The sequence below is a fragment of the Enterobacter sp. 04-C-12-SI-ECC genome (assembly GCF_047530715.1).
GTDB lineage: Bacteria > Pseudomonadota > Gammaproteobacteria > Enterobacterales > Enterobacteriaceae > Enterobacter > Enterobacter bugandensis.
Genome location: NZ_JBLKDI010000002.1, coordinates 455,192 through 512,862 on the forward strand (window position 1 = coordinate 455,192; position 57,671 = coordinate 512,862).

Annotated in this window: 48 protein-coding genes, 6 tRNA genes and 1 other RNA gene (2 of these 55 running past the window's edge); 19 read left to right on the forward strand and 36 right to left on the reverse strand. The window is 52.4% G+C overall.

Annotation, left to right across the window (positions count from 1 at the left end):
* The 3 genes from fadJ to ACMWL8_RS05380 form a co-directional block, all read right to left on the reverse strand.
* Nucleotides 1-1,960: the 5' portion of a fatty acid oxidation complex subunit alpha FadJ gene (fadJ, locus tag ACMWL8_RS05370; protein ID WP_045259672.1), read on the reverse strand. The gene continues 188 nt to the left of window position 1, outside the view; only the first 1,960 of its 2,148 coding nucleotides appear in the window; it begins with the start codon at nucleotides 1,958-1,960; the stop codon falls past the left edge of the window.
* The gene (fadI, locus tag ACMWL8_RS05375) at nucleotides 1,960-3,270 is read right to left on the reverse strand and encodes an acetyl-CoA C-acyltransferase FadI (RefSeq protein ID WP_041908875.1); all 1,311 of its coding nucleotides are present in this window, start codon (nucleotides 3,268-3,270) and stop codon (nucleotides 1,960-1,962) included. The genes fadJ and fadI overlap by 1 nt, the downstream gene beginning before the upstream one ends.
* A 246-nt stretch (nucleotides 3,271-3,516) precedes the next feature.
* On the reverse strand, nucleotides 3,517-3,801 hold the full coding sequence (locus ACMWL8_RS05380) for a YfcZ/YiiS family protein (RefSeq protein ID WP_028013973.1): 285 nt from the start codon (nucleotides 3,799-3,801) through the stop codon (nucleotides 3,517-3,519).
* Nucleotides 3,802-4,173: 372 nt separating this feature from the next.
* Here ACMWL8_RS05380 and fadL point away from each other — a divergent pair, with 372 nt between their 5' ends.
* Nucleotides 4,174-5,454, forward strand: a complete 1,281-nt coding sequence (gene fadL, locus ACMWL8_RS05385; protein WP_041908871.1) for a long-chain fatty acid transporter FadL — start codon at nucleotides 4,174-4,176, stop codon at nucleotides 5,452-5,454.
* A gap of 44 nt (nucleotides 5,455-5,498) precedes the next feature.
* Here fadL and mlaA read toward each other — a convergent pair whose 3' ends face one another.
* Nucleotides 5,499-6,251 (reverse strand): phospholipid-binding lipoprotein MlaA, encoded by a 753-nt coding sequence (mlaA, locus tag ACMWL8_RS05390; RefSeq protein WP_041908870.1) that lies wholly within the window; start codon nucleotides 6,249-6,251, stop codon nucleotides 5,499-5,501.
* Nucleotides 6,252-6,566: 315 nt separating this feature from the next.
* On the opposite strand from mlaA, the gene ACMWL8_RS05395 reads away from it, so the two are divergent.
* Nucleotides 6,567-7,496, forward strand: coding sequence for a formate/nitrite transporter family protein (locus ACMWL8_RS05395; protein WP_041908869.1), 930 nt, complete (start codon nucleotides 6,567-6,569; stop codon nucleotides 7,494-7,496).
* Nucleotides 7,497-7,571: 75 nt separating this feature from the next.
* A tRNA-Arg gene (locus tag ACMWL8_RS05400) sits at nucleotides 7,572-7,643 on the forward strand.
* A gap of 51 nt (nucleotides 7,644-7,694) precedes the next feature.
* Here the strand turns inward: ACMWL8_RS05400 and ACMWL8_RS05405 are convergent.
* The 23 genes from ACMWL8_RS05405 to ACMWL8_RS05515 all read right to left on the reverse strand — a co-directional run bounded on the left by ACMWL8_RS05405 (nucleotide 7,695) and on the right by ACMWL8_RS05515 (nucleotide 37,108).
* Entirely contained in the window at nucleotides 7,695-9,026 is a 1,332-nt protein-coding gene (locus tag ACMWL8_RS05405) for a VasL domain-containing protein (protein ID WP_045259671.1), read from the reverse strand.
* Nucleotides 9,027-9,130: 104 nt separating this feature from the next.
* A complete protein-coding gene (locus tag ACMWL8_RS05410) occupies nucleotides 9,131-9,601 on the reverse strand; it encodes a hypothetical protein (protein ID WP_045259670.1) in 471 nt (156 codons plus the stop codon).
* Nucleotides 9,602-9,615: 14 nt separating this feature from the next.
* Nucleotides 9,616-10,068: a type VI secretion system baseplate subunit TssE gene (gene tssE / locus ACMWL8_RS05415; RefSeq protein WP_045259669.1), complete on the reverse strand. Its 453-nt coding sequence runs from the start codon at nucleotides 10,066-10,068 to the stop codon at nucleotides 9,616-9,618.
* Nucleotides 10,061-10,597, reverse strand: coding sequence for a type VI secretion system lipoprotein TssJ (gene tssJ / locus ACMWL8_RS05420; RefSeq protein WP_200891415.1), 537 nt, complete (start codon nucleotides 10,595-10,597; stop codon nucleotides 10,061-10,063). Before tssJ ends, tssE begins: the two co-directional genes overlap by 8 nt.
* A complete protein-coding gene (gene tssG / locus ACMWL8_RS05425; RefSeq protein WP_045259667.1) occupies nucleotides 10,578-11,681 on the reverse strand; it encodes a type VI secretion system baseplate subunit TssG in 1,104 nt (367 codons plus the stop codon). The genes tssJ and tssG overlap by 20 nt, the downstream gene beginning before the upstream one ends.
* Nucleotides 11,636-13,399, reverse strand: a complete 1,764-nt coding sequence (gene tssF, locus ACMWL8_RS05430) for a type VI secretion system baseplate subunit TssF (RefSeq protein WP_045259666.1) — start codon at nucleotides 13,397-13,399, stop codon at nucleotides 11,636-11,638. Before tssF ends, tssG begins: the two co-directional genes overlap by 46 nt.
* A gap of 15 nt (nucleotides 13,400-13,414) precedes the next feature.
* Entirely contained in the window at nucleotides 13,415-14,158 is a 744-nt protein-coding gene (locus ACMWL8_RS05435) for a hypothetical protein (protein WP_045259665.1), read from the reverse strand.
* Between the two features lie 49 nt (nucleotides 14,159-14,207).
* Nucleotides 14,208-15,803, reverse strand: a complete 1,596-nt coding sequence (gene tssA, locus ACMWL8_RS05440) for a type VI secretion system protein TssA (RefSeq protein ID WP_045259664.1) — start codon at nucleotides 15,801-15,803, stop codon at nucleotides 14,208-14,210.
* Nucleotides 15,803-19,228 (reverse strand): ImcF-related family protein, encoded by a 3,426-nt coding sequence (locus ACMWL8_RS05445; RefSeq protein ID WP_072049663.1) that lies wholly within the window; start codon nucleotides 19,226-19,228, stop codon nucleotides 15,803-15,805. The genes tssA and ACMWL8_RS05445 overlap by 1 nt, the downstream gene beginning before the upstream one ends.
* Nucleotides 19,229-19,242: 14 nt before the next feature.
* Complete coding sequence (locus tag ACMWL8_RS05450; RefSeq protein ID WP_045259663.1) at nucleotides 19,243-20,454, reverse strand: hypothetical protein; 1,212 nt, start codon at nucleotides 20,452-20,454, stop codon at nucleotides 19,243-19,245.
* A 4-nt stretch (nucleotides 20,455-20,458) separates the two neighbouring features.
* On the reverse strand, nucleotides 20,459-20,716 hold the full coding sequence (locus ACMWL8_RS05455; RefSeq protein ID WP_072049668.1) for a PAAR domain-containing protein: 258 nt from the start codon (nucleotides 20,714-20,716) through the stop codon (nucleotides 20,459-20,461).
* Nucleotides 20,717-20,741: 25 nt separating this feature from the next.
* Nucleotides 20,742-21,593, reverse strand: coding sequence for a hypothetical protein (locus ACMWL8_RS05460; RefSeq protein ID WP_235428236.1), 852 nt, complete (start codon nucleotides 21,591-21,593; stop codon nucleotides 20,742-20,744).
* Nucleotides 21,594-21,606: 13 nt separating this feature from the next.
* Entirely contained in the window at nucleotides 21,607-23,637 is a 2,031-nt protein-coding gene (locus ACMWL8_RS05465; RefSeq protein ID WP_193055612.1) for a LysM peptidoglycan-binding domain-containing protein, read from the reverse strand.
* Between the two features lie 2 nt (nucleotides 23,638-23,639).
* On the reverse strand, nucleotides 23,640-26,270 hold the full coding sequence (locus tag ACMWL8_RS05470; protein ID WP_045259661.1) for a type VI secretion system Vgr family protein: 2,631 nt from the start codon (nucleotides 26,268-26,270) through the stop codon (nucleotides 23,640-23,642).
* 291 nt (nucleotides 26,271-26,561) lie between these two features.
* Complete coding sequence (locus tag ACMWL8_RS05475) at nucleotides 26,562-27,203, reverse strand: hypothetical protein (RefSeq protein WP_045259659.1); 642 nt, start codon at nucleotides 27,201-27,203, stop codon at nucleotides 26,562-26,564.
* A 25-nt stretch (nucleotides 27,204-27,228) separates the two neighbouring features.
* On the reverse strand, nucleotides 27,229-29,862 hold the full coding sequence (tssH, locus tag ACMWL8_RS05480) for a type VI secretion system ATPase TssH (RefSeq protein ID WP_045259658.1): 2,634 nt from the start codon (nucleotides 29,860-29,862) through the stop codon (nucleotides 27,229-27,231).
* Nucleotides 29,863-30,021: 159 nt separating this feature from the next.
* Nucleotides 30,022-30,513: a type VI secretion system effector Hcp gene (hcp, locus tag ACMWL8_RS05485; RefSeq protein ID WP_023325816.1), complete on the reverse strand. Its 492-nt coding sequence runs from the start codon at nucleotides 30,511-30,513 to the stop codon at nucleotides 30,022-30,024.
* Nucleotides 30,514-30,518: 5 nt separating this feature from the next.
* Nucleotides 30,519-32,243: an OmpA family protein gene (locus ACMWL8_RS05490; RefSeq protein WP_193051912.1), complete on the reverse strand. Its 1,725-nt coding sequence runs from the start codon at nucleotides 32,241-32,243 to the stop codon at nucleotides 30,519-30,521.
* 3 nt (nucleotides 32,244-32,246) lie between these two features.
* A complete protein-coding gene (gene tssL / locus ACMWL8_RS05495; RefSeq protein ID WP_045259657.1) occupies nucleotides 32,247-32,900 on the reverse strand; it encodes a type VI secretion system protein TssL, short form in 654 nt (217 codons plus the stop codon).
* Complete coding sequence (gene tssK, locus ACMWL8_RS05500; RefSeq protein ID WP_045259656.1) at nucleotides 32,897-34,234, reverse strand: type VI secretion system baseplate subunit TssK; 1,338 nt, start codon at nucleotides 34,232-34,234, stop codon at nucleotides 32,897-32,899. The genes tssL and tssK overlap by 4 nt, the downstream gene beginning before the upstream one ends.
* An 18-nt stretch (nucleotides 34,235-34,252) precedes the next feature.
* Entirely contained in the window at nucleotides 34,253-35,797 is a 1,545-nt protein-coding gene (gene tssC / locus ACMWL8_RS05505) for a type VI secretion system contractile sheath large subunit (RefSeq protein ID WP_045259655.1), read from the reverse strand.
* Nucleotides 35,798-35,829: 32 nt separating this feature from the next.
* Nucleotides 35,830-36,327, reverse strand: coding sequence for a type VI secretion system contractile sheath small subunit (gene tssB, locus ACMWL8_RS05510; RefSeq protein ID WP_041908834.1), 498 nt, complete (start codon nucleotides 36,325-36,327; stop codon nucleotides 35,830-35,832).
* A 643-nt stretch (nucleotides 36,328-36,970) separates the two neighbouring features.
* The gene (locus ACMWL8_RS05515; RefSeq protein WP_162196518.1) at nucleotides 36,971-37,108 is read right to left on the reverse strand and encodes a hypothetical protein; all 138 of its coding nucleotides are present in this window, start codon (nucleotides 37,106-37,108) and stop codon (nucleotides 36,971-36,973) included.
* 12 nt (nucleotides 37,109-37,120) lie between these two features.
* Between ACMWL8_RS05515 and lpxP the strand changes: the two genes are divergently transcribed.
* Together lpxP and ypdK are read left to right on the forward strand one after the other, a co-directional pair.
* On the forward strand, nucleotides 37,121-38,041 hold the full coding sequence (gene lpxP / locus ACMWL8_RS05520) for a kdo(2)-lipid IV(A) palmitoleoyltransferase (RefSeq protein WP_120266850.1): 921 nt from the start codon (nucleotides 37,121-37,123) through the stop codon (nucleotides 38,039-38,041).
* Between the two features lie 358 nt (nucleotides 38,042-38,399).
* Nucleotides 38,400-38,471 (forward strand): membrane protein YpdK, encoded by a 72-nt coding sequence (ypdK, locus tag ACMWL8_RS05525; protein ID WP_099458937.1) that lies wholly within the window; start codon nucleotides 38,400-38,402, stop codon nucleotides 38,469-38,471.
* Between the two features lie 50 nt (nucleotides 38,472-38,521).
* Here the strand turns inward: ypdK and alaC are convergent, their stop codons facing one another.
* Nucleotides 38,522-39,760 carry an alanine transaminase gene (gene alaC, locus ACMWL8_RS05530; protein ID WP_028013978.1) on the reverse strand — a complete coding sequence of 413 codons (1,239 nt, stop codon included), beginning with the start codon at nucleotides 39,758-39,760 and terminating at the stop codon, nucleotides 38,522-38,524.
* A 386-nt stretch (nucleotides 39,761-40,146) separates the two neighbouring features.
* Between alaC and ACMWL8_RS05535 the strand changes: the two genes are divergently transcribed.
* Nucleotides 40,147-41,853: a sensor histidine kinase gene (locus ACMWL8_RS05535; RefSeq protein WP_041908832.1), complete on the forward strand. Its 1,707-nt coding sequence runs from the start codon at nucleotides 40,147-40,149 to the stop codon at nucleotides 41,851-41,853.
* A gap of 1 nt (nucleotide 41,854) precedes the next feature.
* Nucleotides 41,855-42,586 (forward strand): LytR/AlgR family response regulator transcription factor, encoded by a 732-nt coding sequence (locus ACMWL8_RS05540; protein ID WP_028013980.1) that lies wholly within the window; start codon nucleotides 41,855-41,857, stop codon nucleotides 42,584-42,586.
* Nucleotides 42,587-42,624: 38 nt separating this feature from the next.
* Here ACMWL8_RS05540 and glk read toward each other — a convergent pair whose 3' ends face one another.
* Nucleotides 42,625-43,590 (reverse strand): glucokinase, encoded by a 966-nt coding sequence (gene glk, locus ACMWL8_RS05545; protein ID WP_028013981.1) that lies wholly within the window; start codon nucleotides 43,588-43,590, stop codon nucleotides 42,625-42,627.
* 205 nt (nucleotides 43,591-43,795) lie between these two features.
* Between glk and ACMWL8_RS05550 the strand changes: the two genes are divergently transcribed.
* Complete coding sequence (locus ACMWL8_RS05550) at nucleotides 43,796-45,031, forward strand: ion channel protein (protein WP_041908826.1); 1,236 nt, start codon at nucleotides 43,796-43,798, stop codon at nucleotides 45,029-45,031.
* Here the strand turns inward: ACMWL8_RS05550 and ipdC are convergent, their stop codons facing one another.
* On the reverse strand, nucleotides 45,032-46,690 hold the full coding sequence (ipdC, locus tag ACMWL8_RS05555) for an indolepyruvate decarboxylase (protein ID WP_414751573.1): 1,659 nt from the start codon (nucleotides 46,688-46,690) through the stop codon (nucleotides 45,032-45,034).
* 185 nt (nucleotides 46,691-46,875) lie between these two features.
* Between ipdC and mgrA the strand changes: the two genes are divergently transcribed.
* Both mgrA and ACMWL8_RS05565 read left to right on the forward strand, forming a co-directional pair.
* Nucleotides 46,876-47,874, forward strand: a complete 999-nt coding sequence (gene mgrA, locus ACMWL8_RS05560) for an L-glyceraldehyde 3-phosphate reductase (RefSeq protein ID WP_045259652.1) — start codon at nucleotides 46,876-46,878, stop codon at nucleotides 47,872-47,874.
* Between the two features lie 127 nt (nucleotides 47,875-48,001).
* Nucleotides 48,002-48,340: a DUF2502 domain-containing protein gene (locus tag ACMWL8_RS05565; RefSeq protein ID WP_041908820.1), complete on the forward strand. Its 339-nt coding sequence runs from the start codon at nucleotides 48,002-48,004 to the stop codon at nucleotides 48,338-48,340.
* Between the two features lie 31 nt (nucleotides 48,341-48,371).
* On the opposite strand, the gene ACMWL8_RS05570 is transcribed toward ACMWL8_RS05565, so the two are convergent.
* Nucleotides 48,372-49,610 (reverse strand): Nramp family divalent metal transporter, encoded by a 1,239-nt coding sequence (locus ACMWL8_RS05570; RefSeq protein WP_045259651.1) that lies wholly within the window; start codon nucleotides 49,608-49,610, stop codon nucleotides 48,372-48,374.
* 346 nt (nucleotides 49,611-49,956) lie between these two features.
* On the opposite strand from ACMWL8_RS05570, the gene ACMWL8_RS05575 reads away from it, so the two are divergent.
* A complete protein-coding gene (locus ACMWL8_RS05575; RefSeq protein ID WP_008501591.1) occupies nucleotides 49,957-51,144 on the forward strand; it encodes a NupC/NupG family nucleoside CNT transporter in 1,188 nt (395 codons plus the stop codon).
* A gap of 41 nt (nucleotides 51,145-51,185) precedes the next feature.
* On the opposite strand, the gene ACMWL8_RS05580 is transcribed toward ACMWL8_RS05575, so the two are convergent.
* From ACMWL8_RS05580 to ACMWL8_RS05590, 3 genes are all read right to left on the reverse strand, one after another.
* A complete protein-coding gene (locus ACMWL8_RS05580) occupies nucleotides 51,186-53,375 on the reverse strand; it encodes an EAL domain-containing protein (RefSeq protein ID WP_045259650.1) in 2,190 nt (729 codons plus the stop codon).
* A 216-nt stretch (nucleotides 53,376-53,591) separates the two neighbouring features.
* Nucleotides 53,592-53,667: transfer RNA gene (locus ACMWL8_RS05585), tRNA-Ala, on the reverse strand.
* A gap of 41 nt (nucleotides 53,668-53,708) precedes the next feature.
* Nucleotides 53,709-53,784, reverse strand: a tRNA-Ala gene (locus tag ACMWL8_RS05590).
* Nucleotides 53,785-54,001: 217 nt separating this feature from the next.
* Between ACMWL8_RS05590 and ACMWL8_RS05595 the strand changes: the two genes are divergently transcribed.
* Together ACMWL8_RS05595 and ACMWL8_RS05600 are read left to right on the forward strand one after the other, a co-directional pair.
* Nucleotides 54,002-54,364, forward strand: a complete 363-nt coding sequence (locus ACMWL8_RS05595; protein WP_045259649.1) for a YfeC-like transcriptional regulator — start codon at nucleotides 54,002-54,004, stop codon at nucleotides 54,362-54,364.
* Between the two features lies 1 nt (nucleotide 54,365).
* Complete coding sequence (locus tag ACMWL8_RS05600) at nucleotides 54,366-54,749, forward strand: YfeC-like transcriptional regulator (RefSeq protein WP_045259648.1); 384 nt, start codon at nucleotides 54,366-54,368, stop codon at nucleotides 54,747-54,749.
* Between the two features lie 52 nt (nucleotides 54,750-54,801).
* Here the strand turns inward: ACMWL8_RS05600 and gltX are convergent, their stop codons facing one another.
* The gene (gene gltX, locus ACMWL8_RS05605; RefSeq protein ID WP_045259647.1) at nucleotides 54,802-56,217 is read right to left on the reverse strand and encodes a glutamate--tRNA ligase; all 1,416 of its coding nucleotides are present in this window, start codon (nucleotides 56,215-56,217) and stop codon (nucleotides 54,802-54,804) included.
* On the opposite strand from gltX, the gene ACMWL8_RS05610 reads away from it, so the two are divergent.
* The 6 genes from ACMWL8_RS05610 to ACMWL8_RS05635 all read left to right on the forward strand — a co-directional run bounded on the left by ACMWL8_RS05610 (nucleotide 56,216) and on the right by ACMWL8_RS05635 (nucleotide 57,367).
* Complete coding sequence (locus tag ACMWL8_RS05610; RefSeq protein ID WP_045259646.1) at nucleotides 56,216-56,413, forward strand: hypothetical protein; 198 nt, start codon at nucleotides 56,216-56,218, stop codon at nucleotides 56,411-56,413. The genes gltX and ACMWL8_RS05610 overlap by 2 nt on opposite strands.
* Before the next feature lie 62 nt (nucleotides 56,414-56,475).
* Nucleotides 56,476-56,551: transfer RNA gene (locus ACMWL8_RS05615), tRNA-Val, on the forward strand.
* Between the two features lie 41 nt (nucleotides 56,552-56,592).
* Nucleotides 56,593-56,668, forward strand: a tRNA-Val gene (locus ACMWL8_RS05620).
* A 4-nt stretch (nucleotides 56,669-56,672) separates the two neighbouring features.
* A tRNA-Lys gene (locus ACMWL8_RS05625) sits at nucleotides 56,673-56,748 on the forward strand.
* 26 nt (nucleotides 56,749-56,774) lie between these two features.
* A non-coding RNA gene (locus tag ACMWL8_RS05630) (RtT sRNA) lies at nucleotides 56,775-56,903 on the forward strand.
* A gap of 125 nt (nucleotides 56,904-57,028) precedes the next feature.
* Nucleotides 57,029-57,367 carry a FlxA-like family protein gene (locus tag ACMWL8_RS05635; RefSeq protein ID WP_045261147.1) on the forward strand — a complete coding sequence of 113 codons (339 nt, stop codon included), beginning with the start codon at nucleotides 57,029-57,031 and terminating at the stop codon, nucleotides 57,365-57,367.
* On the opposite strand, the gene ACMWL8_RS05640 is transcribed toward ACMWL8_RS05635, so the two are convergent.
* Nucleotides 57,364-57,671, reverse strand: the 3' portion of a protein-coding gene (locus ACMWL8_RS05640) for a LysR family transcriptional regulator (protein ID WP_041908810.1). The gene runs 628 nt beyond the window's last position; only the last 308 of its 936 coding nucleotides appear in the window; the start codon falls outside the window, past its right edge; it ends in the stop codon at nucleotides 57,364-57,366. The genes ACMWL8_RS05635 and ACMWL8_RS05640 overlap by 4 nt on opposite strands.

The window sequence follows — 57,671 nt, forward strand, 5'->3', positions numbered from 1 at the left end:
CAATACCAAATACCGCGCCGATGTCGCCATCGCGTGCGCTCTTGATCACCTGTTCACCAAAGCAGCGCGCCGCTTCATTGAGCATCATCATCACGCAACGTTCTGCGCACTGAACGGCAGACAGTCTTCCCTGACCGGTGGCCGAAATAAGCCCATAAACCGAAGGGTCGACCTGTTTCTTGCTTTTACGCCCTTTCGCGCCGTAAAGATAGAAACCGCGTTCATTTTTTCTGCCTTTGCGATCGTCCTTCAAAATTGCAGAAACAATGTTTGCAGGCGGGGTAAAACGATCGCCATAAGCCGCTTCCAGCACAGGTATAATTTTAGTGCCGGTGTCTATTCCCACCTCATCTAAAAGTTGGATTGGACCGACGGGGAAGCCAAACTTTACGAGCGCCTCGTCAACGTGCTCGATTTTCTCCCCTTCCGTCAGCAGCCGCATCGCTTCGTTGATATAGGGAGCCAGAATACGGTTGACGTAGAAGCCAGCCTTGTCCGCGACCACGATCGGGGTTTTACCCTGTTTTTTCGCCAGCTTCACCACGGTGGCGATGGTCTGCGGGCTGGTCGTGGCGTGCGGGATCACCTCCACCAGCGGCATTTTTTCGACCGGACTGAAAAAGTGCAGACCAATGACCTGCTCCGGACGAGCAGCTTTCGCCGCGATATCGCCAATCGGTAAAGACGAGGTGTTTGAGGCGAAAATAGTGTGCCGCGCGCAGTGCTGCTCCACGTCAGCCACCATCTGCTGCTTAAGCGCCAGGTCTTCAAATACGGCTTCAATCACCAGGTCCCGGTGCGCAAAACCGCTGTAATCCGTCGTGCCGGAGATCGTCGCCAGGGTTTTATCACGTTCGCTTGCCTTGATATGGCGGCGTTTGACCTTCCGATCAAGGTTCTGCCAGCTGTACTGCAGCGCGTGGTTGATGCCCTTTGCGCTGATGTCTTTGATACGCACGGGCAATTTGCCTTTGCTGGCGGTAACAAACGCGATTCCGCCGCCCATCAGCCCACCGCCCAGCACGCCAACGGCGCGCAGCGGAGCAGGCTCTGCCTCGCAGCCCGGATCTTTTTTCACCTCAGTACTGGCGAAGAAGATGCTGCGCAGCGCCTGCGACTGCGGCGTCATCGCCAGTTCGCCAAAGGCTTTGGCCTCAGCGGCATAGCCGCTGCTGCTGCCCTGCGACAACCCGGTTTCCATCACTTCCAGAATGCGCTTTGCCGCCGGGTAGTTGCCTTTGGTTTTTTGCTCGGTTTTTTTGCCTACCATGTTGAACAGCAGCGCGCCCCCCAGTGGCCCTGCCAGCACGCGCTCGCGTACGGGGAGAGGACGTTTTGCCTGACGTCCCTTCAGCGCCAGCTCAACGGCAGCGTCCAGTAGAATGGTGTGCGGAACGACGTCGTCAACCAACCCTACTTTCAGTGCCTGACGGGGGCGTAGCTGCTTGCCGGTTAAGATCATCTCCAGGGCGGTGCTAACCCCAACCAGACGCGGCAGACGCTGTGTTCCACCCGATCCCGGCAGCAGGCCTAACTGCACTTCTGGCAACCCTAAAACGGTTTTCGGATCGTCAGTGCAGATACGGCTGTGACAGGCCAGCGCCAGCTCCAGCCCGCCGCCCAGGCAGGCACCGTGGATCGCGGCAATAACCGGAATCGGCAGAGCGTTGATTTCAGCCATCACCTGCTGTCCCTGACGCGCCAGATCTTCAGCTTCCTGCGCGCTTTTCGCTCGGGCGATCATGTTGATATCGGCCCCGGCAATAAAGTTATCCGGCTTAGCCGAGATAAAGACCAGACCACGAATCGCTTTATTTTCGCGGATCTGCTTGAGCATGGCGCGAACCTGAGTGCCGAATTCAGCCTTCAGGGTATTCATCTTTTCATCAGGCACATCAATAGTGATAACCGCGACGTTATCGAGGCGAACCGTCAGATTAAATGCAGATGGCATATCCATTATTCAGCCTCCAGAACCATTGCTGCCCCAAGGCCGCCCGCCGCGCAGGCGGTGACGAGACCAAACCCGCCGCCGCGGCGACGGAGTTCGTGTAGTGTCTGGGTGATCATTCGCGCACCCGTGGCCGCAAACGGATGGCCGTAGGCGATCGACCCACCCAGCACGTTGAATTTGCTCTGATCCACTTCGCCGGTGGCATGGGCGCGGCCCAGCACGTCGCGTGCAAAACGCTCGCTTGCCAGCAGCTGCACGTTTGCCAGGGTTTGCGCGGCAAAGGCTTCGTGCATATCAATCAGGGTTAAATCCGCCAGGGTTAGCCCCGCGCGATCCAGCGCCAGCGGCGTGGACCACGCCGGACCTAACAGCATGTCCTGCCAGACATCAATGGCGGTAAAGGCATAGCTGCGCAAATAGCCCAGCGGCGTGATGCCCAGTTCTTTTGCACGCGACTCTGTCATCAGGATCACCGCAGCAGCACCATCGGTCAGCGGCGTACTGTTGGCCGCCGTCACGGTGCCGTGCTTGCGGTCAAACGCCGGGCGCAGTTTGGCGTAATCCGCCAGCGTCGAGGTGCCACGAATATTGTTGTCTTCAGTAAGAGGCTCTCGATAGGGAGGCGTGTAGGCGGTCATGACCTCGTCGGTGAGTTTGCCCTCCGACCAGGCTTTCGCTGCCAGCTGATGCGAGCGATGCGCCAGCGCATCCTGCTGCTCGCGGGTGATGCCGTAGGTTTTGGCCATCTGCTCGGCGGTATCGCCCATTCGCAGGCCAGTCGAGTATTCCGCGACGGCAGGTGGCACGGGCATGAGATCGCGCAGGCGTAAACGCGAGAAGAGTTTGAGCTTCGCACCGGTGGTCCGGGCTTTATTGGCATCCACCAGAATGCGGGCCAGCTTTTTACTGACGCCAATCGGCAGTACGGAGGAAGAATCGGCGCCACCTGCAATCCCAGCGCGAATGGTGCCCGCCATCAGGCTTTCCGCCACGTTTGCTACCGCCTGGAAGCTGGTCGCGCACGCGCGGCTGACGCTGTAGGCATCGGTATGAACGTTCATGCCGGTACCGAGAACAATCTCCCGCGCAATGTTAGGGGCTTCAGGCATCTGTACCACCTGGCCGAAGACCAGCTGTTCGATGACCTCAGGCGGAATTTCGCTGCGAGCCAGCATTTCCCCCACTACCATTTTCCCCAGATCGACAGCCGGTATACCGTGAAACGCCGTCGCCTGACGTGCAAACGGCGTACGCAGACCGCTGACAATGGCAATGCGGTCACCTTGTCGGGTGATTAGCGGTAATGCCTGACTCATAACCTTCCCCTGTGAAAAATTTTACATGACTATAAAGTGGTCTGACCTGATAACAGTCTTAACCATTTTTTTACATTCAGCCAATCGGGGAAGCTTAAAAATGCGAGGTAAAACACAGAGAAGAAAAAGAAAATGCCCCTGCATGGCAGAGGCAATTGTGCGGTTTGTTGCCGGGTAGCGACGGTGCCTTACCCGGCCTACACGATCGTAGGCCCGTGCAAGCGAAGCGCCGCCGGGCAAAAAGGATTAACGCAGACCGAGCTGGAAAATCAGCGTTTCAGCTTCGCAGGCAAACACAAAGTCGATATCCAGCTTCACGCCGCCGTCCACTTCCGTGAAGGTAGATTTGATTTCACACGGATCGGACTCCACATCACGCGCGCGCTTGCTCAGCGCGGCCAGCGTTTCTTCAGCTTCGGCGCGGTTGGTGAACACACGGCTGTAAGACGCGGTGCAATCGGTGTTGTCCATGATGGTGCCAACATCCATACAGCAGCAAACCGGGGTTTCATCAGCACTGCATTTACTCATAGCTCAATTTCCTCTGTATTCGCGCAGCGCGCGAGATAAACACGATGCTGATATTTTACGCCCCAGCGCTGGCTCTCTCCAGCCGTTAATGGCGCAAAATCGGATAAGTGACCGATATCACACTAAAAAATGATCTAAAACAAAAACCACCCTTTTGGGTGAGCCGCGATGGTCACAATTTTGCCAACCAGATCTCGTTTCAAGAAACATGTTTGAAAATATTAATAAACAAACTTGCAACATTCAGGCTGGTCGGACCTATACTCTGGCCACTGGTCTGATTTGTCTGTCATACCTCAGACCCTACACTTCGCGCTCCTGTTACGGTATGTAACAATTATTGAATAAAAATAACTCAATGAGGTTATGGTCATGAGCCAGAAAACCCTGTTCAACAAGACTGCGCTGGCAGTCGCAGTGGCAATCGTCTCTACTTCCGCCTGGTCAGCGGGCTTTCAGCTAAACGAATTTTCTTCCTCTGGCCTTGGCCGCGCGTATTCAGGGGAAGGTGCAATCGCTGATGATGCGGGTAACGCAAGCCGTAACCCTGCATTAATCATGATGTTCGATCGCCCGACCTTCTCTGCTGGTGCGGTGTATATCGATCCTGATGTCAACATTTCCGGCACGTCACCTTCTGGTGCGAGCCTGAAAGCAGATAACATTGCGCCAACGGCGTGGGTACCTAACCTGCACTTCGTTGCACCAATCAATGAACAATTTGGCTGGGGCGCATCCGTCACGTCTAACTATGGCCTTGCTACCGAGTTCAATAACAACTACCCGGCAGGCGAATACGGCGGTAAAACAGACCTGACAACGCTAAACCTGAACCTGAGCGGTGCTTATCGTCTGAACGACAGCTGGAGCTTCGGTCTGGGCTTTGATGCCGTCTACGCCGATGCAAAAATTGAGCGTTACGCCGGTGAACAAACGGCTCGCCTGCCGAAAAACAGCAACAAAATTGCCAGCCTGAAGGGTGATGAGTGGGGCTATGGCTGGAACGCCGGTATTCTGTACGAGCTGGACAAAAACAACCGCTGGGGCCTGACCTATCGTTCCGAAGTAAAAATTGACTTCGACGGCGATTACAAGAGCGGCATCCTGACGCCGGTCAACAGCCTGGTCCCTGGTGCGGGTACCACTATCCCGTGGGGGACTTCCGGTCAAACTGTCCCTGGCTCACTGTCACTGCATCTGCCAGAAATGTGGGAAGTCTCAGGTTACAACCGCGTAGCGCCACAGTGGGCTATTCACTATAGCCTGGCCTATACCAGCTGGAGCCAGTTCCAGGAGCTGAAAGCGACCGGCACCAACGGTCAAACGCTGTTCTATAAGGACGAGAGCTTCCACGACGCCTATCGCATTGCGTTGGGTACCACCTATTATATGGATGATAACTGGACATTCCGTACCGGTATCGCATTCGATGACAGCCCGGTACCGGCTGATAAGCGCTCCATTTCCATTCCGGATCAGGACCGCTTCTGGGTGAGTGCTGGTGCAACCTACGCGTTCAACGAGAATGCTTCTGTCGATGCGGGCGTATCTTATATGCATGGCCAGAAAGTGACCTTCAAGGAAGGCCCGTACGAATTTACCTCTGAAGGTAAAGCCTGGCTGTTCGGTACTAACTTCAACTACGCGTTCTAATCGCGCAGGGATCAAAAAAGGTGAGCGTTGCTCACCTTTTTTATTTATTCCGAATCAATATCTTTGAGTTCGTTTTCAATTGCCTTCGCGTTTGGATTATCTTCCGGCTTCAGCTTGCCGCCGTTGGCGATAAAGTCATGATTCTGGAAGTACGCTTCACGCACCATAATGTACGGATCGGACGACTGGCGCAGCAGACCGTCTGAATCGAGCAGTTGCGCACGGGTTTCAATCCCTTCCACCGTCCATTTACCCACCGACAGCGGCCAGGTCAGCCACGACAGAACCGGATACAGCGTATCGACCATATCGCCGCCATCATCACGCACGGTGAAGCTGCCATAGAACGGCAGATGGACGTAAGGACCGTAACCGACACCATAATGCCCCAGCGTACTGCCGAAACGGTGCGGCTGTTCACGCTGCAGTTTCGGGTTTGCCATACCTGCAACATCGATAAAACCACCCATACCCAGCAGGGAGTTCAGGAAGAAGCGCGTAAAGTGCACCATCCCCTGATACGGATCGCCCTGCAGGAAATAGTTGACCATCACCGCAGGCTCTTCGAGGTTGCTGGTAAAATTGCTTAACCCATTACGCGCGGGCTGTGGAACATAATCGCGCCATGCTACTGCCACCGGGCGAACCACATACGGGTCCAGCACGTTGTAGTTGAAGCTATACATAGAGCGGTTAAATCCTTCGAGAGGATCGGAGCGTCCCGTTTGCTCCCCGGAGCTGGCGCAGCCCACAAGCATCGTCGCGCCCAGCGCAAGCGCCGACAGCCGAAGTTTCATAAATATCTCCCTGTTCAGTATGGCTATCGTTGATTGCCATCCGTAACGGAGCATCTGGCGCTCCGTCTGAAAACGTGCAAGTGATTGTAACAGCACGTTTACCGATGTCTATGAGTACAGTTACGGGCAGTAATCACCGTGACTCTGATCTCAGCATAGCCTGACTTTTGGAATTCGTTTCGCTGGCAATTTTATAATGTCTTTGAACAAGATGTATCACCTTTGTTGTCATTCCCGCCAATTTAAGAGCATCCCCACAGGCATCCCGATAAAAGCCGCTACGCTTAAAAGAAAGATCAACCTCCGGGAGTAGATATGAAAGAAGTGGGTGAAGACAAAATTGGCGAAAGTAATGAGGAACATGAAATTGAAAGCGAGGAGAAAGCGCGCGGTGAGGAGATAGAGATTGATGAGGATCGCCTCCCCTCCCGCGCGATGGCAATTCACGAACATATACGCCAGGACGGCGAAAAGGAGATGGAGCGCGATGCCATGGCCCTCTTCTGGTCAGCTATCGCGGCTGGACTGTCAATGGGCGCCTCGCTGCTTGCTAAAGGGATATTTCATGTGCAGCTGGAGGGCGTGCCCGGCGGATTTTTACTGGAGAACCTCGGCTACACCTTCGGCTTTATTATCGTCATCATGGCCCGCCAGCAGCTATTTACGGAGAACACGGTGACCGCCGTACTGCCGGTGATGCAAAACCCTACCCTCGGCAATTTTGGTTTATTGATGAGGCTCTGGAGCGTGGTTCTGCTGGGAAATATCATCGGCACGGGCATCGCGGCCTGGGCATTTGAATATATGCCGATATTTGATGAACCCACCCGGGACGCGTTTGTGAAGATCGGTATGGATGTGATGAAAAACACGCCGGTCGAAATGTTTTCTAATGCCATCATCTCTGGGTGGATTATCGCCACAATGGTGTGGATGTTCCCTTCTGCCGGTAGCGCTAAAATCGTGGTGATCATACTGATGACCTGGCTAATTGCGCTGGCGGATACCACGCATATCGTGGTCGGTACCGTTGAAATACTTTACCTGGTCTTTAACGGTACGCTTCACTGGAGCGATTTTTTCTGGCCGTTCGCCATTCCGACGCTGGCGGGAAATATCTGCGGCGGAACGTTTATCTTCGCGCTGTTAAGCCATGCCCAAATCCGTAACGACATGTCGAATAAACGCAAAGCCGAGCTTAAGGCGCAGGCAGAAAAGGATAAAGCAGCAAAAAAATCAACCTGAATGGTGACTCTTTGAGCAGTCAGGCGGCAACGCGCTTAACGCAAAGTGTAAATAACGCTATACTCGTGCCGCCTCGTCCCCTTAGTTAAATGGATATAACGAGCCCCTCCTAAGGGCTAGTTGCAGGTTCGATTCCTGCAGGGGACACTTTTATCTTCCTCTGTGTTTAACCCAAATTAGTCTGTTCGCTGCAAAAACTCATTGAGCAGAAGCATCCTGCTTTATTTGAGCATAACGCGTTGCCAATTGCTTTAGGTGAAGCTCAAGTTGGGTCTTTTCTGCTTCAGGGAGCGCACTTCCTGCAGGATACTGCGACAGGCGCCTGAGCTGCTCTTCAGCGGGTATCGCATGGTTAAATGACTGTATAGTCGAAAAAACCACTGATTTAAGCTCACTCACGGTTATATATTTTCCTTTTTGCTCATCAAGACTACTCAGCCGATCATTCAGTTGCTGAAGCGTCATCATCCCCTGATACCAGCTGTTCATTGCGTCTACAGGCAACGCCGTCGCGTTAAACTTTTTTTGCCACTGTATTATCAGCGCTTTAGCCTCTTCGGGCCGTAATGTCTGGAGCTGCTTTAACAGCTGTAGGCTGTAGGAAATATTCCAGTCAGGAGACAGTTTATCCAGCCGTGCAAGCTGCTGCTGCGTATCTGAGATAAACGTAGACGGTAACGTTCCTCGCTGCGTTAACGCGTCTTGCTGAACAGGTGTAAGCACTTCAGGTAACGGCGCCAGCGAGGCAATGGCCTGAGTCGTTAAGGGATCGGGTCTGGACAGAAAGCCCCCTCCCCACGCTACGGCGAGGCAGGCCACCAGCATAGAACACATCCCGGCGACAAAGGGCTTCCATGGTCTGGCCGATCCATGCGCTGTCGTAAGCCCCTCTGCATTAAGCTGGTTTTCCGGTTGCACAACATAGACCCATTTCACTTCGTCAATCGGGTCTGCCCTCTCCTGAGGTAATTCGCGATCGGGCAGCATGAGTGCATTCAGATCTGATGCGTCATTACTGCTTTCCAGCCGTTCAGCATTCGAACGTATCATCGTTTGTAACGTATCGAACTGGCTTAGGTGTTTCAGTTCAAGGCGCTGAAGGACCGCACTCAGGCGGGTAAGCAACGCTTCAGCACGGTAAAGCTCACTAAGATGACTGTTGTTGAGTGGAAGCATACGCATGCGCTGCTGCAGTCGCTGGCTCAGGCCGCTAAGAATTTCCATACGAGCGTGTAGCGTCTTCGGCCAGAAAACGTCCCACTGATGGCTAATCAGGGTCTCCAGAATCGCCAGCCCTTCGTTCAGGCCAGCTAACCCCGACAGGTGAGTCCGGGCAAGGGTGTACCAGGCCGCGGTCTGCAACTCCACGCCGTTCTGTTCAAACAGAGAGAGACAGCGTCTTTCGACATACTGCCAGTTCACATCCGGCCGAGCAGGATGCGTCAGCTTGCTGAGTTCATCGCGGAGGTTAGCGTAATCTGGCAGCGTGCGCGGGTCGCCGCCGGTTTTTAGCGTGGTGTGTGTGGTCATCCTGGATGGGCCTGCATATCCGTGTGGTTAATTTTGTCAATTGATCTGTAAGGCTATTTGGCGATTAAAAATGCAATGACGCATAGAAGGAATGAATGTTATCGCTATGGCAGTAGCGCTAAAATCAGACCGAAAAACACACCTTCGTCCAATAGTTGTCCGGATCGGGATGAGGTATCTGGGGGAGTAAAGATCCAGCCATTTGCGCTCCCCACCCGCATGAACAGGCGTCCTTGAGAAATCACCTTATCCCCGGAACAGAAAGTCACCTCGACACAACCGGCGACGCCCTGTCCATACAGAAAGATCGGCATAAACTTTACCGCCCGACTGTCATAACGAAGAACAATACCGGAAATCTCAAAAGCTCCGCCCTCTACCAGAAGATCCGAAACGGATACCGTTAGTGGCTCCACATTCAGTCCCGTATCCGTCAGCCACGCGTCCATTTCATCCTGCAGCTGAGCCATTCGCTGGCGAAACTCTGCAATATCAGCCTGACTCTTGCTGATTGCAGGAACAGGTGCAGCTTGTCGCGCCTGCAACTTCTTCAGGAACTGTAATTTTACGGACATGATGTTATCGGACCTTACAAATGGAGAGTTGTGTCGAGATACTGTTGTTGTCTGAGATGCCTTAACAGGACCCGCCCTTCGGGCATAAATTCAGTCCCGTAGCGCACCAGACCAATCCCTTTAAGTTCAGCGTCAATGGCATAGCGCAGTTCGCCGGGGATATTTTGTTCCAGCAGAACAACGGTTATTTTTTTCAAGCGCGGTTCGTATTTGAGCAGGACGGCAGATAATGTGCCCATAAGCTCATGGGCCGTTCCCGGCATGCCCTGCAGGATTTTGGTCATATCCGGCAGGCCGTAGTCAGGCAGATGCGCCAGCGTGCCGGCGCGACAGTTGAGAACGCGCTGCATGTTATCGAGTACGGACAAAATGACCTGGTTCTGCTCGCTGACCTGATGCAGGTCGAGACCGCCGGTGAAATTGCCATAAAGTACTTCATACAGAGAAGGACGAGATGATTCACTCATCTTTCAGCGCCTGCAGAGTCAGTCGATTGTTGCCCGCTACAATCACCCGGGCCTTCTCCGGATCAAGCTCATCGCGGCTCATTACCACACGCCAGGTGTTGCTCTCCTGGTCCGGTGACATAAACATCCCGGCCACTGCCACATACTGCGCATCCTTTTCCATTGGCATATCGACCATGACAGCACCACCCGGCTGCAGCCGTATATCTTTCTCCGCCACCAGGTCTGCCTTGACAGCCTGGCTGTCGTCTTTAAACAATGACGGGTAGTCCGTGCTGTCAAAAGTTTTGCGATCTTTAAGCTGATAAATACGCACAATCGTCGACAGAGCTACACCACCAGCATTGCTGTTCACGGCTTCACGGGCACGTATATCCAGATGCAGGATCTTCACCTGCTTATAAAAAATCGATTTAGTCACGGCGACAGTGCCGTCCGTAACACTCTGAGTAAGTCCACAGCCTGCCAGCATCAGCGTAATGCCTGTAGCCAGCGTAACCAGAGGAAATTTACCAGCGGTAATCGCCATCTTCATCAGTCTCCCTGCGGTGAATATTTTCCTGTACGCGCTCGTAGCGGCCAAGATTGATGGTTATTGTTTTTGGGTGTGATGCGGTCTTAGCCGCATTCAGCGGTCGCATCACGGCGGTGCGGCCCAGTTGCACTGCACCCGCTTTGGGTTGAGTGCTCATTGTCGCGTCAGGCAGCAGGCTACGATCGACACACAGCTGCAGGCGGACTTCCAGGCGAGAGCCAAGATAGACGTGCAGGAGCGCCATCAGGTCCGCGTGAAGCTCACCGCCCGGTAACCAGCCCTGCACTTCTGCCGGGTCAGTGGTGGTCAGACGCATCAGCACCTGGCTGTTCACGTCGGTGGCATAGTTGCCCATGACCGGTCGATTTGTCAGGGTGACGGGCTGGCTGACGCTCATGGTCAGTGGCTTCTTCAGCGGCACACGGCGTTTGTCATGGTGCCAGATTTTCGCCTGCGTGTTGGGTGCCAGCAGGCGCACCAGCGAGGCCATGCCTTCTGCGGTACGCCCCGGCAGTAACATGACCGGCAGCAGTGCCAGAAAGCGCGAAGCCGGGGTCGCGATACTGTCCGTGCAGCCGTTAATCCCGAGCCCGGCCAGTCCCAGCAGGTACTGCGAGGTTTTGTCCTTACCGCCTTCTTCGAAAGTCGCCGGGTATGAATATTTACGCCAGATACGGTAGTACTGAGCAATCAGCCGGTGGTTGAAGATATCGAGGAAGTCCGCGTTAGCTTCGTACCCTTCCCGTCGCTGAGCGATGTCATCGATATAGTGCGTCGGCAGCGGAGACTCCACGCCGTAGAGCCCCATAAAGGTGGTACGGATTGTGGGTGGAAGGTGCGGATGTTCCGGTAGCTCTGCCCCTTTGATTTCAGAGGCCGGGAACCCCATCCCCGAATGGGGACGGAAGCGTACCGGCTCATGTCGCACCTGCCAGGTGCTACCGGTGACCGGTTTATCCGGCTGGCTCTGCTCCAGCAGCTGGCAAAAACGATAAAAGTTCATGTACGGCAGCCGGTCGCCCAGTTGCACTATCAGCCTGGCAGACGCGGACTGTGATTCTCTTTCCACCGGATACATTTTCCTTCTGGCTGAACAATGAGGGTGAGCTGGTTGAACTGGTTCATATCGGCATACAGCGCAAAGAACCGGTTGAGCATTTCACCGAACAGGTGAATATCGCCCTCACCGGTGAAGCCGTTGCTGTCGAGGGTGACTTCGATATCCAGCCCCCGCAGCAGATAGCCCTGTTCAAAACGTTGAAGGCGATGGTGCTCCACATGCTGAATCGCCTCCAGACGCCGGGTGTTCAGTTCATCTTCCTGCCAGTTATAGAGCGCCAGCGTCCCGCGCAGCACTTCGGCAGTACTCATCATGTTCAGGAACCCGGATCCCAAGTGGCTAAGCACCCGCCAGTGAAAACGGTCTTCAGAAGGCGGATAGACTGGAAGCGTTGGTTTGCAGAGGTTACGTACTGAAAGTTGCGTACTCACCACCTGCTCACAGCGGTCAAGCAGCGAGCTCTGTAGCGCACGGCGCGGCAGCTGGCCGTTGGTGCCGGTGATTTGCAGCGACACGGCTTCACGTTCAAACAGGCGGTCATCTTCCCACTGGTGCCCCCCAAGGATAAGCCAGGTGTCATACAGCCCGGTCACGCTGCGCTTCACGCGGGTATGGTAGTAACGGGGGGGAGCATGACGGCGCATCATCCCGCCCTTGTGCCTGAAGCTGCTAAACGGCACATACTCCGCGTCATTGGTGCGGTTTGAGCCAGTGACTGAATCCACCGAATAAATCTCGGTATGTCCGTCCTGCAGACGTTTTGGACGCAGCAGGTACTCGCTTTCAAGCCCGGTAATGGTCAGCGGGTCAGCCTCCAGCGTAAACAGGTTAATCACCGGCACGCAGTGCAGACGAACCGCGTCATCAGTGACCGGCAGGTCAGATGGCCATGGCGTATTGAACACCACTTCAATATCAAAATACTCGGTCCCCGCTGGCGGCGTGATGCCCTTAAGGCCGTTAAGGTGGACAAACATAAACTTGTCGCGGAAGGTGAAATACTCCAGCAGAAGCTGGTAGCCGCTGAACGCGGTATCGCCTTTCGGCCACAGGCAGTCTTCGTCACGAAAGCCGCCCGGTGAGAAATATCCGTCAAGCCGGATACGGTCAGTCTGACCAGGCAGGCGCATATAGAGTGCGGCCTGCCGTTTGGTCAGCATAAGGTGCAGCTGGCTGCTGACCGGTGCATCCGCCCCGAGAAAGAGGCTCAGGTCACTGAGGTCCGCATGGGACCAGTCCGCCTGCGTGCTGCAGGCAAAGCGCATTCTCAGTAACGAGCGCCCGTCCGGCTCAGTAGTCATGGTCACCCGAGAGATATTCAACGGGTTGAGCATCACATCGCGGGTTGTGCGATAACGGCAGACTGTGTTTTTCGGACCCACCGGGCGGGAGTACACTTCCAGCCCCGCGGGCATCACCTCTGCCATCTTAACGGTCTCAAGCGCAGGCGTGAACGCGACCACCGAGAGTGACGGAATGGTCCGAAGGTAATGTGGCCAGAGCATACTGACCAGTCCTTCAGTCAGCTCCGGCAGATCGTCGTCAATCTTTTCGCGAAGCCGCCCCATTGAGAAGGCAAATCCTTCGAACAGGCGTTCAACATACGGATCGGGAGTCCCGGCTTTATCCAGGTCGAGCATCGCTGCACGATCGGGATGGGTCTGCGCGAACTCTTTTGCGGCTTCACGCAGGTAGCGCATTTCTGCATCAAAATAGCGCAGGGTTAAATCTTCCATAAAACACCTGTTTGATTAATGTCCGAATGGTGAAGGGCCATTAATGAGCTGAAGCAGACTTAATGATATCGGGAAAAAAACAATATCAGCAGTGAGTGCTAACGGGGTAACGACAATATTGGTCGCCAGATTTACGGGGTGAAAATCGGTTCCAGACTCCAGCGAATAAAACTGAACGCTGTACGTTCTCCCCAAAGATTCAGTCTTATCAAAAGTATAATTAAGGCTCACTTTGGGAATAATCACTCCCGTGATATATACGTCCCTGACATACCGGACACCGTTGCTCCGGAAGCCTGCATGCTGAATAGTCTTTAACTCTTCTGTTGAAAGCATTCTGGAGGATTCATTGACTTCGACAGGAAGAGCATCGCTGAACTGAAGCACGCTGTCGCTGCCTGATGGTTTGTTGATCCGAAACTTAAGGGTATTCTCTTCCCGACCTGATATCAGGGGAATTTGAGTTGCAAGTTTATTAAGGGACAGAAGTTCATCAGCCCCCCGGGTCAGAATGTATATATATTTTTCACCTACAAAGGCAACACCTTCAGAGGGAACGTTAACAGTAGTTTTTTTGCTTCCCTGAACAACAGAAACAGCAAGGTTTTTATACTGAAATAAACCGGTTACACTGTCCTGAATTTGAATATGTCTCTCTGTTTTTGGCTCGGCGACCTTATTTCCTCCCCACAGCAGTGCTGTACAACCTGAAAGCAAGAACATCACACCTAAACAAGTAAATACTCTAAGACGTTTCATTTTTTAATTTCCCTTTATTCTGATTTTTTCCTGAAGGTATGACTAATTATCATCCGCAAAGCACGGCGGCACGGGCAGGATCAACTGCGATCAGCCCGGCAAGTAACTGGTCCATTACCGGTGTAAGGCGAGTCTTATCAGCCTCACTGCGACTGGCTTTCAGCCGCACGAGTTTCAGATGACGGGTCTGTACCTCAAACAATAGCTCAGGCTCCCAGTTCGTAAGGGTGACTTCACCGGCCCGCTCGCCCAGCTCCGCAAACAGATGCACCGCCAGCTCATTTTTGCCGTACTGCTCCGCGATACGCCCCATCAGCAGGCGCAGCAGCCACTGCTGGCGTACGGTGGTGATGCCGGGACGGGCCTGCAACCAGCCCAGTGCCGCATCCGGGCCTTCACTGTCGGCCAGTGCCACCGCTTCCGGCTCCAGCGCCAGAATGTCATCGTTTCCTGGGGACATCTGTGCGGAAGGAGTGTCATTGCCCCACCCGCCTGTCGAATCCAGCACGCTCTGCTGGATCCAGTTCAGTGTCACGTCATCCGCAAATGGTGTGCCGTCACTGAAGGCCAGTGTTTCGAGCCCGGACAGACGGGTCAGCAGCCCTTTCAGGTCAGCCGCGATAATACCGGCCAGCGTGTCCTGACCGGATTTCGTCAGCGCCTGATGGATATACCACTGCAAATCCAGCCACAGGTGATTGGCACCACGAGAAAACGCGTTGTCCGCCGTTTCCAGCATTTCAGCCCAGTTCTGCTGTAGGTAGAGGCGTTTAAGTAACGCGCGCTGGTCTGCTCTTGGCGGTTCGATGCGGGTGCGGCCCTGCGCATCCGGGGCCGGAATTGCCCGCAGGGTATCGTGACGCAGGCTCTTCATCAGATGGTGTGCTGACAGCCAGCCGTCCGGCTGTTCACGCAGATATTCAGCGAGCACGCGGGCCTGTGCCAGCAAATCCTGTCCGGAGGTGATACGTCCGATGACCGGGGCATCGTAGTGGCTGGCACTCGCAGGGGGTTCGCAGGCACTGGCGTTCTGCGGCACAACCGCATCCACACCACCCGCTTTCTGCAAGCGGCTTTCAAGAGCACCATACAGCGTATTGAGTTCCGGTCGAATTTCATCCGGCTCATTTTCCGTCAGTTGCTCTATCAGCAGCAGTGCCCCAGTGGTACGTATCGCATCGATCCTGACCACTTCGGGGTACAGGGAAAGAGAATCAGTCATTCGCGATCCCGCCAGCCATTCCAGTGCCGCCTTACGGCTGCGATCACGCTGTGGATGCAGTTGTGTACCAAAGCGCTCCAGCAGGCCGCACAGCAGTTCAAGTCCTTCAGCGAGCCCCTGCTCACCTTCGCGGTGCAGCTTTGCCCAGCAGTAGTAGGTGGCCACACGGATATCTTTGGCGGTCGTGGTCAGAAGCTTCTCTGCAAGCTGGCAAATAAGTTCGGTATCCGCACCTGAGAGTTTGTTTACCTCCTCGCGCATCTGCTGAAAGTCATCGTCATAACCCGGGTCGTCACCCTGAGGTGATGGACCGGACAGCGGCTGCAGCCAGCTATCCCAGAGCCTAACCCGCTCACGGGTGGCCGCAAGGAGTGGCTCCTGCTCAGTCTGGCAGGCGCTGAGTAAAGCATTGAGCGTGCTCATCAATATACGTCCTCTGTATCATTGCTTGCGCTTTCGGCCTGGTCTGATGCTTCCAGGCCTGTCGTGCTGAAGATGGTCTCTGGCAGGCGGAAATTACGCAGCTTCAGCAGCGCCAGCGGGCCCTCTCCCGCTTCGGTACGCAGGGTGTAATTGAGTGTACGACCGTCCTGAGCCAGCCAGCTCAGGCTGTAGCTGCTACCCACGCCCGGATAAGCACTGACGGCAGCTTTGTCGAGCAGTCGGATCCATCCCCAGGCGCCTGGAATATCCGCATACTGACGGGTGCCTGCCTGGGTGCTTATCCAGCTCAGGTTCGCACCAGGGGCCTCAGTATCCGCAGGCCAGGCGAAGCGCTTCCAGACTGGCATCTGGTTAACGTATATCAGCTTCTGGTTGTCGATAATCATGGTGGTTTGCATCACGCCATCGGCAGTACCCGGACGCAGTTCGAAGTTCATCCCGGCATTGCCTTCGGTGAAGGCGACATCCGAGATATGACTCAGGGTGTTGATGGCATTGAGAAACTCTGGGTTAAAGGCCAGCCCCTGCGAGTTGATGCTGTCCGGCACCCAGTGGTTTCCTTCTTTGTGCAACACGCCTTTGAGGCGGTTTTGCAGGAACTGCGCAATACGCCCGGAATCGACATTAAGGTATTTAGCCAGCAGCGGCAGGGATACATCACTGCTGGAATTGTTAAATGGATAGCGCCCACCGAAGGCACTGTTCCACTCAGCCACTACCGCCTGTTGCCACTGGGCATTGAGGCTAGCGGCCGCCGGAGCCAGCACCTGCTGCCAGGCCTGTTCCATCGGAATCACAAAGACCGAACGACCAAAACCGCTCCACTCCTGCCCCAGACCGGCAGCAATCAGGCTGCCGTAGTCGCGGGTTTCAGTCAGATCCACGGCCTTGCCCTGGAATACGGTCTGAGCAAGGGTCTGGGTCATGGCCTGAGGGTCGGCAGCATTAGTCACCTGCTGCAAGCGCAGCCGAACCTGCGTCACGCGGGTCAGGTACGACTGCAAGCTCAGCGACTGCGCAACGGTGTTGCTTTTATCCATCAGCGCCAGCACCGGACCAAAGGTTGCATCCAGCGGGCCGTGAACGCCGGCACTCTGGTCAATGACATCCGTATTGTCACCGCCCAGCAGATTTTTCGCTGATTTCACCAGTGAATCCGAAATCGCCTCCCCGGTCTGTCCGGTACGCCCCTGCACATTAAGGGTATTCATCAGCGCCACCAGAGGTGACTGGCGCACGTCGGCCATCAGAGTCAGCTGGTCAATGGAATCCGACAGCGTGGTGGCCTGGTTCCAGCGCAGGCTGTTGAGGAATTCCAGCCAGGCGCCGCCAAAATCGGCAAAATAACGCTCCGTCAGGCGATTTTTAAGTGCTTCCGGGGAGATTTCATCCAGCTTACTGACCGGACGTTTGCTGTCCGTCAACACCCAGTCGAGCTCGTCCCGGCGCGCCTTCACCACCTTTTCGATGGCAGGCTGGACGGCCTGCTCCCAGGCCTGGCGGGTAAACATACCTGGCACGATCTCGGTGGTGCTGAACAGGCGGGCAGCATCAGTATCGCCGGTCATGTCCTCGAGACGCATATCGACATACAGATGTGCCACCTGTGAAAGCATTTTCTGGTACAGGGTCGATTCGCTATTACGCACGCCCATCAGGCGAACCAGCAGGGAACGCGCCTGGCTGACCATGTTTTCATCAGCTCGCAGTTTCCACTCAGGATGTGTGACCAGTTGTGCACCATAAAACGACAGCAGCGACGGAGCCACGCCTAGCCAGATACCGTCTTTCACGCCGTCACGCTTCGGCCAGTCCTGAAGCAGCACCGCGCTAAACCAGGCACCATCCATATGCTCAGGACGCGCCAGCATCAGGTAAAGTTTCAGCTGGTCATAGGTCGCTTTTGCCCTCTGCTCGCGCAGCGGGCTATCCGGAGGCAGCGCGTTAAAGGCACTGACCTGCTTCTGCAGATGGTCTGCAGCCGCATCGCGCAACAGCGGCAACGCGCTGTCCTGATAGTGTGGCCAGAGTGCCGCCAGCAGCGCATTGTTCTGGCTCAGCCCGGCCTTTTCGTACCACGGCACACCATGCTCAGAACGGTACTGCAGACGGGCCAGCGTTTTCTGAAGTTCAGACAGCGCGTGCAGACGCTGCTCCAGGGGCTGATTCTGTCGAGCGGCAAGTTCGGCCTGAGCATTCGCACCGTCAATCTGGCTGCGGTTGGTGACATACGCGATGCTCATCCACATAGCCCAGCTCACCATCGTGAGCGCAGCTGCAGATGCCATTACCTTGCGCCATGGAATACCGGGCTTGCGAGGACGCAGCCCGGCAGGAAGCGTCCGGACTGATTCAGGCAGAACATCCCAGCGCTTATCCATGCCCCAGTGGTGCGGCACGGCGCGTTCTGCACCGGCTGAAGGCTGACTGAACACCACACCGGCCAGCGGCAGCGGGCGGTACGGATTGAGCATCACCGACAGCGGTGCGGTCATGCTTTCCGGCTCACGAATGAGTTGGTCGGCAAGGGACAGTAGGAAGTTATGTTTCACTTCACTACAGGTCTGCTGCAGACCCTGTGAAGTCAAATCTGCCGTCAGGGTGGAGAGTTGTTCTGCCAGCCCCTCGGCACGACAGCCTGCAGGTAACAAACAACCAGTCGCCTGGGTAATGCGACCTTCTGGTTTACCGCCGCGCGTGTGTAGGGACCAGACATACAGGGGGAGTTTCCAGCCAAGCGCTTCCATACGTGCGCAGATGGCATGAGACAGAGAATCCATGGTGCTTTCAGACGGTACCGGCAGCGGCTGTTCCAGCCCTGGCGCTGAAAGCTGGTCAAAGGCTGAGGTGACCCACACCAGACCATCTACCGGACGGCGGCGCAGTTTGCGCAGTGCGGTCAGCCAGACGCTGTCGGCTGGGGTGTTGAGGTCACCGCCCCACAGCAGCAACGTGCCGCGATCTTCCTGCCAGAGTTCACGGGGGAGCTTGGGGGTGAGATGTTCGACATCGGCAGCGTTGCCAGTTACAAGCAAGATACGAATTTTGCTATGCCAGAAATGACCGTAAGTATGGCGCAGAGCTTGTTGTACTTCGGTTATTATTTTTTTACTTATGTCTACTTGTTTCAAATGAGCACTATTATTGTTTGACTGGGTACTCTGTTTATCATTTAACTTACGGAAAAAACGCAATCTTGACCCAAACGCAACAAGTGAGTAGCGACTGACTAGCAACAAAGAGAGGAAAACAGGAACTGCGAGAATGGTACAGAGTACGCGAAATTTTTCTGCTGGTTCCATCCATCCCAGGGATGAACCCCACAGGTAATAAATTAGAAGCAAAATAACAGCAATGATTATAACAAAAAAAACCCCAGAAAATTTAATAAAGATTTTTTTCATATTATAATAAACCTCTAAACACTGGCAGCCGAGTTAAATAAATGGGAATTCAAAATATCATTATTTTTACTTATCAATAAATACTGCCCTGGGGGGAGATGCTCATTTACATAACTCAATTGCAAAAACTCGGTAAGAGGCGGGCACTTACATAAATAGTTGTCTGAATCAACGTACATATACGACGAAAGTGCACTTTCCGACATTACATCTGTTGTTTTTAACACCAGTTTTTTTAACTCTTCTTCATTCAACCCAGAATATATAACACCAGATAGCCCTCGCCCTTCATTAACCCTTCCCCAGAGGAGGGATTTATCTATTCCTGCCCAATCACATTCAGGACGAAAAAAAGCCCCTAAAGATGAGTGGTCACCAGTCTCACCATCATTTCTCAATCTCCCAAACAAAAAAAACACAGATTCAGATTTATTGTCGATTTCATCGTCAAGTAATTCTGCGCCATGAAAATTGGCAGCAATAAGAACTATATATTCATCAGAAGATCTATCCAACCAGTTATCAATGGATTCTGATAAGTTTTTACTAAACTCAATATTCGCCCCCAGATATATACTATCAAGCCGTTCCTGCCAAATCTTTTTTATGAGAGGTTTTAAATTATCATTAAGAACACACACCACTTTTACCCTGGCATACTTAGGCAAAAGGCTTATATGCATATGGATATCGTTAATAATACCCCCGATTATTTTACTAAATAAAATAGCATTTCTCTCCTGCATTTGATAAATGCTAATTAATTCAGGTATTGGAGAATTAAAAGTAAGATATCTGGACATATGCGTTAACTTTGGTGCATAGCGCACAGGCAATAACTTCCCCTCTATGCTATTAGTCACATTACCATTTAAATCGGGCAATCTGACCTGCAACTCAATGACATCAAGATAGGCCCTTCCTTTTTGAAGCAACTCCTGATAATAATCCTGGCGAGTTCTATTCCAGTTAATTGCTTCGATATTCTTATTATTCCATAATATAATTCTGAAGAAAAACACAGCCCCGCAGAAGAGTAATGGTACCAGCAATAACTCAGACCAAAAAGCATAACTATTTTTTGATAAAAACTCAGGAAAATAGATCAAAAAAACACATAAATATACAGCAAGTATGCAAACGCAAATTCCAATTTCAACCCATAATGATAATGCTGTTTTGGATATTTTTTCCTCCGAAGGAATATCAAAAATATTTACTGGCATAAATTCACTCCTTTAAAACACGCGAACCGGCGGAAATAAGAATAGCGCCACATGAACAGCGATGCCCTTCTAACGCAACAGCTAACCCGTTATCGCAATGTTTTTCATCTCCCTCATTTATACTATTTATACCGTGTGTTGGACATGAAACCAAATCAGACTTGCGTGCCACAGATTTACCATCAATGGTTATCTGAGATGAGCCCGTTAAGACAGATCCACCATGAGATGTTTTATCACCTACACAAATAATTTTTCTCATATTCTGATTTATCCAATTTAATATATCAATTGGCAACAGTAACATCAGGAAGTCTTTTTAAAATTACAGGGTTATAACTATCTGGGTCATCAACCATTACTGGCTTTCCATTCATCAAAATGGTTCTCCCATTATCATCTGTTTTTGGTACCTTGGGTACAACGTTGCCTGTGTCAGGATCAACAATAACGATCTGATCCTTTCCTGTTATCTTAAATGCCCCCTGCGCCGAATCAAACCTATAGTATCCATTTTTTGATACCAAAGATTCACTCATATATTTAAGACCTTCAGGGATTGAATAAGGAATTGAATCCAGTTTAACTAATGTATTAAATCTTTTATCGAAAAGTAAAATATCATAATGCCCATCATGTTTGATTGAGTTTCTCTGAAGAGAGTCATATGTGCAACCTGAATAAAAATATGTATAGAATTTTTCGTCTTTCATTATCTTATCATTCTTATTAAGACATATATCTGGATACTCATCCATTCCTGATGACATTAAGAACTGCGATATTTTTCTATTTTCTTTTATTCGAACGACTTGCTGGGCCTGATAACTTTCATCTGATATATTTAAATATACTCCTTTAGGTACTTTTATCTTTTTACCTTCAAAAAATCCTATCCATAAATTTTGATCTTTATTTACTAGCCAGTACTCATTGGTATAGAGTCGTTTGTCTCGTAGTCTGTCCGGGAGATGACTCTGCTCATTTTTATAACGAACATGATCATCTCTATACTCCTGATCAATGCGTTGCTGCTCGCTTCGAAAAAAAGATTCATCTAAAGCGGCAATTGCTAACCAATCAGATTTAACAATATTTGCTAATAGAAAGAATATTATCCATTTAATAATCTTTAACATCACTCCTCCTCAATTAAGGATAATCAAATCCATCAATAAATGGTGTAGGGTCAAGGTGATTAATTATTCCGGGAGATCTTTCTGTTGTTCGTACCTCAAAATGAAGATGGGCCCCTGTAGCTACACTAGTCATTCCATTTGCATTACCAGTACATCCAGTTTTCCCAAGAAGATCCCCACATTTCACGGATACCCCATTGACGAGTCCAGAATGTATTTCAGATAAATGAGCATAGAAAAAATAGATTTTACTAAGTTCACGCCCGTTGTATGAACATAAAATTATCTTCTCTTGTGGTAAATCATTTGTCTGGACGACAAGAGATAATTGCAGACCATACCCATGGACACCCTGATTAGCAATAAAAGCTATACGTCCATCCGCCACAGCATATATAGGTGTTCCAGGTTCTGCTTGTATGTCCACACCTTGATGCTGATAACGATGTCCATCAGGTGCAGTTCTCCACCATCCGAAACTTGCACTTTTAGAACTGGGTAACCCACGAGTTCTGATGAGACAAATACCCAAAGGATTATGCCATTGTGCTGGAGCTGGAGCTGGAGCTGGAGCTGGAGATTGTGAATTCATAGCCGCTACTGTGGGCAAATTAATTTCTGGATTATAATCAGGATTTATTTTGTGAATAATATCTTTAGTAGAAAAATTCTTGCCCCCAGGTTCCACTCTGTAATGATCTGGGATAATAATAGAATCGAAATATCCAATCATCCATGCCACAAAAGCCGTCCTGAAAGAACCATCAATCGAGTAAAAACGCTGCTCTGCATCTGCATTTTTCAGATTAGATTGCAGACGATTCTCATATATCAATTCAGTTGGTTTATTATCTTCCTCATATTTATTATGAAATATTTCTCTTCCATTCATAATAATATCAACGGCCCCCAATGTTCCATTCATATGGACCAGATAGGCAACTTTGACTATTTCATCAGGTTCAAGTGCTCTGATAGACTGTAAGTTCCAATCATTAACTAATTGCTCAATACTCTGACGATCAAGCAATCCAATCATATCAATATTGTATGCTGCATTAGCTCGCAAAGATAACACAGTATCCTTATCGATCTCTGTTATGGAACCATCACCCAATTCTCCCCAAAGCTTTTTATTTTTATATATTAATTTCTGGTAGGAATATTTTTCTGTTATAAATTGATAAACCTTGGATTCAGGTTTAGCACAAAGAGATAACCATGTCTCAGGTTTAAACTGGCCTAACCCTACCGCCCCCGAACCGGTAGAATTAGTGGCGTTTGCTTTCCATCTTGACTCTGCATAAATTAATGCAGCAAGCCCCTCTGGCTGGAAATCGTATTTTTTAGCCGCTTCAATGACATAATCGCGATATTGCTCTGCCTCCGGCGGAAGGCGCAATCCTTCACTGACGTTACCAATATTACTCACACTGGTGGGAGCACCACCTTCGGTTCTGGTGGTTTGGTTTACAGAAGGGGTCTGGTTTTCTTTTGTTTTACTTTCTGATGGACTGGAAGCAGTTGAGCTTCCTTTCTGTTTTGCTTTTTCCTTTTCCTGCTGTTTGCTCGATTGCTGGGTACCTTGTTTAACGCTGGTACTCCCTTTTATTATCATTTCTCTGGACGAGATCCGCAGGCTTAACGTCCCCAAAGGCAATTTTTTATGGTCGGCAATCAGAATGTACTCTTTTTTATTTAAATGTTGCAGTTCAATCTTTATACCTTTGGTACTGTCTTCAATAAGTAGACCAGCAACAACACCTGTGCTGTCTGTCACGTAATCATAGGTCTTTCCATCAAAAGTAACTCTGAGTTTTGCATCTCTAAGCGGGCGCCAGACAAGATCGTAAATTCTCAAAGTCAATTGAGTATCATAGACTTTGTCTTTTGATGGTAAACTCAATACCTGACCGGGCTGGATAATATGCTGCTCTGCTTTAGTGAGAAGCCCATTAATATTGGCCAGTTCATTAATATCAATGCCGAATTTACGACTAATTTTCCACAAGCTGTCACCCTTTTGAACTGTATACTGTTCCATGGCTATTCCTTATCTTGCTCGTTTAATTCACCATCATATTGCGGACCATGTTCATCAAAATCCTGGTCATCATCAACTTCATCTTCAATTCCAAGCTCATTATCATAAGAAAATAGGCTCGTCCATTTATTATCGCCAATTATTGCATGAAATTTTTTACTTTCAGGCTGTTCAAAGCAGCCTGACCCTCCATCATTAAAAGCAGAACTCCATATTTGTTGTTTTGATTCACTATCAAAAAGGCTCACTTTCATAGTAGTTGGCGCAGCATTACCAAAAGAATCTAACAGCATAAAACTCATTGACTGGGGACCACTATCAGGAAGTTCAGGAATATTTGACTGTATAAAAGTTGGGCCACTATAGAGAAGCTTACTTTGCTTCATCATAATATCACCAGGGCAGCCTAACTCGATGTTTCCTCCGGACAGGCGGATGTATGCCCCGCCAGCACAGGTCAACGTTAAAGTTTTTGCCGCAGTAAAAGTCATATCCTCTGTTGTACTGGTCACAGAAATATTTTTCTTAGCTATTACTTCAATATTCCCTGACTGAGCCTGTGATATTAGATCACCTTTGGCTGCAATAGTCTCTATACCCTCAGTTTCGGTAAAGATTGAAATTTTTTCTGAAGCGGCAAGGGTAATGTTTTTCTTTGCTCCTAGTTCAACATTTTGTCCTGCAGTCATATAGATATTTTCACTTGCAACTGTCTGAAGATGGCTACCACTGGTTAAAGCAATACCTTCAGGCGCACTCATCAGTAGTACAGCCTGCTTTAGCGAAAGTAACTTCTCTTCCATCAGTGCCTGTTGTTGCTCATAATGCAAGAGTTGTGCTTTTGCTGCTGATGCAGCCTGTGACAGAGACTCCATTTGACTAACGGCCTGCGTCAACAAGGAATGTGCTGCAGCCATATCCAGCACTTTCCCCTGCGCCTCAGGCTGGCTGTCTGCAGTAATGAATATCCCTTTTCCCGCCCGGATCCCTCCCCATTCATCAGTGCGCAGCTCAAAACCTTCCCCCCGCAATGCCCTTTCTGCATTGACCAGATGTCCTAAATTAAGCTGCGTCTTGCCCCCGTACTCCGTGCTGAGCTTAACGTGCTCCTCACCCCGCTTGTCCTCCATCCGCAACTTGTTCAGGCCGGCTGTACGAATAACATTGCGCGTGCTGTTGGCCTCAGTGACGTGGTCGACGTGGCGGGAGTCGTGAAGGGCATGGGCAATATACGGACGATCCGGATCGCCTTCGTGGAACGCAATGGCAACTTCTGTACCCTGTATCAGCGGAAAGTGGAAACCGTATTTGTCACCACCGTAAGGTTTGGCAAAGCGCACTGGCATGCTTTCCATGCCTTGCTTTTTGTCATCACGGTCGGCATCAAACTTCACCCGGTACATGCCCGATGCATCCTGCCAGGCGTAAATATCGTTATCTTTGGCGCTGGTCACGCGCGCCATCATCGTACCGCTGACCACCGGGCGCTTTTTGGCGGCAGGACGCCAGCAGCGGTTCTCATAGTACGGCATCGCTACCCATGTCACTTTCAAGGCATTCTTACGGCTGCCGTAATATCCAGTGCGGATAATAACAACACCATTCTCCGTTTCCCGGGGCAGCGTTGGCGGAATAGCCGTTTCCGTGATGGTCAGTACCTGTGCCGGACCCAGGGTATGGTCCGTACTGCTGCCGGTCACTGTAGTCTGGGCGGATAAAAAACGTTCATGCTCCAGACGAGCCCAGAAGTTACCTGTTTCGGTTGCAGGGGTAATTTTGTCACCCCGCTCGAGGTGACGCGGACGATAGTGATACACATCACCATAAGTGATACAGTCACCGTCGCCCCGGGTCATGTCTGCCGGTACGGACGTTAGAATATTCTGCGCTTCGCGATGGTTATAGTCGCTGGCGGTGACCGAACGTTCCACCACGTTGTGCCAGACGTGGATATCCCACACCGAGTCAACGGCATTGTCATTGGTGCCCGAAGGGCTGTTAAGTGGCAGTTTTTTACCGAATGTCCAGGCGCTCTGCTTATCCGCAAAGTGCACCACTTCAGTCTGGGTATCCGGTTGCAGGGTGAAGAAGTAAAAAATCCCCACCTCAGCCAGCAGACGTTCGATAAACGCGAGGTCACTTTCCTGGTACTGATTTATCTGTTCCCGTTTTGGGTAAGTTTGTTTAAGCTTGAATTCATATTCCCACCTCTTCAAACCATGCTCGCCAAGAATTTGCTCTACCACTTCCGGCACTGATTTGTTGACGAAGAAACGGTGAGTACGAAACTGCTTATCCAGTAAGGATATAAAAGGTTCCAGAATAATTTCATACGTAACCTGATCGCGTGAACCGGCCAAGCGTCGAAAATTTGTCACCACACCATGAACAATTTTACCGACAACAGAATCTAATAGTTTTCCCACCCCCATGCTCAGCGTAGCGGTTTTACTTAACATCATTTCAGCCGTAAGATCCGGATGTGAACTGGTAAAACGAATGGTGTAATGATAGAGAGCACTCATTTGTTCTAAACCATCAAAACGTTCCACATCCAATGGATAAGGGCAGGAAGGAATATCCAGTTTATAGCGATTAAGGATGCCCTCTGTCATTTTAAATATATTTTGCATTTCTATAATTCCTGTCCTGGGTTAGAATGATTTTAAATAGAACCAAACTCAACAAATATGATGAATATTATCTATAATGTTCCCATTCATCATAAATGTATTTCAAGGCGAATTTATAAAGTCCATAACCTATGAGAAAGGCTACTATACCTGCCCCACCTAGAATGAAGCGGTAAGTATTGGCTGAAAAAAAGAAACAGTAGAAAGAGTAAATCATACTGACAGTTCCTAGCGTCATCCCGATACTGGCTACGATCCGTGAAACAATGATAAGTATAAAATCTTTTATATTCATAAACCTCCAAAGAAGTATTCGCAGACATTATTAAACTCTTCAGGATTTATCTTTGCAATTTCACAAGCCGTCTCATAAGGCCTAACAATGTCCTCAACAAGATAATAAAAAAGATCAAAATCACCCATACTGTTTAATTTCTCATACATTATGGGGTTTCTTTCACGCAAGTACCGTGATGTATAAATAGATCTTGATGCTTCAGCACCAACTCCCAATACACCACCAGCAACAGAACCAGAAAAAAAGGCACCAACTCCCTGAGATATAATCGCCCTACCGAGGTTAACCCCCGTAAGCTGCGAGAACATCATTTTACCTATAACACTTCCCGATATATTTCTTGAAAAATGTGAAATTTTATGCATGTCTACATGAGAAACAAAATCATCTATAAATGGTTTAATAACCTTATAAATAACCTCATCGTTAAAAGTTACTTTTTTAACCAGTGCTGCTAACCGAAATTTATCATTCTGATTCTCTCTGCGGTGTTCCGTATCTATAAAATCATAGCCAAGATAGGCAAGGCTGACGGGTAAGGAAATAACACCTTTCGCCACAGCACCGATAAACCCAGACCCATCGATATGAATGGCCTCAAGCATATCTCTGGCAATCTCTTTTGCGCTGTCCATAATTGCTACCCTTTAGATAAACCAGTTAATCAAACGCCAGCACAATCCCTTCTTCGTCATCCCAGCCCAGCGTCAGGCTGTGTGGCTTCTGTTTCGCGGCCATGTGGGTCAGCAGTTGTTGACTCAGTACTGGCAGAATCTGCTGATTGAGCAGGCTGTCGACGTTGCGTGCGCCACTGTCCGGCAGCAGGCAGGCGGCGGTCAGGGCGTCATACAGGCTCTCATTAATCTGCGTGGTCAGGTCGTAGTGGCGATGCAAGCGCTTGCTAACCTGTAACAGCTTCATTTCCACGATGGTACGCATGGCCGCTTCCGCCAGCGGACGGTAAATCACGGTCTGGAAGCGGGCCAGCAACGCGGGCTGGAAGTGGTCACGCAGGATCGGACGCAGCAGTTCGTGCAGATCGCCTTCGGTGGATTCAGGTTGTTCGTCCAGCAGCTGCATCAGGTGGTCGCTGCCGAGGTTGGAGGTCATCAGAATAACGGTGTTGCGGAAGTCGATTTCACGACCTTCACCGTCGCGCATAAAGCCACGGTCGAACACCTGGTAGAACAGGTTCATCACGTCGCGGTGCGCTTTTTCGACTTCATCGAGCAGCACCACGCTGTACGGTCGCTTACGCACGGCTTCGGTGAGAATACCGCCCTGACCGTAGCCAACGTAGCCCGGAGGGGAGCCCTTCAGTTGGGAAACAGTATGAGGCTCCTGGTACTCGGACAAGTTGATGGTAATCAGTGATTTTTCACCGCCGTACATCACGTCCGCCAGAGCCAGGGCGGTTTCGGTTTTCCCCACCCCACTCGGGCCCACCAGCAGAAATACGCCCTGAGGGCCATTCTCAGATGTAAGACCCGTTTTTGCCGCACGCAGGCGCTGCGCGATGGCCGCGAGCGCCACATCCTGCCCGACCACACGTTTGCCAATTTCATCTTCCAGGGTAAGCAGTTCGGTCTGCTCATCTTTCATCAGTGATGACAGCGGAACGCCTGTCCAGTCAGCAATCACATTGGCAACGGTGCGCACATCCACATCTAGCGAGAGCAGCGGGTTGCTGTGCTGCATGCCGTGCAGTTCCTGCTGCAGCGCGTGCGTCTCGCTCTGACGGGAGATGTCCTGGCGGCTTTCCAGCAGTTGTTCGGTGAGTTTCAGTTCCTGCCCGTATTGAGTTTCAAGCTCGTCGAGAGCAACGATAAGATCGTTCTCTTCCTGCTCAATGACGGTCAGGCGTTCACCATGGCTCTGATTGCCGACAGCAATATCTTCCAGCAGTGCCTGCTTCTCCATTTCAAGAGAGGTGATCTGCGAGCGAATGCAGGTCAGGTGCTCCGGCACGGTGTCGAGGCTCATGCGGACGCGCGCTGCGGCGGTGTCGAGCAGGTCAACTGCCTTGTCCGGCAGCTGGCGGCTCGTCAGATAGCGACGAGAAAGCGTAACTGCCGCGCGTACCGCATCGTCGGTAATGTGCACGTTATGGTGCTCGGCGTAGCGGGATTTCAGACCACGGAGCATCAGACAGGCGGTGTCGTCATCCGGCTCGTCCACTTTGACCATCTGGAAGCGGCGCTCCAGTGCGGCATCGCGTTCAAAGTACTGCTTGTACTCACTCCAGGTGGTGGCCGCAATGGTACGCAGTTCACCACGCGCCAGCGCTGGTTTCAGCAGGTTCGCTGCATCGGCGCCGCCTGCCTGGTTGCCTGCGCCGATGATGGTATGCGCTTCATCAATAAACAGCAGGACCGGGGACGGTGATTGCTGCACCGCATCGATGATGTTTTTCAGCCGCTGTTCGAACTCCCCTTTCACGCCAGCACCGGCCTGCAGCAGGCCCAGGTCGAGGGTACGCAGAGTGACCGTTTTCAGGGATTCAGGCACATTACCCTCGGCAATACGCAATGCCAGACCTTCAACCAGTGCGGTTTTCCCCACGCCCGGCTCGCCGACCAGAATCGGGTTGTTTTTGCGGCGACGAGAAAGGATGTCCACCATCTGCCGGATTTCTGTGTCACGGCCAAACACAGGATCGATCTTTCCTTCCTTCGCTTTGGCGGTGACATCAAGGGTGAATTTATCCAGCGCGTTCTGCAGCGCAGGACTCAGTTCCCCCTCTTCCATTTCCATACCAGCCGGACGCCCGACAAACTCCACTTCACCGCCGTGGTTCTGTGCCAGCTCAGCTTCGAGCTGCATTTCCGGACGCTCATCCGATTGCGCATCCAGCAACGGTCTCAGGCGCTCCAGCTGGCTCTGGCCAAGCGTTAACAACGGCCAGAGGCCGTCACAACGAGCCAGTTTTGGTTTTTCCACCAGCGCCATCAGCAGATGGACGCTGCGAATGTGCTCTTCACCATTGAGTGAGGCCAGTAGCCAGGCTTGCTGCATCAGAGTCTGGATGTCTTCTGAGAGCTGGGGCCGATGGCGCACGGAGCGAGGTTGTTTATCCAGCCAGCCGAGCAGATCCTGCCAGATACCATCCATATCCCACTCGTAGCGGCGTGCCAGCACAGTGAGATCCCCCTCGCCTTGCTCCAGCAGCTTCAGCAGCCAGTGCTCCGGCAGAATTTCGGCATGGGCACGGGTCTGGCAGAGCGATGCCGCCCCTTCCATCGCGCGGGCGCAGTAAGGGTTCAGACGACGTAACAGGATGGCTGGATTTTCCATGAGATTCTCTCTTTGTCGGTTCCTGGACACGCTACCGCCCCTCGCTGTTCACCAAAGCGCATAAGGTCAGGCAGGCAGGTTATGTTTTCTTTGCTGAGCGCCCGCGTCTCAGGCGCTCAGCAAAAAACTGCGGGCAGGAAAAACCTGCCCGCATCAGGATTACGCGGTGGCGCGTTCGTTCCAGGAATCGGAATGAATGATGTTGCCGTCTTTGTAGGTCCAGGTGATTTTTTCGTAACGCAGTTCAACGCGTTCAAGGTGGTTGTGCTTCTCTTTAGATGGATCCTTGATGTCATACATTTCAGGATTCACCTTCACTACCTTCACGTTTTCCAGTTTGGTGTTGAAGTACTCCACTTCCTGGCCCGCATCGTTGATTTTGTACCACTTGAACTCAGCGGATTTCAGGGTCTGACCCGTGGTCACCGCCTTGTACAGGTACGGGCTGGAGGAGTCGATTTCCTTAGTGAACAGGAACGGGGTGTGGATACGGGTCCCGGTCAGCTTGCCGGTGTTGTTGTCGGTCGGGATGTACAGATTATGTTCCTGAGCGACCACTTCGATGCTGCCTTCACGATCCTGAACGTCAACAGACCCTTTGATGTCTGCGCCGCCGTCATCCTTCAGCCAAAGATAAACAGGAATTGCCATGTTAATTACTCCGTTTTATTTTCTGAGACGCCATCATCCTGCGATGGCGCCGGGTGTTTGCCGGGTATCTGACAGGCACTTGCCTGCGGTACCAGACTGATTTCGACACGGCGGTTAAGCGCACGCCCTTCCGGAGTGTCGTTGGTTGCGACAGGGCGGCTTTCGCCATAGCCCTGCACCGCAAAACAGCTTTCCGGCACGTCGCCGGTGTCACGCATCCAGCTGCGCACCGCTTCGGCACGCTTAAGAGACAACGTCTGGTTCAGTTGCGGATTGCCGGTGTTATCGGTATGCCCTGATACGACAATCAGCCAGCCTGGCTTCGCTTTGATGCCAACCAGTGAATTCACCAGCATTTTGGTGGAGCCTGCTTTCAGCTCGAACTTACCGGAATCGAACAGCGACATGCTGTCGAGGCGAATGGTTTTCGGCCCCTGAATGATTTTCTCAATGATCGGTGGAGGCGGTGGCGGAGGTGCCCAGTCGCTGAGAGCGGCCTCAACGAGCGGAACCAGACGCAGCCCCTGATACAGACCCAGGCGATAACGTAGTGGTTCCCCACGACGCAGCCAGTCGTCGAGCAATGCGCCATCAGCCCGCAGACGCTGCTGCGCATGCAGTTTCGGTTCAACTGGCTTACCGCTCAGTTGGTGATACAACGCAAGATGATCGCCAACGTTACGGATGAGGCGCTGGTTATTCACCCAGGACGCCAGCATCGCCAGCGCAAGGAAAATACCCCCGAGTAGACCGGCATAACCCCAGAACACCATCCTACGGCTGACACCATGTCGGCGTGGTAGCGCAGGCAACAGCAGTTCAGGTAGCGGCAGTGGCTCTGTGGCCACGACCACATCCGGTGGCAGCGCCGTCACGGAGGCAATGTGCTGTTGCCAGAGATTGCCCACGATGCCGTTCACCCGCACCATGCACATGCCCTGCACACAGGGCTTCATCACGGGTAACTCACCCCGCCGTACCGACAACAAGTCATTCACCGCGCTATTCTGCCAGGCAAGCAGACTGTCCAGCCACAGGCCCTGACTCAGACGGGAAAGACGTCCGTCTGTTCCAGCCTCCCGGGCCCATTCCGTCAGTGACACATTGCCCTGGCCAGGCTGATATACCTGAATACCGCTCCGCTGGTTTACCGTGGTAAACCAGACAGGCTCGGCTTCCGCACACGCCGACGGTGGTGATACCCAGGTTACGGTCCACAGTGGAGGGATGGAGCCAAATGCTGCGCGGCACTGGACGACAGCACGCTGCCAGCCCCGCAGAGACTGGGTAAAATCATCACCGGATTTGTGCTGCTCAGGCACCACCGCCAGCATGACCGAGATTTGCGACACCAGAGCCGGGCGCACCAAACTCAGGTGCTGCGCAAAGAGCGGTAGTTGCTCTGCGTCCTTTACCCACAGATACCAGCCCTGCCGGGTTTCACGGTGACGGATTCCGGACACAAAGAGCGGAGCGTTATCACCACAGACAAAGATTACCGCCCCCTGAAAATCTTCCGGCGGCAGGCTTTCATCCACAATCTCACGAACAGCAGTTGCCCGCGCCAGAGAAGCACGACGCTGGCACCAGAAAATAACTCCGGCCACCAGAGCAACCAGAAGACCGAGTGCCAGACGGCTGCCCGTGGACAGTGGCCAGAATCCCAGAATGAGCCACAACGCCAGAACGGCACCCAGAGCAGTTAACAGACTTCGGTACGTATCCCGCATCACTTACCCCGGCCTGACAATCTGGCTTACCAGCCCGGTAAGCGAAGACGAAAGGAAAAACCAGAGCGCAGTCAGAGCGACGGCGGCCACTACCCAGCTCAACCAGTACCAGCGACGACCGCTACGCAGGCGTGATGCGCGCACAACAATGGGAGCATCCTGTGCCAATGTGAAGGCGGGCACCCGCTCTGCGAGAGCGCGAACAATATCTTCCCGACGCTCATCATCCTGAGCGCGATACTGACCTACGAACCCCAGTTGCAGAGTCCGGTACATACAGGTCAGGACGGCGGTATTAGGGGCAGTTTCTTTCAGCAGGTTGCGGATCCGTTCCCACAGCTCTTCACCAGCATTGAGGGTACCAAAGAAGTGTGCCTGCAGCGGGTCACGGCGCCAGGTCAGGTAGCCATCATCGGTGGTTCCCCGGTTCATCACGCTCTCATCAAGCAGTGCACAAAGGGTATACACCATATGGTCACGGCTGATGTCGCTGTAACCTGCCTCCGTGAGCGCAGCTTTCGCCTCCCGAACCAGACGGCAGGCACGGCGATAGAGCCCTTCCCCGTCACGCACTTCCTGACCACTCCGCAGTTGGCTGGCCATCAGCCAGCCCGGGTAGAAGATATGTTCTATCTGACTGAGTTCAGATTTATTCATGTACGCAGCACCGCAAAGAGTTCGAGATCAACATCCCCCAACGAGCGTGGGGTATAGAAGGTGCAACAGCCCATCTCAAGCATTGCGCGAGCCGCCTCACTGCTCAGATCCAGCGAGAAATACTGGTTCTCAAGGCGCAACGGGATAGCGGCCGGAACATGCGTCAAAGGCTTAATCAGCATCCCACTCAGAGCCACATTCACCACATCCGAAACATCATCGAAGCTGCCCGCTTTACACAACTGCGGGAATTTAGTCTGAAGCTCATGGTTCGGCATGGAGGAGCGTACTGAGAGATAGAAGTCCGCCCCTTCGCGCAGACGTGCGTCGTGCAGGGCACCTTTCCAGATCTGGTCCTGATGCTCCAGGTGGATACTTATTACCCGCGACGGCAGGCTCGCTTCCAGTAGTTTGTCCAGCAGTGCCAGCAGCGGCGGGAATACTCGTTCCGGTGCATCGTGCTGGTAAGCAGGAATATCGCTGGCGTCGTGCTCAAGTGAGAAAGTCAGCAGGCTGCCGGCCAGACGGGTCAGTTCGCGATACAACAGTTCCGGGTGGCGCTCAGGCGTCTGAAGCAGTTCAATCAGCACCGGCTCGGCACTGTTCAGGGCATTCAGCAGCCAGAACAGGGAGACATCCGCGACAGCAAAGTCTGCCATCCGCTCATTGCTTTCACGGCGCATGGCCATCAGGCGACGGCGGCGGACCTGCAGACGAACCAGTAGGTCCCCCAGTTCTGTGGTCAGCCACGGACTTGCAGAAACGGAAAGCATCGGGGGAATGAAAGCAGGATCACGGCCCCACTTCCCCTGAGCATTACGTACCAGACGGGTCACCGGACAGATTAGGTATGCCGTGTTTTCCTGGCTGGACAGACGCAGGGTTAGCGCATTACGTAGAATGGCGAGTTCCCCGCTTTCATGACCAGCAAGTTCCTGCACCACCACACGTTCTGCTTTCCAGCGACGGGGGCGTTCACTGTCCTGTCCATTATCGAGGTTGCCACCACTGGCACTCAGCAGTGGCAATGCGGCAAGCACCTCAACAGCCTCAGCGCCGTTTGCGGCAGACAAATCACAAACCGGCGGAATATTATCCGCCAGGTCCGTATCAACGATTGTGCCATCCTGGAAACGTATGACCAGACGGATGGCATTCAGCCGCGAGAGCGCAAGTGCAGCGTCATCAAACTCTGCTGCAACCACGCCCCAGGGATGAGAAATACCCATCCGGGCGACCATATTGGCAACGTGCTCACTCCAGCGGACCTGCTGCTGGAACTGTTGCGGGGCCAGAGCGGCCCCATCCTCCCAAAGTGGGCGGTAAATTTTCATCCCTGATCACCCCTTGCCTTACGATTTTGCTTTAGGCATCTGTGAAACAAGCGACAAATTGACGTCCATCCCTTCCACCTGGAAGTGCGGGATAGCGTACAATTTCACGCAGAAGAAGCCTGGGTTATCCTCAATATCTTCCACCACCACTTTCGCATCACGCAGTGGATGAGATGCCTGCAGCTCGTCGCCCGGGTCGGTCATTTCGGTCACCAGGCTGCGGACCCAGGTATTCAGTTCCAGCTCCAGCAGTCGGCGATCCTTAGTGGTACCGATGTTTTCGCGCTGAATCAGCTTCAGGTAGTGGGCGATACGCGACAGCAGGAAGATGTACGGAAGACGCGCATTGATGCGGCTGTTCGCCGTTGCATCTGCGGTGTCATACAGCGCCGGTTTCTGCGTGGAGTTAGCCGAGAAGAAGCAGGCGTAGTCGCGGTTTTTGTAGTAGGACAAAGGAATGAAGCCCAGATTCGCGAATTCGAATTCACGGGTTTCAGGAATCATCACTTCGCTCGGGATTTTTACCTGATTGCCAGTACCGAGATCGTACAGATGGATAGGCAGGTCCTGAACCGCACCACCGGCCTGTGGCCCACGGATCTGTACACACCAGCCATTATTGATAAAGCTGCGCACCATGTTGGCGGCAAAGGCAAACGATGCGTTGGTCCACAGGTATTTGTCGTGATCCGGACCTTTCACTTCTTCGACATAATTGAAGCTGCGAACCGGAACGGTATCCGGGCCATACGGCAAACGACCCAGCACGCGCGGCATCACCAGACCGATATAGCGCGCGTCGTCCGTATCGCGGAACGATTTCCACTTGATGTACTCGGCGCGGTCAAAATAGTTACCAATATCTTTAATCGCCGCAACGTCTTCCATTGACTCCTTGAGGAAGAATTTCGGGCCTGCCGAGCCGATAAACGGCATATGTGCCGCAGCAGAGACTTTAGAGATGTTGCGCAGCAGAGCGACATCCTGCGCGGAAGCATCGAACTCGTAAGCGGAAATCAGCGCCGCAATCGGCTCGCCGCCCGGGGTATCATATTCGTCGATGTAGGTGTGTTTATACAGACCACTCTGGATCACCTCCGGACAGTCTTCAAAGTCCTGGCGCAGGTCTTCTTTAGACATACTCAGAAGTTCAATTTTCACATTCTGGCGAAAATCGGTTTTATCCACCAGCGACTTCACACCGCGCCACAGGCTCTCAACCGCCTGAAATTCATCATGGTGCATTACAGCGTCCAGCTGGCGGCTGATCTGAAAATCAAGCTCAGCGATATGGTGATCAATCAGGCTTTTATCCAGTTTTTCGACTTTCGAGCCTGCTTTGGTCAGACACTCCAGAAAGACCTGCATACCTGCAGTCAGACGTTCATCGGCGGTGGCATCCGACATCGCCTGTGCATCTTGCCAGATATCCAGCGCGCTCAGCTCTGAGACCGGGCTAAGATTGATTTTCTCAAACAGGGAAGCGTAAACCCCACCCGCTGCTGGGCGCTCCAGCACCACGCTTTCACCGCCAGTAATATTATTTTGTACAGACATGAGCATTCCTTGATTAATCCGTTAAAACAGCCTGATGGTTACGATTTTTTTGACGCCAGTGCGGATAATTCATTTCGCAACTCAGCGCTAAGCGACTGGTCAAGAACGATTTTTTCCAGCTCTTTTCGGAAAGTCTGGTTGTCCAAAAGGTTGGCTTTCAAATCACGGAGCAAGTTGCGCATCGCCAGCATCGCCTTTAGTTGCGGTATCTGAGCAGCCACCTGCTCTGGCGTGAAATCTTTCATGCTCTGGAAAGTCAGCTGAATGTTGTCCTCACCGCCATCATCAGCCAGCGTATTTTTAACGGTCAGATTAACTTTTGGGGAATATTCGGAAAGAACGCTATCAAAATTGTTCTTCGTGATATTAACCTTTTCGCGCTCAAATATTGGCGCTGTGTCCTGCCCATTACTAAAATCACCCGCAACAAGCAATTTCAATGGTAATTCCATTTTCTTGCTTGCTCCGCCAGTATGCAGGTCAAGCTTTAGGTTAATACGTGCTTTAGGCACTTCATTCTGAAAACTGTCAGCCATCTCATCATCCCTCTTTGGTTTTGCTATGCCAACTTCACGGTATCGCGTTGATGCGCAATCATAGAATAATGATCGACACAAAATCAAATACGCAGATCATTAGCCCGCAATGAGAAATTTCTTAAGAATTTTCTGCTAAACCATTATTGTGTAATGCCCTGCCAAGGCAGAAAAAGAAACTACTCTTTTCGCGCAAACCAAATATTTATATCGTTAAAAGGATCGCAACCAGTGAGATACTAATAAAAACAACTTATTTTGATTTGCATCACGACACTTTGTCAAAAAAGCATGAATTAACTGAAAGAAGCTATTGAGGAACGTAAAAGAAGAAGAAACGAAAAAGTATGAAAAGTGAATATTTTATTGATGGCATGAATAATAAATGAGATTTTTCCTCATGAAAATTCTTATTTATTATATGTAGTAAAAAATTCATTTCCGGATACTTAACGAGTCGTCAATCATTAATACCGTGCTTGTTCGTGAATTGATTTTATCCTTGCACAAAGGCTTCTGCTCGCCGCGCAAGAAGGAGGGATGCTCTCAATGCGGCTGTTTATAAAATCTGTAAAATCAAACACCTCCTGGATCGTCGCTTTTTTAATCAAAAACGAGTCATAGCACATAACGTATAACGGTGCTACATTACGCCGCCCACCCAAATCAGCAGTGGCCAGGTAACGCCGTAAAGTTCGGTAAAGCCTGCAACCATCACCTTGAAGAACGGTCTTATCGGCACGTCGTATCGCACACGCTGCGCTACCTTTACAGGCTTCACATAGGTTTCACTATTTTGTCTCAATCCAAATTTGAACGTGCGTTTTTACACCCGCGTTACTGGTTTACATGGTTTGGTCTTGGCGTTCTCTGGCTGCTGGTACAACTCCCCTACCCTGTGCTGCGTATGCTGGGGTCGAAACTGGGCAGCGCATCCCGCTATTTCCTGAAGCGTCGCGAATCTATCGCGCGTAAAAACATCGAGCTTTGCTTTCCTCAGTACAATGCTGAAGAGCGCGAAAAACTGATCTCTGAAAACTTTAAATCCATCGGCATGGCGCTGCTTGAAACCGGCATGGCCTGGTTCTGGCCGGATGAACGCGTCCGCAAATGGTTTGATGTAGAAGGACTGGACAACCTTAAACGCGCTCAGCTGCAAAAACGCGGCGTGATGGTTGTTGGCGTGCACTTTATGTCCCTGGAGCTTGGCGGGCGCGTGATGGGCCTTTGTCAGCCAATGATGGCAACCTACAGACCGCACAATAGTGCACTGATGGAGTGGGTTCAGACGCGAGGCCGCATGCGTTCCAATAAAGCGATGATCAGCCGTAACAACCTGCGCGGTATGGTTGGCGCCCTGAAGAAAGGTGAGGCCGTCTGGTTCGCTCCTGACCAGGATTACGGACGCAAAGGCAGCAGCTTTGCCCCCTTCTTTGCCGTGAAGGATGTAGCGACGACCAACGGGACTTTCGTCATTTCGCGTTTGTCAGGTGCCTCCATGCTGACCGTGACGATGGTGAGAAAAGCGGATAAGTCAGGCTACCGTCTGCACATCTCTCCGGAAATGGCTAACTATCCGGAAAACGAGTGTGAAGCGGCAGCGTTTATCAATAAGGTCATCGAAACTGAAATCATGCGCGCACCGGAGCAATATCTCTGGATGCATCGCCGTTTCAAAACGCGTCCTCTTGGCGAAGCCTCCCTCTATATTTAAGCCCTGCATGAAGGTTAGTTTCGCTAAGAAACTAGCCTTTTCAATCACCTGTCATCTCACTGCAAAACCGTCTTTGATGGCGTCGCCCAAAGTGAATTTATTGCGTTGTGAAATCAAACTGTCGCCGTTCCACGACACTCGTAAGTGGCGGAAATTATTTAAAAAAATCCCTCTTGTCACCCCTCATTTTTAAGCGTACATTAGCGCCGTCTGGCACCAGGAAAGCACAGAATTCTGAGCGGGAGTCTTCGGCGTAACGGGAAAATTCTCATTTCTGTTCAGCCGGGATTTCAGTTCTCTATAATCAGTTGGACTCTGTTTTTAAATGCGTACCACAAGATACGCGGAGCGATGAAACGTGAAATATTTCTTTATGGGCATTTCGGTGATCGTTTTAGTCTGGGCCGGAACCTTTGCCCTGATGATCTAGTGAGAACATGCAGTCAAAAAAACAGGAGCCATTTGGCTCCTGTTTTTTTGTCATGAGGACACGGGGTTTTCAGCAACGCTCTTTGCTGAGAGCAGGCCATCGGCCCGGAACATACTCTTGATGCCCCTCACCGCCTGACGAATACGGTCGCTGTTTTCGATTAAAGCAAAGCGCACGTGGGTGTCGCCATAATCACCAAAGCCGATGCCCGGGGACACACACACCTTCGCGTCCTGCAGCAGCTTTTTAGCGAACTCCAGCGAACCCATCGCTGCGTACGGTTCCGGAATTTTCGCCCAGACGTACATGGACGCTTTCGGCATCTCCACCATCCAGCCAGCCTCATGTAACCCTTTTACGAGTACGTCGCGGCGGCGTTTATACTGAGCAGCAATGTCGTGAACGCACTGCTGATCGCCCTCCAGAGCGGCAATAGCGGCAACCTGCAGCGGCGTGAAGGTACCGTAATCGTGATAACTCTTGATGCGCGCCAGTGCACTTACCAGCGTTTTGTTACCCACCATAAAGCCAATACGCCAGCCCGCCATGTTGTAGCTTTTCGACAGGGTAAAGAACTCCACCGCCACGTCACGCGCGCCCGGAACCTGCATTATCGACGGGGCTTTCCAGCCGTCATAGACGATATCGGCGTAGGCTAAATCATGAACCACCAGCACGTCATAACGCTTGGCCAGAGCGACAACTTTCTCGAAGAAATCAAGCTCCACGCACTGGGCCGTTGGGTTCGACGGGAAACCGAGGATCATCATCTTGGGTTTCGGGTAGCTTTCGCGAATGGCACGTTCCAGTTCGTTAAAGAAATCGACACCTTCCACCAGCGGAACAGAGCGCACCTGCGCCCCGGCAATCACCGCGCCATAGATATGGATTGGGTAACTTGGATTGGGTACCAGCACCGTATCACCGTGATCCAGCGTGGCCAGCATCAGATGTGCCAGCCCTTCTTTCGAGCCGATGGTGACAATCGCCTCACTTTCAGGATCGATATCAACCTGATAACGATCCTGATACCAGCGCGAGATCGCGCGACGTAATCTGGGAATACCGCGCGAGGTTGAGTAGCCGTGCGTATCCGGGCGCTGGGCAACCGTGCAGAGCTTTTCAACGATATGCGGTGGCGTTGGGCCGTCAGGGTTACCCATGCTGAAATCGATAATATCTTCGCCGCGCCGACGCGCAGCCATCTTCAGTTCAGCAGTGATATTGAAAACATAAGGGGGGAGACGATCGATACGCGTAAAACGGCGTTCAGGACTGAATTCAGCCATAGATTCCTCAGATTAACGTTAGCGCCCGGACCGTCCGAGCGACGCTGCCACCGATGTGGCGTGCTTAGAAAATAACCTGAAAAAAATCACGCTGTCGAGAGGGAAATGAAAAAAAAGCGCCCGCGTGAAAACCGGAACACTGCAATACATGAAAGTTAAAGCAGGGTTCTGATATTGGCTTTCCGTTAGCTGTTATTTAACATAATGATATCAAAACAGTTACCTGGTGATTTGGCGCTGAGAAAAAATCGGGTAGCATCAATCCTCACCTGACAATCCCCTTTGTAAATTATGGTTTTTCCTCATTTGATAAACCCGACGGATAGCTGGTCAATACGCCCCAGGTTTTTTATCATGGTTCTTTCCCGTTTGCCCAGGTCTGCTCCGTGCACGAGATATTCACTATGCTGCTGGCGGTTTTTGACCGTGCGGCATTAATGCTGATTTGCCTGTTCTTCCTGATTCGCATTCGCCTGTTTCGCGAGCTTTTGCATAAATCCGCACACTCGCCGAAAGAGCTGCTGGCGGTTACCGCCATCTTTTCCCTGTTCGCACTGTTCAGCACCTGGTCCGGGGTGCCGGTAGAGGGTTCGCTGGTTAACGTGCGCATTATCGCCGTCATGTCCGGCGGAATTTTGTTTGGCCCGTGGGTGGGTGTCATCACCGGCGTGATTGCCGGGACCCATCGCTACCTGATTGATATCGGTGGCGTAACGGCAGTGCCATGCTTTATCACCAGCATTATCGCCGGGGTGCTTTCCGGCTGGATCGGCCGCAAGATCCCCAAAAAACAGCGCTGGCGCGCCGGGATTGCTGCGGGCATGGTGTGCGAAACGCTGACCATGATCCTGGTCGTCGTCTGGGCCCCCACCACCGCGCTGGGGCTGGATATCGTCTCGAAAATCGGTATTCCCATGATCCTGGGCAGCGTCTGCATCGGTTTTATCGTGTTGCTGGTGCAGAGCGTTGAAGGGGAAAAAGAAGCCAGCGCCGCCCGTCAGGCCAAGCTGGCGCTGGATATTGCCAACAAAACGCTGCCGCTCTTTCGCCACGTTAACGCGGAGTCGCTGCGCCAGGTCTGCGAGATTATCCGCCACGACATTCACGCTGACGCCGTCGCCATCACCAATATCGACCACGTGCTGGCCTACGTAGGCGTCGGGGAGCACAACTATCGCGACAGTGATGACACCATTAGTCCGACCACCAGACAGGCGATTAACTACGGAAAAATCATCATTAAAAACAATGATGAAGCTCACCGAACGCCGGAAATTCACTCGATGCTGGTGATCCCGCTATGGGAAAAAGGCGTTGTGACGGGCACGCTGAAAATTTATTACTGCCACGCGCATCAGATCACCTCCACGCTGCAGGAGATGGCCATTGGCCTGTCGCAGATTATCTCTACTCAGCTTGAGGTCTCTCGGGCAGAACAGCTGCGTGAGATGGCAAATAAGGCAGAGTTGCGCGCGCTGCAGAGCAAAATTAATCCTCATTTCCTGTTTAACGCGCTCAACGCTATCTCCTCTTCCATTCGTTTGAATCCGGACACCGCGCGCCAGCTGATTTTTAACCTGTCGCGCTATCTGCGCTACAACATCGAACTGAAAGATGACGAGCAGATAGACATTAAAAAAGAGCTTTATCAGATCAAAGACTATATCGCGATTGAGCAGGCGCGCTTTGGCGACAAGCTCACGGTGATTTACGATATTGATGAAGAGGTCAACTGCGTGATCCCGAGCCTGCTGATCCAGCCGCTGGTTGAAAACGCGATTGTTCACGGTATTCAGCCCTGTAAAGGCAAAGGGGTGGTCACCATCAGCATCACCGAAAGCGGCAACCGGGTGCGAATTGCGGTGCGCGATACCGGCCACGGGATTGACCCAAAAGTCATTGAGCGCGTGGAGTCTAACGAGATGCCCGGGAATAAAATCGGGCTGCTGAACGTGCACCACAGAGTCAAGCTTCTCTACGGCGACGGGCTGCATATTCATCGTCTTGAACCAGGCACTGAAATCGCTTTTTACGTCCCGAATGAGCGCTCCCCTGTTCATGCGGCGACATCTTTATTACCTCAGGGTGAGTAATATGAAAGTCATCATCGTTGAAGATGAATTCCTGGCTCAACAGGAACTAACCTGGCTTATCAAAACCCACAGCCAGATGGAGATTGTGGGTACGTTTGATGATGGTCTGGACGTGCTGAAGTTTCTGCAGCATAACCGGGTTGACGCAATTTTTCTGGATATCAATATTCCCTCGCTGGACGGCGTGCTGCTGGCGCAAAATATCAATCAGTTTGCCCATAAGCCGTTTATTGTGTTCGTTACCGCATGGAAAGAGCATGCCGTAGAAGCCTTCGAGCTGGAGGCATTTGACTATATTCTGAAGCCTTACCAGGAGTCGCGAATTGTCAGCATGCTGCAAAAGCTGGAGGCCGCATGGCAGCAACAGAGCGCTCCGGCTACCGCCAGCCCGACGATACGGGAAAACGACACCATTAATCTGGTCAAAGATGAGCGCATCATCGTGACCCCGGTCAACGATATCTACTATGCCGAAGCGCACGAAAAGATGACGTTTGTCTATACGCGGCGGGAATCGTATGTCATGGCGATGAACATTACTGAATTCTGCAGCAAGCTTCCGGCAGCACACTTTTTCCGCTGCCACCGTTCGTTTTGCGTCAATTTAAATAAGATCCGCGAGATCGAACCGTGGTTTAACAACACCTATATTTTGCGCCTGAAGGATTTGGATTTTCAGGTGCCGGTGAGCCGCAGCAAAGTGAAAGAGTTCCGCCAGCTGATGCACCTGTAACGAAAGAGCCCTCTCCCGCGGGAGAGGGTAATGATGCATCAGAGGATTTGGCCGAGAACCTGACGCAGATGGGCACCCGAACCCAGCAGGCCTGGGTTATCATGCACGATGAGATAAACGGGAATGTCCTGTACGTAGCTTCTGAAACGCCCTTTATCTTCAAACCCGCCGCGGAAACCGGAGGCTTTAAAGAAGTCGAGGAAGCGCGGCACGATCCCGCCCGCAATATAGACCCCGCCAAAGGTGCCCAGCGTCAGCGCCAGGTTGCCGCCGAACCGTCCCATAATGACGCAGAACAGCGAAAGAGCGCGACGGCAGTCGATGCAGCTGTCCGCCAGCGCGCGTTCAGTGACGTCTTTCGGCTGCAGGTTTTCCGGCAGACGACCGTCCGATTTCACAATCGCACGATACAGGTTCACCAGCCCCGGTCCTGACAGGACGCGCTCGGCGGAAACGTGGCCGATCTCCGCGCGTAACTCTTCGAGGATAATGCCCTCTTCTTCGCTGTTTGGCGCAAAGTCCACATGGCCGCCTTCACCCGGCAGGCTCACCCAGCGCTGAGCAACATGCACCAGGTGCGACACGCCCAGGCCGGTACCGGCGCCGTAAACCGCAATCGGCTTGCCTTCGACCGGTTCAGCGCCGCCAAACTGAATCAGGTGCTCCGGCTTCAGCATCGGGATCGCCATGGACACCGCGGTGAAGTCATTGATGATTTCCAGATGCGCAAAACCGAGATTCTTTTTCATCTCTGCGATGGAGAATGCCCAGGTATGGTTGGTCATTGCGACCCAGTCGCCGGTTATCGGGCAGGCAATGGCGATGCAGCCGTCTTCGACGCTCACCTGATGCTCTTCCAGATAGACGCGAACAACGGCCTCAAGGCTTGGGTAATCCAGCCCTGAGTAGGTCTTCGCCCGAGAAATTTCACCGCTACTTACATCGCATAATGCGAGACGCGCGTTCGTGCCGCCCACATCGCCTACCAAAGCATACTTTGTCATTCTTCTACTGCTCCGCTAAAGTCAGAATAAATCTTTCGGACACTGTAAATTCAAGGCGTGATAACAACAACGACCGGAAGGTGAATGCCCGTGGATTATCGATCTTCGTCACAGAATAACTTTACCGTTTCAGCACCTTTTGCACTATTGCCATAAGGCTTAATATGCAAAGTAACGTCATTGCATTTTGTACAAGGAAATCATCATGCTCCACCCGCGAGCCAGAACCATGCTGTTGCTGGCAATTCCGGCGCTGATCATTGGCGTGGCCTCAAGCCTGGTCCTTATCGTCGTGATGAAAATCGCGTCGGTGCTGCAAACTCTCTTATGGACAGCGCTTCCTGCAAAACTGGGGGTCACCGCGGATTCTTCGGCGTGGATCATCCTGATGCTGACGTTAACCGGTATTGCGGTGGGTCTGGCGATCCGTTTCAGTCCCGGCCACGCCGGACCGGACCCAGCGCTGGAACCCCTGATTGGCGCCCCGGTTCCCCCCTCTGCACTGCCGGGGCTGATCGTCGCGTTGATCGTGGGCCTGGCGGGCGGCGTCAGCCTGGGTCCCGAGCATCCGATTATGGCAGTGAATATTGGCCTGGCGGTGTTCCTCGGCGCACGCATTCTGCCTCGCGTCGGCGCGCTGGACTGGACCATCCTCGCCTCCGCAGGCACCATCGGGGCGCTTTTTGGCACGCCTGTCGCTGCTGCCCTGATCTTTTCTCAGACGTTGGCCAGTGATAACGACGTCCCGCTCTGGGATAAACTGTTCGCTCCGCTGATGGCCGCGGCTGCCGGCGCGCTGACGACAAGCCTGTTTTTCCATCCCCATTTTTCCCTCTCTCTGCCGCACTACGGAGAGATGCGGATTGCAGATATATTCAGCGGCGCCATCGTCGTCGCGATCGCCATCGCGCTGGGCATGGTGGCGGTATGGTGTCTTCCGCGCCTGCACCGGCTAGTGCATAAACTCAAACATCCGGTATTGATTCTGGGAACAGGGGGGCTAATCCTCGGCGTTTTAGGGGCAATTGGCGGAACGGTGACCCTGTTCAAAGGTCTGGACGAGATGCAGCAGCTGGCCTTCAGCCAGGTATTTAGCGTGTCCGATTACCTGTTGTTTGCCGTCATCAAGCTGGCGGCGCTTGTCGTTGCTGCAGCGTGCGGTTTCCGCGGCGGGCGTATCTTCCCGGCGGTGTTTGTCGGCGTGGCGCTGGGGCTGATGCTGCACGAGCATGTCGACGCGGTTCCGGCGGCGATTACCGTATCCTGCTCTATTCTGGGGCTGGTACTGGTGGTGACGCGCGATGCATGGCTGAGCCTGTTTATGGCGGCGGTGGTGGTGCCGGATTCGACGCTATTCCCGCTGCTCTGCATCGTGATGTTGCCCGCCTGGCTCCTGCTGGCGGGCAAACCGATGATGATGGCCTGGCGAAACGACAAATAATCAGGCGCTATTGCGCGCTTCCAGCGCTTTGGTAATCGCTCCCAGCAGCGGCGGGATATCCGCTTTTGGCAGCATCACCTCAATTAGCGAGAGCCGCTCGTGGTGCGCCACTTTTTCCAGCACGTCCGCGAGCTGCTCCGCTTCACTGACTTGCCAGCACTGGGCCTGAGGATCGAGGCTCAGGGCCTGCGGGATTTGCGTCCAGTTCCATAGCGCAATGTCATTGTAACGCTGTTCCGGCCCGTGAATTGCCCTTTCAACCGTGTATCCTTCGTTGTTGAGCACCAGAATGATGGGATGTTGTTTATCACGCAACATTGACCCGAGCTCCTGAATGGTCAGCTGTGCCGCGCCATCCCCCGTCAGCACAATCATCCGCCGGTTCGGGCATGCCGTTTGCGCACCGAACCCCGCGGCCAGGGTGTAGCCGATCGAGCCCCACAGCGGCTGGACGATAAAATTCACGTCGGCAGGCAAACGCAGGTCAATCGCGCCGAAGGCCGAGGTGCCCTGATCGGCCAGGATGATGTCTCCCGGGCGAATAAACGTTTGCAGCGTTTGCCAGAAATTCTCCTGCGTAAGTGAGCCGTCCGGCTGAGGGAAATTCATCGCGCTGTGCGATGCCGGAACAGGCTTATCGTGAATATGCTGTTTGCACAGCTCCAGCAGCGCTTCAATGGCCTGGGCCATCGGGATGCCGGTAAACCAGATATCGCCGACGCGGGCGGCATGAGGCTGGACTTCTATCGTCTGTGCAGGCGTTAACTGATGGGTAAACCCGGCCGTCAGTGTATCGGTAAAACGCGTGCCGATGCACAGCACCGTATCCGCCCCCTCTATCGCCTCTTTTACCGGACCGGCACTGGCCGAACCGCTGTAGGTACCGTAAAAACCGGCGTTACGTTCGTCGAAAATGCCTTTGCCCATCAGCATCGTGGCATGCGCCATCGGCACATCCTTCACCCACTTCTGCAGCGCGTGCTTCAGCCCATGGCGCAGGACAAGAAAATCCGCTAACAGCGCGGTACGTTTACTCGCTGCCAGTTGACGCTCCGCAGCATCCCGGAACGCTTTCAGGCAGGCGCTATCGGCATGGGCATGCCGGAGCGTGAGAGCGTTTACAGGCGGCGTAGCGGCTTTTTTTGCCACATCGGCAGGTAACATCAAATAGCCGGGGCGACGTTCCCGGAGCATCGTCGTCAGTACCCGGTCGATTTCATAACAGGCGTTTTGTTCGGTCAGGATCGCCTGTGCAACGGTGATCGGCTCGCTCATATGGTAAAAATGACGGAACTCACCATCGCCCAGCGTATGGTGCAGCAGTTCCCCCCTTTGCTGAGACGCCATCCCCGGCGCGCCAACAATATGCAGCACCGGAACGTGCTCGGCATAGCTGCCCGCAATGCCGTTCATGGCACTTAATTCTCCGACGCCAAACGTCGTCAGCAGCGCGGCGAAGCCCTTACAGCGGGCATATCCGTCAGCGGCATAAGAGGCGTTTAACTCGTTGGCACAGCCCACCCAGCAGATATCCGGGCTGTCTATTACGTGGTCGAGAAACTGCAGGTTATAGTCGCCTGGCACGCCAAACAGATGATCGGCTCCACAATCTGTAAGACGGTCCAGCAGGTAATCGGCGACGCAGTACGGGGTACGCATAAACAGGTATCCTTCTGATGTTGACCTCACTTTGAGTATTAAATAAGCGTGATGGCTGTCCAGAATTGGCGATAAGAAGGATATGGAAAGAATGCTTTACAAAAAATGCTGGGTTATGCTGCTTTTTTTCACGTTAATGTAAACGTATACACTGATTTTTCTCTTCAGCACGAGAGGTCATACGAATGGGTTATCAGCCGGACAAAAATCGTTATCAGACAATGGAGTATCGCCGCTGTGGACAAAGCGGACTCAGGTTGCCCGCGGTCTCGCTGGGGCTGTGGCATAACTTTGGTGACGCCACGCTTATCGAAAATAGCCGTCAACTTTTACAGCGCGCGTTCGATCTGGGTATTACGCATTTCGACCTTGCCAATAACTATGGTCCCCCGCCGGGGTCCGCCGAGCGTAATTTCGGCCGTATTTTGCAGGAGGATTTCCTGCCCTGGCGCGATGAGCTGATCGTCTCCACCAAAGCGGGATATACCATGTGGGACGGCCCTTACGGCGACTGGGGATCGCGCAAATATCTGCTGGCAAGCCTCGATCAAAGCCTGAAGCGCATGGGGCTGGAATATGTCGATATCTTCTATCATCACCGTCCGGATCCGGAAACGCCGCTGCAGGAAACCATGAAAGCGCTTGACCATCTGGTGCGCCAGGGCAAAGCCCTGTATGTCGGGTTATCCAACTATCCTGCCGAGCTGGCGCGAAAAGCGATTGATATCCTGAATGACCTGGGCACGCCCTGTCTGATCCACCAGCCGAAATACTCGATGTTCGAACGTGCGCCGGAAGAGGGTTTGCTGGATGTTCTGCAGGAAAAAGGGGTCGGCTGTATTCCCTTCTCGCCGCTGGCAGGGGGACAGTTGACCAACCGGTATCTTAACGGTATTCCCGCCGATTCCCGTGCGGCAAGCGGCAGTCAATTCCTTAACCCGGAACAGATCACCGAAGGGAAGCTTGAGAAGGTGCGCCAGCTAAACGCCCTGGCAGAAAGCCGCGGCCAGAAACTCTCGCAGATGGCGCTTGCCTGGGTGTTACGCCATGAGGAGGTCACGTCGGTGCTGATTGGGGCCAGCAAAACGGCTCAGATTGATGATGCCGTGGGAATGCTGGAAAACCGCCAGTTTACCGCAGAAGAACTTTCTCTAATTGACCAGATCCTGAGTAGTTCAAAATAAAACCACTTTTAGCAAAAAGTGCTCTCCCTCGGGAATTCGGAGTTGAGGCGATGAAACGAGCCTTTACCAACTCGTAATATTGCGTTAACAGGCCCCACGAAGGCCCCGATCGTGAAGGAGAAAGAGTATGTTCAGGTCACTGATTCTTGCAGCGGTATTACTGGCTTCAGCCCCGCTGGTCGCCACTGCGGGCGAAATCACCCTGTTGCCATCAGTAAAATTACAAATTGGCGATCGTGACGACTACGGCAGATACTGGGACGGTGGCTACTGGCGCGACCGTGATTACTGGCATCGTCACTATGAGTGGCGCGGCGATCGCTGGTGGAAACATGACAACGGCAGACACCGCGGCTGGTATAAAGACAACGCCTATGAGCGCGGTTACCGTGAAGGCTGGCGGGATCGTGACGACCGTCGCGGCTGGGGTCGCGGCAAAGGTCATGGTCACGGCCATCATCATTAATCCAAAAGGAGCCCCTGCGGCTCCTTTTTTGTTAAAGACCCAGCGCGGTTCCCACCAACAACCACAAGTTCAGCGCCACGACGACCAGCACGATGGCCCACCCGGTCCGTTTCACCAGCGTCGAGTTGACCAGTTCCCCCATCAGGGTTTTGTCGCTGGTAAAGATCAGCAGCGGCACCAGCGCCAGGGCGATACCAAAGCTCAGCAGCACCTGGCTCATCACCAGAATTCGCGTTGGATCGAGCCCCATCAGAATCACGATAAACGACGGAAGCATGGTGATAAAACGACGCACCCACAATGGAATATGGAAGCGAACAAATCCCTGCATCACCACCTGCCCTGCCAGCGTCCCTACTACCGTGGAAGAGAGGCCGGCTGCGACCAGGCTCAGACCAAATATCGTGGCAGCAGCATGGCTCAGTAACGGCTCGAGCGTGAGGTAAGCCTGGTCGAGATCGGCGACGCCAGTATGACCGTTAAAGTGGAAAGCGGCGGCTGCGGTGGCCATCATCGCCAGATTCACAAAACCTGCGATGGTCATGGCGATTGCCACATCCCATTTGGTTGCCGAGTAGCGTTCTTTACGCGTCCCGCCGTGCAGATGCTGGGTTAACGAGGAGTGCAAATAAATGACATGCGGCATAATGGTCGCCCCAAGTACCCCGGCGGCCAGGAAAACCGCTTCCGAGGTTGGCAGGCCTGGGATCACCATGCCTTTCGCGAGCTGCGCCAGATTCGGCTGTGAGAAAATCAGCTCGACGATGTACGCCGCAGCAACAAACAACAGCAGGCCACCAATGACCTTCTCCAGCGGTTTTTGACCCCGACGCTGCAGCATCAGGATCAGGAATGTGGCAATCCCGGTCAGCACCGCCCCCTGTAACAGCGACACGCCCAGAATCAGCTTAAAGCCGATCGCCGCCCCGATAAATTCAGCGAGATCGGTTGCCATGGCGATAATTTCCGCCTGAACCCAGTAGAGCCACACCGCCGGACGGGGATAATGGTCGCGAATTTGCTCCGCCAGGTTTTTACCCGTGGCAATCCCCAGTTTTGCAGAGAGCATCTGAATCAGCATCGCCATCAGGTTTGCCCAGACGACCACCCACAGCAGCTTATAGCCGAAACTGGCCCCGGCCTGAATATTGGTCGCAAAATTACCCGGATCGATATAGCCGATGGCAGCAATAAAAGCAGGTCCCATTAATGCGAACCGCAACTTGCGCGCGGCTCTACCACTGCTACCCTCTACGCGACTGTTTGTCATTATCTGCCTCTGGAAATATAGCCTTTGCTATGTTTAATGCTATCAAAATGAGAATGATTATCAAGATCATTTAGAGAGTTTAAAATGATTTCTCTGATAGCTAAGAACAATAGATGGGCAGGTGGTGCGACATCACAGAATGTGAAAATGCGCGGTCATTTGTGAAGCGTAGCACACAAACTTAACTTTTCACTCATTTACCTAACATAACAAAAATGTATTGTGGATCACTAATTTTGAGACTCGTCACAGGATGTAACTATAGTGTGTCCCTGATCTCGTTTTCTTTTCGGTTGTTACATAGAATGTGCACGAAAATTAAACCTGCCTCATATTTGGAGCAAATATGGACCGCGTCCTTCATTTTGTCCTGGCACTTGTTGTCGTTACTGCACTCGCATTGCTGGTCAGCACAGACCGCAAAAAAATTCGTATTCGTTATGTTGTCCAGCTGCTGGTCATTGAAGTTTTACTTGCGTGGTTCTTCCTGAACTCCAACGTAGGCCTCGGCTTCGTGAAAGGCTTCTCCGAAATGTTCGAAAAACTGCTCGGATTCGCCAACGAAGGGACAAACTTTGTCTTCGGTAAAATGAACGACGAAGGTCTGGCATTCTTCTTCCTGAAGGTACTGTGCCCAATCGTCTTCATCTCCGCGCTGATCGGTATTCTGCAGCACATCCGCGTTCTGCCGTTCGTTATTCGTGGCATTGGTTTCCTGTTATCCAAAGTAAACGGCATGGGCAAGCTGGAATCTTTCAACGCCGTAAGTTCCCTGATCCTCGGTCAGTCTGAGAACTTCATCGCGTATAAAGATATCCTCGGCAAAATGTCCCGTAACCGCATGTACACCATGGCGGCAACCGCAATGTCTACCGTTTCCATGTCTATCGTGGGCGCGTACATGACCATGCTGGAGCCAAAATATGTGGTTGCAGCGCTGGTTCTGAATATGTTCAGCACCTTTATCGTTCTGTCGCTGATCAACCCGTATCGTGTTGACGCCAGCGAAGAGAACATCCAGATGTCTAACCTGCACGAAGGTCAGAGCTTCTTCGAAATGCTGGGTGAGTACATCCTGGCCGGTTTCAAAGTAGCGATTATCGTTGCCGCGATGCTGATCGGCTTTATCGCTCTGATCTCCGCACTGAACGCCCTGTTCGCCGCTGTGCTGGGCATCTCCTTCCAGGGCATCCTGGGCTACATTTTCTACCCTGTCGCATGGGTGATGGGTGTTCCAGCTCACGAAGCGCTGCAGGTAGGCAGTATCATGGCGACCAAACTGGTTTCTAACGAATTCGTTGCGATGATGGATCTGCAGAAAATCGCCAGCACGCTCTCTCCACGTGCGGAAGGCATTCTGTCCGTATTCCTGGTCTCCTTCGCGAACTTCTCGTCCATCGGTATTATCGCCGGTGCGATTAAAGGCCTGAACGAAGAACAGGGTAACGTGGTTTCTCGCTTTGGCCTGAAACTGGTTTACGGCTCCACCCTGGTGAGCGTCCTGTCTGCTTCTATCGCTGCGCTGGTGCTGTAACGTTTACCGTAAAAAAACCGGGAGACTTGCTCCCGGTTTTTTTATGCCCGCAATTCTTCCAGCGGTTTGGGTTTGCCTATCAGGTAGCCCTGCAGGTAGTCCACGCCGAAGCGTAGCAGCATCTCCCGCTGCGCTGGCGTCTCAACATATTCGGCCACCACGCACAGTGATTTCGTCTTCGCCAGATTACATATCGACTGGACGATCATTGCGTCCATATCATCAGTACAAATATCTTTCACGAAGCAGCCGTCAATTTTAATGATGTCTGCCTGCAGGCGTCTCAGACGCTCATAGTTGGCGTAGCCGGTTCCAAAATCATCGATGGCAATCCTGAAACCGTAATCCCGCAGCTGCTGAATGTTGTGGATGCTGCAGCCGGAATTGGAGAAGGCCTGCTCTTCGGTGATCTCAATCACGACAGCCTGAGGCGCAACGCCGTACCGTTCAAAGAGCGCACAAATTTCAGTCGCCACCTCATTTTGCATCAGCGTAAGCGGCATCAGATTGACAGAGAAACGGGCGCCAGCCTGCGTCGCTGGGTGATCGCGCAGCCACAGCAGTAATTTCTCCATGACGCACATATCAAACCGGTGGCTGAGGTTGAACTGGGCAATCAGGGGAATAAAACGGTCAGGGGTGATGATCTCGCCCTCGCTCTCCATACGCGCCAGAATTTCGTAATACCCGCTACCGTCCGCCTTCTGGATCGGCTGCGCATACAAATGGAACTGCCCCGCCTCCAGGGCGTGCTTAATCCGCGCCAGCATCAGAACACGCTCCGTTGTTTGTCCTGATGCAGCTTCCAGGCTATTCGTCAGCGCAAGAACGTTGTGCGCTCCGCAGGATTGCTCGGCCAGCCAGCTCAGTTGCCCCAGCGTGTGGTGCAGTTTCTCACCGTTTTCGACCATTCCCCAGGACGCGCCAAATTCGATATCCAGCCCGGTATTGTTCCAGAAAATCTTACGGCTGTTCAGCCGATCAACCATATGCTGGAGGCGCTCGGCCGTTCCCTGCCCAAGCAATACCAGCACCAGCTCGCTTCCCGGCAGCTGGAAAAGCGTCTCATCTTTTTGCAACAGCGGCTGGAGAGAGGACGTGATCATTCGTTTGCAGTGCACCCGCATGAGAATGCCGTAATGGCGGCTCAAAAACTCCAGATTATCCATTCTCAGGCAACACACTTTGGCATCCGGGTGGTCGAGGAGAAAATCTTCCAGCGCACGAATGTTGGGTAATCCGGTCAGCGGATCGGTGAGCGCTCTGTCCTGCCAGCCCTGCTTCAACCATTCGCTTCGCTGATAGATACGCGACATATAAAGCAGGCAGATAGCAAAAGAGATCAGTACCGACAGGATAAAGGAGAGCGAATGGCCCGACTCCACTCCGTTTAGAAAGTTGTAGTTGTAGGTCAACAGCAGAAGCGCAGAGGTGGCCCACAGCAGAGAGATAAGCGCATAGCTCAGACGGCTAATCGCTAACGTAAAGAGAATGAAAATAATCGGCATCAAATAGCCCGCAATAACAGGCGACTCAAAAGGCGCACATAAAATTGCGATGATGGCGATTAACAGCATCAGCCAGACGAATATATATAATGATTTCTTGTGTAAAAACACGGGCTTCACACTTCGCCGCCAGAACTTGATGGCATAACGAGGATTAATAATCATTCTTAACGGATAATAGAACATCATGGTAAAAATCATCGCCGCGCATATCAGGCTTTGAATATCAACAACTTTATAAATTACCGTTCCTTCGCCGAAAAAAGTTGAGATTGTGACCGGAAAATCAAAGAAATAGCCAGCGAGATACATCGACATTTTAATGCCTATCGGCACCATAAAACCGAGCCAAAATATGCGTAACCCAATGTGCCTGTTGGGCATACAGTAGCGCCAGCGCCGGCCCAGCAGAAGGCGCAGAACACCGCAGGCAGCGAATACGGAGAAAGTCTGACAGAACAGTAATACTGAATATTGTAGCGGTGCTAAATTAACGTTAAATATATTAGCAACCATAAAACTTATCAGAATAGGCAGAATACCGCGGCGCCCCAATAACAGCATAATCGCCAGCATAACGCTTAACGGGAGCCACGCTAAATAAACGTCGTGTTCATTAACAATTGCACGCGGGGAGAGATAACGGGAAACGGGAACCGCAATCAGACAGATCGCCAGAGCAATTATAAATATCTTTACATTATTATACGATTTTCTATTCATTAAGCTGGGGGAGATTATTATCCATTCATATCATTGACCGCATGGATAATAGGTTTATTAATTACGCGAATCAAGTTGAAGTCTATTTATAGACTGATTTATTGATTTCGGTTGAGGTGAGATATGGAAAAAAACCATTTTGGCAACAAAATACGTTTAGGGGTGTTACAAAAACATAAAAAAAAACCCTCGTCTTTTGACGAGGGTTTAAAATTTTGGTGGAGCTAAGCGGGATCGAACCGCTGACCTCTTGCATGCCATGCAAGCGCTCTCCCAGCTGAGCTATAGCCCCACATGTGACTTTACTAACCACACTCTGTTGGGTTCAGAGTTTGGTGGAGCTAAGCGGGATCGAACCGCTGACCTCCTGCATGCCATGCAGGCGCTCTCCCAGCTGAGCTATAGCCCCATCGTAAAGCTGTCATGTTGACGGGCGGCATAATATGAATTCCGCCGCGGAGTGTCAACGGCAAAATCAATAGCCGCGGTTCAATCGCCGAAAAATCATGCAAATGAATCACTTTGCGAGCCTGCTCGCAGTCATGAGTTAAGCCTGTCACGTTTTCACGTAAAACGGTGCTATAAAATGAGCCGTTAATTAACCCCACGAATATTCAGGAAATTGCATGATCAAGGAACGAATGACGCCGGAAGAGTTAGCCCTGCTCACTGGCTATAGCCGACAGACCATCAATAAATGGGTACGCAAAGAGGGTTGGATAACGTCGCCCAAGCCCGGTGTCCAGGGGGGTAAAGCGCGCCTGGTGCATGTGAACGAAAAGGTGCGTGACTTTATCCGCAGCGCACGCCGGGCAACGGAAACATCCGCTATGCCTGACGGCATCAGCACTGACGGTTCACTTCATACCCTACTCCTGACGCTGGCCAATGAAATGACGCCGGAAGAGCAGAAGCTGATGACATCGCTGCTATTACGGGAAGGGATTACCGGTTTGTTGCAACGTTTAGGGATTCGCGACCAGAATTAATATGAAAAGACTACGTAGCAAAATGACCACGGAAGAGCTGGCGGAGAATTTGGGTGTTGCCAGACAAACGGTAAATCGCTGGATACGGCAGCAGGGGTGGAAAACCGAAGGACTCAATGGCGTAAAAGGCGGTCGGGCACGGCTCATTCACGTTGATGCACGCGTGAAGGAACATATTATGAGCCTCCCGGCTATCCGTAACCGCCAGGCGGTTTATCATCTGGCTGAGGTAGCCTCATCCTACAATGAACAGCCTTCGCGTCTGCCTCCGGGCATTATCGAAACGCTGGAGAGTATGACTGAGCTTGAACAGCAGCGTCTGGATACCTTACTGAAGCGCGAAGGCATACGCGGTTTTCTTGCTCGTCTGGGTATTGCCGAATAAAAGGCAAAAAAAACGGCAGGATACCCTGCCGTTTTTCTTATAAATGGCTTAATTACTGCTGATTTTCACGTTCAGCGATAAAGTCCAGCGCCTTGTTAATGCGCTCCACGCTGCGTGACTTGCCGATGGCATGAACCGTTACGTCCAGCGCCGGAGACTGACCCGCGCCGGTCACCGCAACGCGCAGCGGCATACCGACTTTGCCCATGCCCACTTCCAGTTCGTCTGCGGTCGCCTGAATGGCGTGATGCACATTTTCAGCGGTCCACTCAGTGAGCGCAGCCAGCTTGTCGCGCACCACTTCCAGCGGCTGACGCGCAACCGGGCGGAGGTGCTTCTTCGCGGCGTCGGCGTCGAACTCATCAAACTCTTCATAGAAGTAGCGGCAGCTTTCGGCAATTTCTTTCAGCGTTTTGCAGCGCTCGCCGAGCAGTTTTACCAGGTCCGCCAGCTCAGGGCCAGTGCGGGTATCAATGTTTGCCTGCTCAATGTGCCACTGCAGGTAAGTCGCCACATATTCCGGCGGCATGGTATTGATGTAGTGATGGTTGAGCCACAGCAGCTTGTCGGTGTTGAATGCGCTGGCAGATTTGCTCACAGAGCTCAGAGAGAACAGTTCGATCATCTCTTCGCGGCTGAAGATCTCCTGGTCGCCGTGAGCCCAGCCCAGACGCACCAGATAGTTCAGCAGCGCTTCCGGCAGATAGCCGTCGTCGCGATACTGCATGACGCTGACCGCACCGTGACGTTTAGACAGCTTTTTACCGTCGTCGCCGTTGATCATGGAGACGTGCGCATAGACCGGAACAGGTGCATTCAGCGCTTTCAGGATGTTGATCTGGCGTGGGGTATTGTTGATATGGTCTTCACCACGGATAACGTGGGTAATTTCCATATCCCAGTCATCAACCACGACGCAGAAGTTATAGGTTGGGGAACCGTCGGTACGGCGTATGATCAGATCGTCCAGCTCCTGGTTGCTGAATTCGATCGGGCCACGGATCTGGTCGTCGAAAATCACCGAGCCATCCTGCGGGTTAGCAAAACGCACCACGCATGGCTCATCAGCGGCATGCTCGCTGTGGTCGTGGCGGCAGCGGCCGTCATAGCGCGGTTTTTCACCGTTCGCCATCTGCTCTTCACGCAGCGCATCCAGACGCTCTTTGGAGCAGTAGCACTTATACGCCGTGCCCGCGACCAGCATCTCATCAATAACAGCGTTATAGCGGTCAAAACGTTTGGTCTGGAAATACGGGCCTTCGTCCCACTGCAGGTTCAGCCAGTTCATACCATCCATAATGGCTTCAATTGCTTCCGGCGTGGAGCGCTCAAGATCGGTATCTTCTATACGCAGCACGAACTCACCTTGGTTGTGGCGTGCAAAAAGCCAGGAATAGAGAGCAGTACGAGCACCACCGACGTGCAGATAGCCTGTCGGGCTCGGCGCGAAGCGAGTTTTGATTTTCATGAAATGGCCTTACGTTATAAAGATGCCGGCGATCGGCAAATCCCGGGGAAAAAACGATGGGCAATATTCTATCACTGTGGGGGGATTCCTCAATGTCGATCCTTTTATCGTGGCGGAGTTTGCTGTTTTTGTTTATAAATCATGCGCCACCGCCCGTTTTGCGATCGTTTTGTTTAATTTTACGACGAACGAATAAAAACTTTAGAAAATGCGTTGACTCATTTTCAACTCTCCCTATAATGCGACTCCACACAGCGGGGGTGATTAGCTCAGTTGGTAGAGCATCTCCTTTACACGGAGGGGGTCGGCGGTTCGAGCCCGTCATCACCCACCATCTACTTCGGTAGACTCGCAGTGTAGATAAGAATTGAGATTGGGCGATTAGCTCAGTTGGTAGAGCATCTCCTTTACACGGAGGGGGTCGGCGGTTCGAGCCCGTCATCGCCCACCATTTCGGGTCGTTAGCTCAGTTGGTAGAGCAGTTGACTTTTAATCAATTGGTCGCAGGTTCGAATCCTGCACGACCCACCAATGTAAAAAAGCGCCCTAAAGGCGCTTTTTTACTATCTGCGATCTGGATGATTCGAACCTGCAGCAGGTTCGAGCCGAACGCAGTGAGGCACCGGAGCCGTTTACGGCGACGGCCCGAAGGGCGAGCGAAGCGAGTCATCCTGCACGACCCACCAATGTAAAAAAGCGCCCTAAAGGCGCTTTTTTGCTATCTGCGATATAAAAATGTGAACCTGCCGCATTTTCCTCAAGCTAATCCCGTCGGTGCCGATACCTCTGTTTTATAACGCGAGGAAAAAGTATGACGACCATTCAGGCTTCAACCCAACAGATTCAAACCAGCGGCGCGAGTGGCTCTTCGAGCAGTAACGATATCTCTGCGCAAATCACCCGCATTCTCGACAAGATCAAAAAGCTGACCCAGCAGTTAAAAGAGCTGGCAAACAGCCCCGTCAGTGCAGATGAGAAGAAGAAGCAGCAGGAACTGATTCAGACCCAGATCAAAGTGCTGCAGGCACAGCTCGCCGCATTGCAGCGCCAGCAGGCCGAAGAAGCTCAGAAGAAGCAGGATCAAAAACTGGGCAAAGTAGAAGGCGTGAATAGCCCGTCAGACACTAATCAGATTGATATCTACATCTAATCGTCTGATGCGTTAAACAGTGGATCGCGTATGCGGGCCTCGGTTAATCGTTGTGCCTGGATACGCACCACTTCCCAGATGGCCTGCGCCGCACCCGAGAGCGAACGATTTTTTCGCCGCACCAGCATCAGCTTTCGTTCGACAACGGGCGTCAGCCGCTTCACCGCCAGCTGGCTTCCCTGCGGCAGGGGAAGCGCCAGAGCGGGCAACACACTGATGCCAATTCCGGCTTCCACCATCGGAAACAGCGTGGCCGGATGACCAATCTCCTGCACGATCGTTGCCTTAACGCCCTGATTCACCA

What these genes read in the sequence shown, in the direction of transcription:
- fadI (WP_041908875.1), bottom strand. Translation starts at nt 3,270, where the DNA reads ATGAGTCAGGCATTACCGCTAATCACCCGACAAGGTGACCGCATTGCC.
- ACMWL8_RS05380 (WP_028013973.1), bottom strand. Translation starts at nt 3,801, where the DNA reads ATGAGTAAATGCAGTGCTGATGAAACCCCGGTTTGCTGCTGTATGGAT.
- fadL (WP_041908871.1), top strand. Translation starts at nt 4,174, where the DNA reads ATGAGCCAGAAAACCCTGTTCAACAAGACTGCGCTGGCAGTCGCAGTG.
- mlaA (WP_041908870.1), bottom strand. Translation starts at nt 6,251, where the DNA reads ATGAAACTTCGGCTGTCGGCGCTTGCGCTGGGCGCGACGATGCTTGTG.
- ACMWL8_RS05395 (WP_041908869.1), top strand. Translation starts at nt 6,567, where the DNA reads ATGAAAGAAGTGGGTGAAGACAAAATTGGCGAAAGTAATGAGGAACAT.
- ACMWL8_RS05405 (WP_045259671.1), bottom strand. Translation starts at nt 9,026, where the DNA reads ATGACCACACACACCACGCTAAAAACCGGCGGCGACCCGCGCACGCTG.
- ACMWL8_RS05410 (WP_045259670.1), bottom strand. Translation starts at nt 9,601, where the DNA reads ATGTCCGTAAAATTACAGTTCCTGAAGAAGTTGCAGGCGCGACAAGCT.
- tssE (WP_045259669.1), bottom strand. Translation starts at nt 10,068, where the DNA reads ATGAGTGAATCATCTCGTCCTTCTCTGTATGAAGTACTTTATGGCAAT.
- tssJ (WP_200891415.1), bottom strand. Translation starts at nt 10,597, where the DNA reads ATGGCGATTACCGCTGGTAAATTTCCTCTGGTTACGCTGGCTACAGGC.
- tssG (WP_045259667.1), bottom strand. Translation starts at nt 11,681, where the DNA reads ATGTATCCGGTGGAAAGAGAATCACAGTCCGCGTCTGCCAGGCTGATA.
- tssF (WP_045259666.1), bottom strand. Translation starts at nt 13,399, where the DNA reads ATGGAAGATTTAACCCTGCGCTATTTTGATGCAGAAATGCGCTACCTG.
- ACMWL8_RS05435 (WP_045259665.1), bottom strand. Translation starts at nt 14,158, where the DNA reads ATGAAACGTCTTAGAGTATTTACTTGTTTAGGTGTGATGTTCTTGCTT.
- tssA (WP_045259664.1), bottom strand. Translation starts at nt 15,803, where the DNA reads ATGAGCACGCTCAATGCTTTACTCAGCGCCTGCCAGACTGAGCAGGAG.
- ACMWL8_RS05445 (WP_072049663.1), bottom strand. Translation starts at nt 19,228, where the DNA reads ATGAAAAAAATCTTTATTAAATTTTCTGGGGTTTTTTTTGTTATAATC.
- ACMWL8_RS05450 (WP_045259663.1), bottom strand. Translation starts at nt 20,454, where the DNA reads ATGCCAGTAAATATTTTTGATATTCCTTCGGAGGAAAAAATATCCAAA.
- ACMWL8_RS05455 (WP_072049668.1), bottom strand. Translation starts at nt 20,716, where the DNA reads ATGAGAAAAATTATTTGTGTAGGTGATAAAACATCTCATGGTGGATCT.
- ACMWL8_RS05460 (WP_235428236.1), bottom strand. Translation starts at nt 21,593, where the DNA reads ATGTTAAAGATTATTAAATGGATAATATTCTTTCTATTAGCAAATATT.
- ACMWL8_RS05465 (WP_193055612.1), bottom strand. Translation starts at nt 23,637, where the DNA reads ATGGAACAGTATACAGTTCAAAAGGGTGACAGCTTGTGGAAAATTAGT.
- ACMWL8_RS05470 (WP_045259661.1), bottom strand. Translation starts at nt 26,270, where the DNA reads ATGCAAAATATATTTAAAATGACAGAGGGCATCCTTAATCGCTATAAA.
- ACMWL8_RS05475 (WP_045259659.1), bottom strand. Translation starts at nt 27,203, where the DNA reads ATGGACAGCGCAAAAGAGATTGCCAGAGATATGCTTGAGGCCATTCAT.
- tssH (WP_045259658.1), bottom strand. Translation starts at nt 29,862, where the DNA reads ATGGAAAATCCAGCCATCCTGTTACGTCGTCTGAACCCTTACTGCGCC.
- hcp (WP_023325816.1), bottom strand. Translation starts at nt 30,513, where the DNA reads ATGGCAATTCCTGTTTATCTTTGGCTGAAGGATGACGGCGGCGCAGAC.
- ACMWL8_RS05490 (WP_193051912.1), bottom strand. Translation starts at nt 32,243, where the DNA reads ATGCGGGATACGTACCGAAGTCTGTTAACTGCTCTGGGTGCCGTTCTG.
- tssL (WP_045259657.1), bottom strand. Translation starts at nt 32,900, where the DNA reads ATGAATAAATCTGAACTCAGTCAGATAGAACATATCTTCTACCCGGGC.
- tssK (WP_045259656.1), bottom strand. Translation starts at nt 34,234, where the DNA reads ATGAAAATTTACCGCCCACTTTGGGAGGATGGGGCCGCTCTGGCCCCG.
- tssC (WP_045259655.1), bottom strand. Translation starts at nt 35,797, where the DNA reads ATGCTCATGTCTGTACAAAATAATATTACTGGCGGTGAAAGCGTGGTG.
- tssB (WP_041908834.1), bottom strand. Translation starts at nt 36,327, where the DNA reads ATGGCTGACAGTTTTCAGAATGAAGTGCCTAAAGCACGTATTAACCTA.
- alaC (WP_028013978.1), bottom strand. Translation starts at nt 39,760, where the DNA reads ATGGCTGAATTCAGTCCTGAACGCCGTTTTACGCGTATCGATCGTCTC.
- ACMWL8_RS05540 (WP_028013980.1), top strand. Translation starts at nt 41,855, where the DNA reads ATGAAAGTCATCATCGTTGAAGATGAATTCCTGGCTCAACAGGAACTA.
- glk (WP_028013981.1), bottom strand. Translation starts at nt 43,590, where the DNA reads ATGACAAAGTATGCTTTGGTAGGCGATGTGGGCGGCACGAACGCGCGT.
- ACMWL8_RS05550 (WP_041908826.1), top strand. Translation starts at nt 43,796, where the DNA reads ATGCTCCACCCGCGAGCCAGAACCATGCTGTTGCTGGCAATTCCGGCG.
- ipdC (WP_414751573.1), bottom strand. Translation starts at nt 46,690, where the DNA reads ATGCGTACCCCGTACTGCGTCGCCGATTACCTGCTGGACCGTCTTACA.
- mgrA (WP_045259652.1), top strand. Translation starts at nt 46,876, where the DNA reads ATGGGTTATCAGCCGGACAAAAATCGTTATCAGACAATGGAGTATCGC.
- ACMWL8_RS05565 (WP_041908820.1), top strand. Translation starts at nt 48,002, where the DNA reads ATGTTCAGGTCACTGATTCTTGCAGCGGTATTACTGGCTTCAGCCCCG.
- ACMWL8_RS05570 (WP_045259651.1), bottom strand. Translation starts at nt 49,610, where the DNA reads ATGACAAACAGTCGCGTAGAGGGTAGCAGTGGTAGAGCCGCGCGCAAG.
- ACMWL8_RS05575 (WP_008501591.1), top strand. Translation starts at nt 49,957, where the DNA reads ATGGACCGCGTCCTTCATTTTGTCCTGGCACTTGTTGTCGTTACTGCA.
- ACMWL8_RS05580 (WP_045259650.1), bottom strand. Translation starts at nt 53,375, where the DNA reads ATGAATAGAAAATCGTATAATAATGTAAAGATATTTATAATTGCTCTG.
- ACMWL8_RS05595 (WP_045259649.1), top strand. Translation starts at nt 54,002, where the DNA reads ATGATCAAGGAACGAATGACGCCGGAAGAGTTAGCCCTGCTCACTGGC.
- ACMWL8_RS05600 (WP_045259648.1), top strand. Translation starts at nt 54,366, where the DNA reads ATGAAAAGACTACGTAGCAAAATGACCACGGAAGAGCTGGCGGAGAAT.
- ACMWL8_RS05610 (WP_045259646.1), top strand. Translation starts at nt 56,216, where the DNA reads ATGAAATGGCCTTACGTTATAAAGATGCCGGCGATCGGCAAATCCCGG.
- gltX (WP_045259647.1), bottom strand. Translation starts at nt 56,217, where the DNA reads ATGAAAATCAAAACTCGCTTCGCGCCGAGCCCGACAGGCTATCTGCAC.
- ACMWL8_RS05635 (WP_045261147.1), top strand. Translation starts at nt 57,029, where the DNA reads ATGACGACCATTCAGGCTTCAACCCAACAGATTCAAACCAGCGGCGCG.